Raw genomic sequence first — 57,671 nt, forward strand, 5'->3', positions numbered from 1 at the left:
ATATCTTTGAGTATCAAGTATTTGAACAGGCGAATAGGGTCTTTGGCACCACGACCATGAGTTAGATTATAATTCTTTTCTACTTCCTCTATGACAAATGAAAAGTCTACTAGTTCTTTGATTTTGCGAAGTATGTGATCTTTTTGAATAAGTATATCATATAAGTCAGCATATTTGCTAATCATCATTTCTTGTTGCCTTTTTAGCATAATAAGTCTCTCCTTTATTTTTTCTATACTTATTATATTCGACATCTACTCCCTAATCTCCTTTTTGCCACTTAAAAAACCTTATCATAATTTCTTATGATAAGGTTTGACTTTTTCAGTGACCTCCTATAAAGTAGGCTTTTTTTTATTGTCTACTCTATAGGATACATTTTATAAAATAGTTTTTTTAAATTGTCCTTGACAAAGGGTACATTTTACTCTTTGCAGGGCTTACTGTTTTCTATCCTCGTTCAAGGGAATATATACATTTTTTGTAAAACTTTTGTTCTTATTGAAATTTCAACATCTCCTAGCTGTGTTTTCTTTTAATCAATACTACCGACTCCACATGCATAGTTATTGGGTTTTGAATTAAAAGAAAACACTTGATATGTTCTAAACTATTATTTGGTAATTTAACAATATTATTACTTCTTTATTAAATAATACTACACTATATGCAAAAAACGTGTCACTAATACATAATGAAAATAGAGTTTAGTCAACTTACAACTTACTCAAATTTAGTGGCTATAAAATCTTAGAGAATTATAAATTAATTTTTATATAATTCCGCAAAAGTTATATTCTTAATGTTACACAGCAAATTATAAATAAACTTATCACAATTACTACTTGAATTAATAGCACTTATATCAACATTCATGAACATACTACCTATTTTGCTGGATTTTTTATCTTTCATTAAATGGTGGTCACATATTCCATGCCAAAGCATTCTAAATAAATAATTATAATTTCCTTTTCCATTAATACCTATATCTTCTAAAATATCAAAAACTGATGTGCTTTTCACTCTAAGGTTTTCATTATCATATAAATCAATAAAAGAATCAATTAAAATTTCTCTAAAATGATTAGTAATATTTTTTTCATTTTTGTTAATTTCTTTTAAAAAATTAATGATTTTTTCCTCATAAGTTAGAATTAAATTTTCTTTTATATTAAATAAAGCTCTAAATACAATCACTAATGAGAACAGTACTTCTTTATCGTTAGGTTTTTCAATTTTATCATGAGAACTCCAATTTCTTAATAATTTTATTATTTGAAAATATGTAAGCTTTGTTTTCACAGTTAGATTATCATCAAATTTTTCTTTAATATTTCCGTAAAATTTAGGGTGTTTTACGTTTATTACATCAAAATATAATGATGCTATTCTTACAATTTGAGAATAAATTAGCATTTTATTCTTTTGCTCTGGTTCACTTATTGGCAAATTAATTTTAATTTGATGTAACATTGCTTCTAAATCTGTTTTAGTAATTCTATTGTCTGGTTTGCATACTTTGTTAAATAGTAAAATACTCTCAAAATCATCATTAATTCTTTTTAACCAATAATTACACATTTGAATTATTATACCTCTTGTCTGATAATACGAAGTAGACTTTTCTTTAATCCATTTTCTAAACCTATTATTTTCACTACTACCTATAGATTCTTTCCTAAATGATTCAGGAGGAACTATTTTTGCAGCTTTGAATGCATTACTCCAGTCATTAGCTGTATTAGAATTCTTTTCAAAATTAATATCATTATTGTTAGACAATTTAATGATCCTATTCAGTTCATTTATTGCTTTAGCTCTATCTCCACTTTCAATAATATTAATTATATTATTAATTCCATCACCTAATAATTCAAAAGCTTCATCATCCTTTTCTAATTGTTCAATAATATAATCTACTTCTACTTCCTTGTCACTAATAATTCTCTTTAACTTTTCAACAATTTTTTTTCCTTCGCTATATCCTGTTTCATTGCCAGTTAACATAGCAATCCTTTCCTTAGGAAAACATTTATTCATAAGGTATATAAATATGTAATATCCTCCATTTTCTCTCATCTTATCATAATTTTCTGAATCAATATCACAAATTATATCTTTTAGTTTATCAACACATTCATCCTTATCTCCTAATTCTCTAAAATCAATATCAAGCACAACTAAGTCGAAATCTCCAAAATATTCGTCTATATATTTAAGTCCATCTAGAAAGTTTGTTATTACTGTTGTTTCAGCTAATTCCATTCCATAATTTTCTAGTTTTTGATTTATATCATTCTGATCGAAAATTTTTCCACCATCAAAATCTTCGATCCAAAGTACCCTCTTAACATCGGTATAATTATTTAGTAAGTTTTGCATATCCTTTCCCCCTTATAAATAAGTCTCTTCTGAATAAAATTGACATACTATATGTATTTTCGATTTTATTTACTTCAATATACTGTTTCAACTCATTTTCTCCTCTAAAATTTGAATTAATCATTTTCAAAACTTCCTCTAAGGATTTTATTCCTTCCTCTGTACCACCTCTATAAGTTCCAAAACCCTCATCTATTCTATTTGAAGTAACCAATCTTAAATAGTCTGTATTAAATACCCTAACCTCATCAAACTCTAATGTGCTTTTAAAATTGCTTTTTTTACTTCCATACGTCAATAAATTTATAAAAATCTCAATAAATACTTCTATAAGAAAATCACTTGCATAAGAATTTTTCTTAATTCTCAACATTTCCCACGATTCATTTTGCAATTTACAAATTTCCATCATATTTTTATTTATCCACTCAAAACATGATGCCTCATTTACTATTATACTTTTTTCAAAATCTACTCTTAATTTTTCCATATCCAAACCCACTAATTTGAATTCGTTTCTTATCCTCATTGCTCTTTCTGATGATTCCATAAATATTCTAAATAAAACCCTTTCTAATGCATAGTTAATTAAATGATCTAAACATACAATCTCATTGCTTAAATCATTTTGCTTAGCAATAGATTTTCTGAATCGAGTTTTTAATTCTACTGAATCATTAGAATGTCTTAACTCAAGCATTTTTATTTGCTGCTTCATCATATTTTCGTTATTATATGCAAATAATAATTTTTTTGCATCTTCTTTATATTCACTTGAATTTAATAGTTTCTTAGCAACATTCAAAACTACATCTGGATATAATATATTTGTCCATACGTGTGAATATCTTCTGACCATTGCAGTGTTTTTTTTGTTAAGAGCTTCAAGATTAAGATAGGCTTTTTTCAAGTCTCCTTTTGCCTGTTTAAGCTTTTCATTAGTTTCTAAAAGTAAATTTCTTTCTTTAACTAAATCCAAAAATATTTTTATCTCTTCAGCAGTACCTTCTGTTACTTCAATTGGAATCATAGGAATTCTTAATAAAACTTCTTTAGATATAATTTTATCTTTGAAAGATTTATACTCTTTTGTCCTATTTTCAACATTTTTAATGTATGGAAGTAACCCATCAAACTTAACCTCTATTCTTTCATCCAAATATTCCTTACCTTCTATTTTAGGTATATATATATTTCCATCGCATACAGATTCACCTAATAAAATTTGTATCATTACATTGCCTAATCTTCTTAAGCAATAACTAACATTTTCTTTATCATATTTAAGACCATCATGTCCTTTTCTTCTACTAAAAAGGCTTATAGCAGACCACATTAAAATATATAAATATGGTATCTCTAGATTGTATTTTTTTGTAAATTCATCTTTAGCTAATAAATGCATACAATCATAAATATATTCTTCTCTTTCCCAATAACCATCGTTATAACTAAATGATTTAATAATATACTTAATTAGTTTTCTTAAATATTTAATGACTTGATCTCCATCCTCTTTTAGTATAAATATTTCTTTAACTTTTTCTATAGTTTTATTACAAAGTGAATAAACATCTTCTCCTATTTTTTCTATTATACTCGGTACTACTTCATCTTTTATATCTTTTTCTAAATTTTCCAAAAAAATACCTATACATTTATTACAATACATAGCAAACAGCGTAGTTATTTTATTGTAATCTAACTCTGAACTCTTAATAGTTGAAACTATAATATTACTACAATCTTCTATATCTTTAGCATTCTTAATCTGATTTGCTATTATTAAAAATTCTCTTTTATTTGTATCAATACTGCTTCTTTTTACACATTTTAAATTTTTATTCATTCAATCATCCTCCTATTATAGGTAATAAGATTTAACACCTACACAAGACTATTTTAAACTTTATTTATAAAATTTAATAGTCAAAAACTATGCGAGAAGTTTTATCCATCACAGAAATGTTTACGTATTCTCTCAATAACTTTATTTCTAATACTTGTTGGTTCAACTACTATTACAGAACTACCAAGAGATAAAATATCTCTAACAATTTCTGACTCTTCAAAACTGTAATAGTACACTTTTAATATGTGCTTATTCTTTTCTTTATCAATATAAGCTTCTTTATCATAATGAGAAAACAAAGAAAAACAACGTTCTACAGTATTAAACCTATTCTCGACTTCCAGTACTAATGGATTTTTCAAGTTCTTTTTGCTATTAATAAAATTTAATATTTTGTCTTTAGTCTTAGTATCGATTTTATTCATAATCTCAATACTTTTAAAGCTTGATACATTAATTTTTATTACTCTATCGCAATCTATTGGTAATACTGCTACTCTATATTTATTGTTTCTTATTGAATATTCAATTCTATAGGGAAAACCGATTTTATCCTTGTATAATTTTCCTTTCTTGTTTATACTTGTATACTTAATTGACTTATCTTCTTGAATGGCAGTTGATAAAATTTTTAAAAAACTTTTAAATTTTTCATCTTCTAACTTGTCTCCATTTTTATCTATATTTTTTTGTATCCAATAATCTAAGTAATTCCATGTTTCTATAGTCTTTAATTTTTCTGTAAGTTTTTTAACAATAGTATCATCTATAATAGCTTTACTTTTAGGGTCTTCAATCAACATTTTTAACCACCGAAGTTCAATCTTTGTAGGTCTTATTGGGATATTGGAGTCAATAGATAGTGTATAATTGTTATTGTTTTCTTTTAATAATTTAATTCTCCTGCACTCATCAACATTTTTATGGCTATTTCTCGATTCTTTATTTAAAATTTGCCACACAAGTGAAGGCTCTATTTCATTGAAAGTATTATTCTTAAAGAAATTTATTATATCTTTTTCTTCATACTTTACTCCATTATATATGTCATTAATAATATTTTGAATACATTGAAAATATCTATTTTTATATTCATTAAATAGCTCCATAATTTTTAAGAGCCTCCTTCCAATCATTTTCTATTTTTTCATATAGATTATGATTGTCACTCTTCCTTACTTTTGCAAAACCTGCAAATGACCTAATCCAGGGTATTAATTCATTAGGATCTGTTACTTTTATCTTATATAAATATTTTCCTTTTTCAATTTTGTCGAGAGTTCCCCATTTTCCTTCCTTTAAAATTCTTTGAAGAATATATCCTTCTTCACTCTCATCAATAAAAAAATCAATTTCTACTTCTATTAACCCTTGATTTTCATTGAGTAAAACAGCACACCAACTATTTTCAATAAATTTATTATATTTTTCAAAATTTACTTTAGTACCAATATCTCCAGCTTCTGAAAACTTATTGATTTTATCTAATCTGTAAAGACTACATTTATTTGACATTTCATCTAAGCTAAATAAATATTGTCTTCCATAGCAATATTCAGTGATAATTTTTAAAGGTATTACTACTCTTGGATTCTTTTCATTGCGATAATAAAACTTCATCTTTCTACCATTTTTTATGCAATTTAAAATGCACGTAACAACCTCATCATCAATTATTCTGTTTAATAAATGATGTTTAAATATATAAATTTCTTTTTCGTTAAAATCATAGTTTCTTTCATGCTTTAAATAGTTTTTAATGGTATCCATTAAATAGTATCCAGGAACACTTATTAATGCCAAATTACTATAAAATTGAACTGCATAAAATATTTTAACTATTTCATCATTTGTAAAGTCTTTAAAAAAATCTTCCACCAAATTAAAAACTTTTCTGTTTTTTACATTCCTAGTTACTATGATTCCTTGTTCAATCATTTTATTGATTTTTCTTCTTATAGTACTCATATCAATATCTACTGACAATATCTCAGAAAGATTATCCATTATTTCCTTCATACTTAACTCTCGATTTTCTACATTTAAAATCTGTTGTATTAGAAAAAAATAATTTATATCATTTACAGTAAATGTTTTTATTAGATATGAATTAACTAAAAAATTTTCAGCGGTCTTAAACATATCATATTTAAATCCAATATACTTCTTATTACTTATGAAATTTTCATTCACCAATTCTTGATCAATAAAATATAAAATTCTTCTACGTTCATTATCATATTTTCTACCACTAATCCCTATACTTTCAAAATCTTCTCTGCCGTAGCACCCATAAATATATAAATGTCTTAGAACATTTCTTATAGTATCGTATGACTTGATAAAATTTTTATATGCCCCTTTTGCCATACTTATCACCTTCGCATAGTTTTTGAATAGTAATATATTTCTCACAATTATATAATACATATTGTCCCAGTATTTAACAAGTAATAAAGCCCATTAACAAAAAATTTTGTTAAACATTAAGTTCGCATAATTTTTGAAATGTAATGTTTAGAATTTGTATATATAATAATCAAGGGAGGTGAAACTACATGTCTTACATATGTTTTAAATGTCCATTTAAAGTTTTATGCTTGATTCTGAAACCATCTAAGTGCAGTAAGTAATTAAAAGTCTTAAACTATTATTAAAAATATTTTTTGGGAGGTCTTTCTATGGAAAATAAAAAGAAAACTGGAACAATATCTGCTGGTATTAAGGAAGTTTATGAATGTAAAGTTGGACTTGAAGCACTTTCAAGGGCTGGCCGAAACAAAAACCTACATGGTATTGTACACGAAGTTCTATATAAAGACGCTCAAAACTTAAATCCATCTAATATTATAAAAGGAGTCAAAGCTTCATTGTCTAAATCTTCAACTGCTATTAGAGATGATGTGGTTCTTATGCAAGCTGGTAAAGTTATCGGAAGATCGCAATTAAAGGATACTGCTAAATCAATAAGTCATACAGTTAAACAGGTTTCTTCAGGAAAATACCAAGGAACTGTTTTAATGGGAACTAAGGAAACAGTAAAGGCTTACAACAATGAAATAGCAAAACTAGCTTCAAAAGGTGTTAAAGTTACTCAAAAAATGAAATCTACAGGTATTTCTTCAGCAGATACCGCTCGTATAGCCTCAAAAACAATAGGTGGCAACTTAACTAGCAAAGTATTAACTAGTGCTGCTAAAGGGTCTGGTGCTATAGGTGCTGCTGTTTCAGGCGGTATAGAAGTCATATGTGCTGGCAAAGACCTTTTAGATGGTAGAATTGACGGAGAAGAATTTGCATCAAGGGTTATCAAAGAAACTGCTGGCGGGGGATTATCTGCAGCTGCTGGTGGTGTTGCAGCAACAGCAGCTGCAACTACCGCAGCGAGTATTTTAGCAACCACAACCGCTCCTGTTTGGGCCCCTGCTGCAATAGGGGTAGGTGCTGCAGTAGCAGTAGGTTCAGCTGTAAAAGGAATTTGGGATGCTATTTGGGGCTAAACTTTTTTAACTGTAAATTTTTCTATGCTTCAACAAAAGTAAACTTCTAGATTTTATACAATCATAAACATTCATCTTTCATGTTTCTACCAATGATGTTTACTTAGTATAATAAAGGATAGTATCATTTCTTTCAATGAAGTGGCTACCATAAAATATCTCATGAAATATGGTACTATCCTTCAAAAAATTAAAATAAAACTTCAACAGACTACTTTTACTTTAAATTTAAAAAAACAACTTCGCCTCTTAAAACTACAATGCACCTTAACTCAAAACATCCCTAACCACAACCCCTGTCTTCAAAACAAACTCTACTTCAACCAAAGATACAACTCTTATCTTTTCTACTAACACCCTAAATAATTCTTCATCAAATCTATTTATAGGTTCATGCTCCTTAAGTATTCTCTCTATCTCTCTAACTCTAGAGTAATTATTCTTACACTCCATTTCAGTTTTTGTATATGCTAGTCGCTTACTTCTTAAGTTTTCCATCTCCAAAACCAGTCTGTTGTATTCTTCATCATAAATATCACTGTCAATACTGCTTCTAGAATTTAGCCTTATTAGATTCGTTATCTGCTCCCTAAGTTCTTCAAGTCTTGAATCAATAGCTTTTATTTTTTCATCATCTTTATTTTCACTTAGAACTTTTTCTATATTGTCCATCATTTTCTTTATAAATCCATCACTATCCTTTATTACCTTATTAGTCACCCTAACAAATGCTGCCTTTAGCTTTTCTTCATCTACTGCTTTCATATTACAGCTTTTGGGACCGTTTTCATCTCTTGTTCTGCAGTTCCAAACATACTTCTTATATTTATCAGTAGGTCCCCACCTTTTTCTTCTGTATACTGCCCCACAATTCCCACAAATTATCTTCCCTGAGAATGGATACTTACTGCTGTGTTTTGACCTTCTTTCTTTATCACCAAAACCTCTAAGGTCTGAACGCCTTTTCATTTCTTTTTGAACAGCTTCAAACATCTCTTTACTTATTATAGCTGGATGGCTGTTTTCAACATAATATTGAGGTGCTTGTCCCTTATTCTTCACTCTCTTATGTGTTAAAAAATCTACCGTTATTGTCTTTTGAAGCAGAGCATCACCTTTGTATTTTTCATTCTTAAGCATTTTGGTTATAACCGTTGGGTGCCACTTCTTTTTTCCTGTAACAGTTGGTATGCCATCTTTTGTAAGACCTGCTGCAATTTTATCTGCACTTTTACCTTCAAGATATTCTTTAAAAATTCTTCTTACTATTTCAGCCTGCTCTTCATTGATGATAAGATCTCCATTTTCATCCTTATCATATCCCATAAACTTTTTGTGGTTTACCCTGACTTTACCTTGCTGAAAACGTCTTACAATTCCCCACCTACTGTTTTCACTGATTGACCGACTTTCATCTTGAGCCAAAGAACTTAAAATAGTAAGCAGTACTTCTCCCTTTGAATCCATAGTATCTATATTTTCTTTTTCAAAATAAACTCCTATACCTTTTTCTTTTAAAATCCTTACATATTTAAGGCAGTCAAGTGTATTTCTTGCAAATCGACTGATGGATTTGGTGATAATCATATCAAACTGCCCTGCCATTGCATCTTCAATCATTCTATTAAACTGGGCCCTATATTTTGTGTTGGTTCCAGTTATCCCTTCATCTGCATATATCCCTGCATACTCCCAATCCGGTCTTTTTCTAATATAGTCCTCATAATAAGTAACCTGAGCCTCATAACTTAAAAGCTGTTCATCAGTATCTGTACTAACCCTACAGTAAGCACATACTCTCTTCTTTGTTTCTTTTGGTAATCCTTTAATCACTGCTATAGGTTTGGCAGGAATTATCGATACTTTTTTAGCCATTCTTAAACCTCCTTACGCTAAGCCATTTTTACCTTTTTTCTTTATAAATTTTTCTTCTAGAATTATTCCATTTTTAAGTTCAAAACAGACATGATTTGGCGCTTTAACTAAAACCCTTTCTACTAGAGATTTAAAAACATCATCATCAAAGTCTGTAAGTAAACCATCATAGTTATTAAAGAAATTTTGTATTTTATCCATTCTAAGCTGTAGCTCTTCGTTGTTTTGTTTATAACCTGAATTATCTGATTGTATTTTCTTTAATTTATCCAGCTGCTTTTTAAGCTCCATATAATCTTTCTCATAATCTTCTGTAAAAATCTTTCCCTCTATTTGAAGTCGAATAAGCCTCTTAATTTCTTCAGTAATATTTTTAATTTCTTTTTCTACTTTAAACTTTTCAGCATTTTTATCTTCTAATCCCTTTTCTACATTTTTCATAAAGCTAGATAAAAACTTCTCTTTATCTTTATAAAATCTATTAAAAGCTCTAATAAAAACTGCCTTTAAAGTCATGTCATCAACAGCCTTCATGCTACAAGCATTTTTTCCTTCCTTTATATAAGTACTGCACTGCCAGACAATTTGTCTGCTTGGTGATTTACTGTTCCAAGTTCTTCTTTTAAATACTCCTGTGCAGTTGCCACATATAATCTTTCCACTAAAAGCATATCTATTTTGGTATTTATCTCTTTTCTCTGGTACATTTCCATACTTTGCAGCCCTATCAGCCATTATTTCCTGTACTCTATCAAACTCTTCCTTTGATATGATAGGCTCATGATGGTTTTTAACTAAATATTTAGGGCTTTCACCATCATTTCGTTTTCTTTTGTGAGTAAGGTAATCAAGGGTTACTGTCTTTTGCAGTAAAGCATCACCATAATATTTTTCATTACTGAGAATTCCTTTAATAGTACTTTCCTGCCACTTCTCTTTTCCCGTTATTGTTTTTATTCCATCCCTCTCAAGACCCTTTTTAATTTCATTCATACTTTTTCCCTCAAGATACTCTCTATAAATTCTCTTTACTATTTCAGCTTCTTTTGGATTTATTACAAGTTCACCTTTATCATTCATGTCATAACCTAAAAATCTTTTAGTAGCAACATTAATCTTACCTTCTTTAAATCTTTTTCCAATAGCCCATTTAATATTTTCCGACATATTCCTTGATTCATCCTGGGCAATTGAACTAAGTACTGAAAGGATTAATTCACTTTCAGCTCCTAAAGTGCTTATGTTTTCCCTTTCAAAATAAACACCTACATCAAGACTTCTTAGGAATCTTACTACTTCTAAACAATCTGCTGTGTTTCTTGCAAACCTTGAAATAGATTTAGTAATAATTAAATCTATTTTTCCTCTCTCACAATCTTTAATCATCCTATTAAACTCTACTCTTTTGGCTACTGTGGTACCTGATATTCCTTTATCTGCATATATCCCTACAAACTCCCATTTTGGATTGTCTTTAATATATCTTTCATAGTATGTAGTTTGTATTTCAAAAGACTCAGATTGTTTGCTGCTTCCTGTACTGACTCTGCAGTAGGCGCATACTTTTAGCTTTGTTTCCTTATTTGAAATGTCATCTAATTTATTGATTTTTACTGGTATGGTCCTTATCTTTTTCAAAATTCTACCTCCCTTCTTTAAGGTAGTAGTATGTTACCTCTATAACCCGCTCAAAGCAAGTAATTTACTCTGTGGGAACACATAGAAAACGATAAAAAAATATGGACCTGAAACTCGTAAGTTCAGGCCCAGTCTTCCTATTTTTTATGGCTATCATATTCTTCTTCAGCTTCATGTATAAGCTCAATTAATATCCTGCCTTTATTCATCTTTACATTCATTTCTTTCCCCGGCAGAAACCCGAGTTCTTTCAGCCACTTACCTTGAAGTCTTATACACGGTATGTTTCTTGATGAATTTATAGGTGCTTCGTAGACCTTTAATTTTCTTACTTTCAATTCAAAGCCCTCCTTCTAGTTTATGAATGTTAACTCTAAAGGCTCTGATTATCAAGTATTTTTACTATTTATTAAAGGTCTTTTTATTTTCTGCATCGATCCTGTGAAATTCTTCTTCATTAATAAGTTTCTTTTTTAAAAGCTCTTTTAATAAAGCTCTACTCATTACATACAGAGGTGTTTCTTTATTCATCATATTTACCTTCTTTCTTATTTATAACTTCTGCTATTCTTTCAATTAATACAGCAGCATATTCTCCCTTTACCGTTTTCCCTTTAACTGCATTTTGCAGCCAATAATCTGGTGAATTAATAATTCCTATTTCCGTTAGATTCTTCAAATCCCTCTCTAATTCATTCACAGCTTTTTCTCTTAATTTCCTTTTAAACTCCAACCACTTTCCCCAGTTATTTTCACTCATACTCCTAGGACATATCTTTCTGCTGACATCATAATGTCTTACAACTCTATCTAAAGGAACATCATGCTTTTCCATAAGATACTTAACTAAATCTACTGTATTTTCTACTGCCTTATCATAGTCTCCATCTTCATTAACACAAACTTCAATACCTATAGAGTTGTGATTTGTTATGCTGTACTTTCCTTCTCCATCACCACAGCGTAGTGTCAAAAGTTTTTGCTTGAAATGCCTGTGAAATTAGTATTTTCAAGGGCAAAGATGCTTTTATTTTGTAAACATTTTTTATAAAATTTCCAGTAAAAATCGAAATTTAGGTATTAAAACAATTTAATTTATTTAGTTATGACATCCTTTATACTTTTCATTTTTTTAAATTACTAGAATGGTGGTGTCATGCCACTTTGCTCCAGTAGTGGTAGGAATATCTTCTACATTAAATTCCTTTGCAATAGTAAAACTTCCTTTCCCACTTAGGTACTCTTTAAAAATTCTTCTTACAATTTTTGCTTCATCTTCATTAATGATAAGTTTTCCATATTCATCTTTATCGTAGCCTAGAAATCTTGTGGTTTTTATCATGAATTCTCCTTTTTCAAATCTCTTTCTACTCTCCACTTTAGATTCTCGCTTACGTTTTTACTTTCTTCCTGTGCAAATGAAAAGAAGACGGTAAGCATTAACTCACCGTCTGCCGTCCCTTTATCATAAAAATCTCGTAATAATATCTAATACTTCATTTAAAATTTCATTATAAAGACCATAGCATTTAGATTTTGATAATTCCACACCTTTATTTTTATATTTGTAAAATATATTTTCTTTAAAATCTCTATACAATGTTGAACAAACTGTCTCCTTTACTTTTTTTCCATGAATATCATAATCTGTATTCCAATATATATAAGGAGTTTTTTTCTCATCTAATAATTTTGTTGTAATAATCTTTAAATTTTTATCATAATAAAATCTTATATAATATTTTTTATATTCTTTTATATAATCAATTTCTAATACCCGATCTTTTAATACGTTTATTTCAGAGTATAAAATATACAAAGTTAAATACTCTATTCCTATTCCATTGAAATTTTCTAGATAATTACATAGTTTACCTTTTTTCTTTTTGAATACAAGATCAATAAATATTTGCATTTTCCCTATTTCAGAAACTGATATATTCATTAAAGAAGATATTTTTTTTAATAAAATGTTATCTATTTCTAAATTATAATTTTTGCTCAACAAGAAAACATCCATTATCATGCAATATCTAATTTTTTCTAATCTTAATTCTTTAACTAAAATATCTTCAATATTCCTTTCAGACAACATAAAAAGATTTTCTAATTTACTTTTTAACAAGTCGCTAATCTCATAAAAATTGTCTAATTTATCTAAAATAAATTTCTTATCATATTTTTTAAAAATTAAAACTATACTCATAAAATAAGTACATTTTATATTCATATTTTCTTGATTAATCGGATGTTCAATTTTCTCTTTCTCATCAAATTGATTTTCTAAGTCTTTTTTTTTATTATTTTCAATATTTATTTCTTTTAAAATTGACAATAAAGACATTATATCAATCCTCGTCTTTCAAATTCTGGAATAAATTCATCTAAAAACTCTGACATTTCTTCATGTGGATCTATTACAGTAATCTTTTTCTCATCTATTCTGCAATCAACAATATTATCTTCTGATTTATCAATATATAAGTAAATATTATTCTTTGAAGTAAGATAAACATTTCTAAAATTAATAGAACACGTACAATCAAATACTAATCCTTCTTCCTCATATACATTTCTAGACATAATTTGCTCTTTTTCTCCAACTAAATATACCTTTGGTTCATTTATTCCTATATACGTAATCCAATTTTTGTTTGGCTCATTTTTTCTTATTTCAAATTCATCTCCACAAAGATAGACAGTTTTATTAAAAAAACCGCCATTTTCTTTAATTTCTCTTTCCTCTAGATCGTTTAGTTCTTTATTTGAAAAAACAACATATTTATAATTTTCTATAACTTCTGAATTATTCGTTACTTTTTTTATTCTATTAATCTTTATCCATTTTTCTTTTTGTTCCTTTATCAAATTCTTCAATCTCTTGTCAGCTTTATCTAAATCTATAAGATTATAAATATAATTAAAAGTTTCTTCATTAATCCACTCACAATATTCAAATATCCAATACATTAACGAATAATTATCTTCATAAAGTATTTCACTTATCTTATTTATATCTTTAAGTTCTTCTTCTGATAGTTCAAATATCCTTGCAAATTCTTTTAAAACTTCTTTACCATCCCCATCAAAATTTTTAGAATCAAAATAAATCATATGCATGTCAATTAAAAGTATATGCTTATATTTGTCAATCTCTTCCTTTGCAGAAAAAATTAATTCTCTATTCATATTTAAAATTATATTATCTAACTTTTTTATTATATTTTTCGGAAGTAAAAAATGTTTTAAATAATCAGAGAATTTATTGTAATTAATTTCTTTTGCAAAAGCAGCAATCAAAGTTAAATAAGGAATCTTTACGGATAATTCTTTACTTTCCATTATATGAACCTTCTCTTTGTTATACATCATTTCCATTTACCCCCATAAGTTTTAAATCTTCTTCTATTTTAGAAATTAATTCTTTGTGACTTTTTATAGAGTTTTCCTTGTTTTTGATATATTCCCTTAAATTATTAATTTCTTTTCTAATATCATTTAGTACATTATCAATATATTCTTTTTGCGTATTTTCTAAAGATGCAACTATTTCTTTTGTTTTTTTATCTACTGCTATTTTAATATCTTCTACTACTTTTCTTATTACTTCTCTTTGTACTTCCCTTAATCTTTCTATATCTGATTCTTTTACTCTATCACTGCTAAATTGATTTGCAATTATATCACTATAATTTTGTTCTTCAAATTCTATTTCAGGTATAGTAATTTTATTTATGACACGCTTCACAGGTATAATTACATCTTGTACATCAAAGTTTTCATCGCCTAAATTGAAGACACTTAAAGTAGCTTTTTTTATTTCAGCTTTAAATTTAGGCATATCAACAATATCTATGATAACTTCTTTTAACCTCTTTTCAGATTCATATACAAATTCTTCAATTTGCTCAATAGATTCATATATATTTGCATATCGATATGTTATAGTTCTACTACGTGTTTCTTTCTTTCCCCAAGTCCATGGCTTATACCATTTAGATACACTTACTGTGTAAGTTTCTGTATAACTCTCGCTTTTTACATTAACATTTGAAAAATGTCTAGATACCTGCTTTATATCAGTAAGCAGCAGAGAAAATTCCTGTTTAATTTTTAATATTAAATTTTCAAAACATATTTCTATTTCATTCTTCCCTTTATTCAAACGTTTAGTAATTTCTTTTTCTTTTTTATACAAGCTTTCTAAATCTTCTTTTTCAATTCTATTAAGTTTATTCTGTAATTCTTTTTTTATAGCCTGTAATTTTGTATGAAATCTATCTTCAATTCCATCTACGAGATTTTCTAATCTAGAATTTAAAATTTCTTCTTTTTTCAATTTTTGTTCTTGAAGTTTCTCAAATACTAATTCCATATTTGAAAGTTCAATCAACAAATCCTCATCAAATACTAAACCTTGATACATATTATTGTATAAATTAAGAAAATGTTTTTCTTCATTATCTAAATCATCATAGTGCTTTGAAATATTGTATGCCATAGCAGATATAAAAATCGGTGGAAGAGATTTATTTAATTCTTTTATTATTTCCTTTTCTCTATCTCCTTCGCATCTCTCTTGTAAATTTCTAAATGTATCTTCTACATACTTTTCTAATCGAATCTCCAAATTGTCTAATAATTGGGTAATATTTTTATATTTTTTATATTCTTGTAGCATAGCTGAATCCAATTGACTTCCTATTAAAACTATATTTTTAATACCCTTAGCAGGTAAATTTTGTGCCAAAAGTTCTATGTCCGCTGTATCAATGAATTGCCCACAATAACTCAATACAAAAACAACATCACATTGACCAAGATACTTCTTTGTTCTTCTTCCCCTTGATATAACTGGGTCATTTATCCCCGGTGTATCTACAATCTCAATATCCTTCAATATTGGGTCATCATAATAAACACAACTATTTCGAACTATAGGAGTAAATTTCCCATCTGTTCCCACATAATCTTTCAATAATTCCATTAAATCTTCAACATTTGAAACATTTTCTATAGTTTCTTTTTTTCCAAGATATTTTTCAACTAATAATCCACTTTTTCTTACCATACTGACCAATTCATAGGATGCCTTATATTCTTCTGGAATTCCTGCAGTAGCTAATATATCTGCTGTCTGAACTTTCCTTTTATAATTATTAGACCTTCCGAATAATCCTCCACTTTCTACTTCCTTTTGCATCTTCTCCTCTAAATCTTTTTTTGTTTCATTATATATTCTTTCAAACTCTTTAGCCATATTTAAAATAGTATTCCATTCTTCAGCATCATAAAATTCAATTTCAGCCTTTACCTTTGGTGCATATTTTATAACAGTAAGTGACGCTGTCATTGGAGTTGCTGCCTTTGGTAAAACTCCATTTCCTTCAAATATTAATGCATTCAAAAAAGAAGATTTTCCTACTTTAACTTGTCCTACTATTCCTATTCTAAGTAATCTTCCTGTATTTCTTGCATTTTCTACATCCTTTAAAAAATCCTGTATGTCTCTTTGCAGCTCTCTATAATGCTCCCTCATTAATTCTTCATAATTTTTATATTTATTTAATATATTTGAAAGTTGATTTACCTTTTTCTCAATATCTACTTTTATCTCTACCATTTATAACACCTCCTTATAGATTCACTACAACCTTTATAGCTTTTTTAACCCTATCTATTTCAACAATTTGAACATCAACCTCTTTTCCTACATAAAATAATTCTTCAACATTATTAGAATATTTTTCTTTAATATCATCAATAAAAATCATAACCTGCTCTCCAAAACCACATTCTATATATAATCCAAAAGCATTCATCTTTGAAATTTTTCCACTTATTTTCATGTCTTCCTTTAAATCGGATAATACTTTTTCATCTCGCAAGCCTGCAACTCCAAATATTCCTCTATCTTCCTTGTTCTCTTCAACTACGTTTAGGTTGCTTATTATTTTACCTATTATTTCATTTACTCTATCGGATAAACTTTGGAACTCCGCTAAAATTCTCTTCTGTTTTTTGATTTTTTTCTGACACTCTTCAATTAATTTTCTAAATTCCACATGTTTATCTTGTTCTAACAAATCTATATTCACGGCAATTTCATTTAACAGCTTCAATTTTTCCTTAGCCTTTATCATTTCATTATGATTGTAGATTTCAAAAACTTCAAATATCTTATCAAACTCTTGCTTTACAGTAGTACATTTTATTCTGCTATTGATCTTTTCTAAAAAATTCTGAAGCTTATTGCCACCTATTTCATTATCCTTAGATGCAAGGGAATTGTATGCAATTACTTCCTCTGCCATTATTCCTTCTTCTTCGAATCTTCTTTTAGCATCTTCCAGTACGTTTTTTATTTGTTCTGAAGTCTTTAAATCTGCTTTATTAAATACTACAAATATTGGTCTTTGAAATTTCAAATCCTTTATAAATTTAATATCGCTATCGGGTATAGTTCCCTTTGATACATCTACAAGCCATATAATATAATCTGCACTGCTTAAATATTCCTTTGCTATCTTTTCATCTGTATTATCTGCCCTATTTAACGCATCTGCTTTACTATATCCCGGTGTATCTAAAAAAGAAATATTTTTATATGGAAATCTTGAAGTCTCTATGACCAATTTTTTTATTATATGGCTAAAGCTAACATTATATTTTTTGTTAAAATCGTGGCTTATAGCCTTTACAGCCTCTCTATTTATAGGTACTTTAAGATTGAAACTATTTAATGCATATATTATTTCTTCCTGTCCATATGTTATATATGAAGGAATTGAAGTAGTCGGAGTTGTATCTGTAGGTAATATATTATCTTTTAATATAGAGTTTAAAAATTGGGATTTACCTGCACTAAATCCTCCACCAATAGCTATTATATTTTTATTGGCAAGGGCATTAAACTCTGTCAAATCTTCTACATTATCGAATGCTTTTTTAAGTTTTTCATACATTTCTGCTTCATTTGGAAGATTTTCCATAGAGCATATGTTTATAAAGTCATATCTGATAATTTTATCTAATTTGCTCAACAGCTGTACCATAGTTTCTTTTGTTTTAGACATGGAAATAAGACTTGAAATTAGCTCCATACCCTTTTCAGGATTATCTAAATATTCGTTTTTTATTAAATTTTGTTTTCTCTCTTCTCTACTACTTCTAAGAGCCATATATATATCTGTCCTTTCTCTATAAAATATCTTATAGATAACTACAATTTTTTATTATCAGCAGGACCTGTATATATAAATTTGTAATTTTCGACTCTTAAATTACCACTAATCTTTGGTTCAAAAACTATAACTGCAAGTCTATTACCTTCTGATTTTTCAAAAACATATTCTCTTATTAATATTCTGCTATTACCTTTATCGTTTTGAACAATATCATTTAATCCGTTATTTTTAAAAAATAAAATTGCTTATTTCTAAATTATAGAAATTTTTGTCCAATTACTGAATCACAAAAATCACAATTAATAAATATATCTCGTAGTTTTCCAGAAATAAGTATTGCCTTATAATAATGCTTTAGACTTATTTTCATTGCGTCTGACAGATACAGGAAATTGTCGAACGGATCCCGTAAATCCAAACCATTTATTTCAGAACAATATATACCACCTCTAATAAATTTGCAATTTTTCACAGTATTGATTCCTCTCTTAATATATGAGAAGTATATTGTCAAATAATTACTTTCTTGTGATTTCTCAAAATTGCAATTATCGATTATAGTTTCAACTTTATGACTGTTATAAATAATATCATTCAAACTATTATTCTTGAATATAGAATCCTTTATTTTTATACCTGAATTATTTGATAAATATATGCAATTTTTATTGTTAACAAAAGTACACATTTCTATATTTAGTTGCGGTGTCCTTTCAACATATAATACATTGAAAAACTTAATATCCTTAAACTTTGTATCTACAATATTTACATTTTCCCCATCTGTAATGGATACCAAAATAGTTTTATCTATTTTTTCTATATTAGAATAATATTCTTTATTGTTATATTTGCTCTTTTTAGATTTAATTTCAACATCTTCAAAGTCCCCTATAGTACTGAAGGTACATCCATAACAATCAAAGTTGCTTACAGATATAATGGACTCTTGGTCTAATTTTACATTACAATTTTTCATGATTACATTTCCAGTACTTAATATTCTGCCTCCTGTAAATGTCAAATTACAATTTTCAAATTCTATTTCAGCATCCTTTCCAATAATTATATTCCCTATTATCCTTAAGGTTTTTCCTTTTATTTCTCTTTTCCCTTCTGTTATATTTTCATCTCCTAAAACTAAAACGCCAAGCTGCTTTACATAGTATGGAAATACCGATTTATCAATACCTTTTATATCGGACAGTACCTCAAGTACTTTTTTTTCATTTTTTTCCATATATACTTCTGCAAAATCTAAAAATTGTTGACTTAAATGTTTTGATATATTTATCATCTCTGAAAATAGAAAAAATCCTTCCTTTTCCGATTCTTCAAGTACTTTATCTGCCCATAAAGCTACAGCTGTATCTAGTAAAAATCTATATTCTAATTCATTTTCTTTAATAGTTTCTATAATTTGTTTTATTTGCTCTTGAGATGGATTTTTAGATATATTTATAATCTTTTCTTTAGTGCTTTCCGGCAGTCTCATCCCTTTTATCAAAAATTCTATATGCTTCATCTCATCTTTATCTATCTTCTCATCTGTATTACTCATCAATGCTATTCCCGATAAATACGTAATCTTCAAATCTACATCCTCATCTGCAAGAGGATGCTCTGGAACTTCTACTATATCTTCTTTTACTTCTTTAAGCATATCTAATATTGACATTTCTATCTTCTCCTTACTTTTTTTCTATAGCTTCCAATTCTTTTATATCTTTTTCTATCTCTGCTTTTTCTTTCTCTATTTCTCCTTTCCCTTTTTTTATTTGATTTTCTAATCTTTCAATATTCCTATTAGTTTCGATTTTTATGTCATTGACCTTTCGCTCTAGGACTTCAAAAAATTTCTCAGCACTTTTATACAAAGTTTCTTTAGCTTTTTCTCTAATATTTTCAGCTACTTGTAAAATTAAATCATCTAATTGATTTTTCATTTCTTGTTCCTTCTTCTTTTTCATGAATAATCCAATTCCTGCTGCTATCACTCCCCCGATAGGACCAAGTAAAATCCATCCAGCAGCTCCTATAGCTATAATTGAAGTCGTATCAAGTTTATTTATATTAGTAACTGTATCATCGATTGATACAGAAACCTTTTCATCATAATCTAATATAGAATATATATTTTTAGATATATATTGGGATAATTTTTCAGCTGACTCTTCAAATACTTTTCTAGCCCGCTCATTTAATGAAACCCTCATAGTATTTTGCACAAATCCCTCTATCTTTCCTTGTATAGGTAAATTCTTTCTCAATCTTTCAAATAAACTTGACTTGTTCTGTTCTAAAACTGTACGGACATCATTAACTACATATTGGGGAATTTCATTTTGGCATTTATTCATTACTATTCTTTTTTCTTTTTCTAAGATTCTTTCTAATTCTTCTATATTTCTTTTTAGCTCCTTTTTCTTCCTTTCTAAATCATATATTGAGATATTTTCTACATTCATTAGCAACTTAAGTTTTCTTTTTGTTTTTTCAGCTATTTCTAAAATTAATGGATAAAATTTATCCTTCATAAGTTTATCTTTTTTTATCTCTATCATTTGAATAGCTTTTTCGAAATCTTTTACATCATTTTGAAATGAAGATACCTTTCCTGCAAAAACTTCACAGCCTGTTAATCTTTCTATATTCCTTTTATTATTCAAGAGTATATTATCTATTGAATCAGGCGATCGCAATTCTTTTTTGGTCATGATAACACTGATGTCACTACCGTAAAGAGAAAATTCACATATGAATTCCTGAACGCTATCTTTTAAGCCTTGTGATGTTTCGATACATAGAATAAAGGAAACCCCTTCCTTGACATAATTAAAAATTGCTTTATTATGGTTATCTATATTAGAATCCAGTCCCGGCATATCAACTAATACTATATCCCTATGTTTTTCTAAGGCTTCATTATCCAAATGGACCTCTATATATTTAAGATGATCAGTATTTTTTAAAACACTGTTCAATTTTGAAATAGGTATTTCAAGCTCTCTGTTATCTAAATAATGAAGTATTGCTTTTTCTTCTCTCCTCAATGAAGGATGTAATTCTGTAGCAATACAAGTTTCTGGCAATAAATCATCATCTAAAATTTTTCTTTTCATATAAGTATTAAGTAATGTAGATTTCCCTGAACTAAAGGCTCCAATAACAGGCACTATTATCTTAAACTTTTCAATTTTATCCTTTAATTCATCCATCTCCTTTAGCTCAACTTCACTAAATTTATTTTTTTTGGCTATCTCTTTTATTTTATTTATCTTATCTATATAATTTTTTTTAATTCCATCTAAAGATTTATTTGACAATACTTTATAGCCTGATTTCTTTAGATTAAAAAGTAATTCTAAAACCAAATCAAATACCGGTATATCTAAATCCTTTGAATTCTTATAATATATAATATCTAAACTTTGTTCCATGTTTTCATTTGCAACATCAGTTTCAATTACCTCTATAGAACTTAATAATGTCTTTGTATCTTGAACATTCTTTTCTTTGTATAAGCCTTTAAAAATTCGCCCTATAATAGATTTATCTTTTGATATTGCATCAAAAAATTCTCCATATGTAATTAAGTCCTTTTCAATATTTAAATCTATTAAAGCACTTTGTAATGCTTTCATATCCCTATTATTCCAATTACTCTTTGTAAGGTGATAAAAATCATTAACTATACATACAATTTTTTTTATAGTAGATAAATTTCTGTATTCTACACCATTGAATGTATGTACTTTAATATTACTTAGCCATTCTTGTATTTCCATTCTATTTTCTAACTCAACAATTCTATCTCGATTTTCTAAAATCTTTCTTCTAAATTTTAAAAACATCAAACTCATACTTCTGTATACATCTATATACTGTTTATTGATGTCTTCAGCCATTGTAGAAATTTCATTGAATATTAAATTCATTTTGTTATTTAGTGCAGCAGAAAGTTCTAAAGTCATAAGATTCTTTTTATGCATGTTTAAAAGTAATGCATATGATGCGTATTGAGCAATTGCAAGATTTTTTTGTCCTGATGATACAATTTCTTGATTTTTACCTGTTATGTTTCCTAAAATTCTTTTAAAAAGACTTTGCTCTTTCAATTCATTAGTTTGTCCATCAATACAAGAAAGATATCCAATGGCTTCTAACGCTGCATTTTGAATATCAGAACTGTTGTCTATGTTTTTTTCTAAATACTTTTCTATTTCTAACCTAATATTTTTTCTCTCTATTTCATTTAATAAATTATAGTTTTCTTCCGTAAGCAAATTTCTCTCTGGTATAGGTATAAAGCTGCTACTTTCATCATCTAGTTTATCATTTACTATCATATGATTAAATTTTTTTATTGCTTGTTGAATTTGAATACGTTCATTATATGTTTGGGTTATTTTATTCTTAATTTCCTCATTTCCTTTTTCTCTCTCCTTTATTTTCTTTAATATCCTTTCATATTTTTCTTCTATCTCTAATAATTCTCTAAACTTTGATAAAATTAAACACGCATCTTCATATCCTTGTTTCATTCTTATTTTACAACCTTCATTTGAAAAATCTAATGTTCCTTTAATGAATCCTCCTAAATCTCTTCTAGGTACTATGGAAATTATATTTGTATTTGGAAATCTCCCTTTATCAATGACAGTCTTTCTATTTAGATGTACAACGATAATTGTATCGCAGTTCATTTCATATACCGGTTGAATAGGTGTATTATCAACTAATCCTCCATCAAAATAAATTTCTCCATCTATATTAATCTCATCAAATACTCCCGGAATGGCACTAGAAGCAAGTAAAATTTTTTTTATTCTTTCATCATCGTATTTATTTACTTCAAAGTACTTCTCTGTCCTATTTTTTACATTGCAGGTGCAGGCAAAAAATGTAATATCCGAATTTTGTATTTTACTACATTCTAAGACTTCATCTAAAACCTTTTTTAAGCCTTCTTGGCTAAATAATCCTCTTGTCCTTATAAAAGTAGGAATCATACTTAAATCTACATATTTGGCTAACTTATTTCGAGAAAATTTTTTAATAATATCTTCAATGTTTATTGTTAAGATTCCCTTTGTTTCTATATCATTCCAAACATCTATAGCCTTTTTTAAATCGCCTTGTACATATAAAGAAGCATTTAAAGCTCCTACAGAAGTACCTGAGATTGCTATTGGCTTTATATTAAATTCATTTAAAGCCTTCCATACGCCTATTTCATAGGCACCCTTTCCTCCTCCACCGGAAAAGACTAAGCCAATTTTTTTCATGCTTTAAACCTCACTTCTGTATAAGTTTTTTAAATTTATAATCTATTATTAGAAAAATCTATAATTTTATAAGTTTCTCTATTTTGGGATAAATTCCTTCGTCTATTTTTATCGAAAAATGTTTAAATATCGTTGTTTATCATATTACCTCTTTAATTTTTTTATCAAATCTTTACAAAAAAGAACCCACATTAATGCAGGGATAAAGTTTGATTTGCCTACATCCTATCGAATACTTAAAAATATTACTTTTAACTGCATTTTATTTGGAGAAATCAATTGTAAAAATGAATCAACATCTTCATTTTTATTGTCAATTAAAATATTAGCTTTAAAATTTTGATTTGTTATTATTTCAATTTTTTTACCGTAGGCACTTAAAAAACATACTAATGATGCAATCAAGAAAATAAAACTTCCTACAAAAGACAAAGCTAAGAATATAATCCCATAAAATGAATCCCAAAAATCCCATGTGCTTTTTATATTGACACTAATAATATCATTTATATCTAAATTACATTTTCTATTTTTCCCTTTAAAAATTCCAAACCATTTTGTTTTTTCATCAATATATAATATATTTTCTTTGATAACTATTTCAGTTAATATAGATTTATAGGTTATATAACCAATTTGTTTTATTTTTTTAATATAAATTTTTTATTTCCTTGAATTTTATTATCGAGCATCTCCATAGAATTTGCCTCCTATAGTTAAGAATTTTAATTATATCATTTTAATTATCTTTAAAATTTCTTTATAAAATTCTTTAGTGTAATTAAAATCATAACCATCATCCCAATAATTTTCATCAATCTTAAATTCAACTAACAAATTATCGTATAAAACATAAAATCTTGTTAAAAAACTACCATCGCTACCTACTGACATATATAATGCCTCCTTGGTGCCATCAATATTTAGATTTGAATATGAATATGGCCATGGACCAGGATCTTTAAATAATTCATCTTGACTAATTTCTTGAAAATCCCTTAAATCCATATTTTCTTCATCTAAAATATCAGCAATTTTAGAATACCCTCTTTTTATAGTTGTAGATAATTTTAAACCATTTTTTGAATGCAGCACTAAATAATTTTCATTATCATAATTGCTATTCCAATTATCTGGAACTAACTCTTTAATTCTTTCTTTAACATATGCTTCTGTTTTTTTATTTTCTGCTTCTTTTGGTTTTTCCATCTCTGCTTTTTCTTCTGCAGTCTCACTTTTTGATGTCTTTAAACAATTTTCAATTTTTTTACGTGCTAACTCGATTTCATTTATCATTCTATCTTTAGATGATCTCAATGTTTGTATACTTTCTTCATAATAAGCGTAATTCCCAAAGGCATTTATTTCTTCGTCTGTTGCAGGTCTGTACTCATCTATAGTGACTTCAAATCCATCTCCTGAAATATAATTACCTTCACCGATATGAACTAAGTACATATCAAAGGGACCTTTGCCGTCAAATAATGGAGTTTCAGACTTTACTACTGCTCGAGATTCACCTGGAAGATAGCCCCAAAAAAGATTATAATCTCTATCTAATGTGATACCATATATGTATTCATCTTCTAATTCATTTGCTATCTGTCCTAAGAAAGTGTCATCATATCTTACTTGATTAACTACATAGCCTTCTACATATATTACATCTTTTGAAAACGTCAATTTTTCAGCAATAGATTTTATTTCTTGCTCAATTTTTTCAATCTCTTTAATATTAGCATTAATTTGATTAATTGCATTTTTCATCTCTGATAAATTAAAATCTGCCTTTTCTATTTTTTCTAATTTACTAATATATTCATTGACTTTCTTATAATCTCCTTTATTTAAACTATCCCTTAAAATATTAGCGATTGTATCTTTAATTAATTTATCATCAGATTCATTAAGAAATTCTAAATATTTATTCTCCAATTTTTCTTCAAGATTTGAATTCAAATAATTTAGCATATATTGGTTAAATTTCTCTGAAAACTTAGTATATTCTTTTTTCCCATTGACTTCTTCATTATCAATATTGGAAATAGTAGTGATAATTATTATAAATATAAACAACAAAGAAATTATCCCTATAGCTATCTTTAGTTTTATCTTTTTTCTTTTAGTTTTTTTATTAATTTTAATAGATTCACTTAAAATGTTTTCATCTTTTGATACATCTTCATCTTCTAGCCCGTCCACTTTTTTAGTCTTATCCACTAACTCAATACCACATTTTGAACAAAATTTAGCATCATCAGCTATTTCTTTTCCACAATTTTTACAAAACATTTAAATCACCCCTTTCAAAAGTTATTATTTTAGCATTTAGCATAATTCTAAACACTTGAAATTACTATGTTTTACAAAGCAACTTTTTTTAATCACTCTGTAAAATCTTTCTATTTCAAAAAGGATTTCGCCTCACTGATATAGAATTAATATTTATACCACCAAATATTAAATTTTTAAGGATGCGAAACCTTTATGAGTAGGCAGCTTGTTTTTGAATACATCGAATTTTTTACTTCAACACATAAATCAAACTTCTTTTCTAAATTATTTGATGCTATTGATTTATCAGATTTCCCTGAATATTTACCTTCAAAGTACGGTCCTAAAGGCTTTTCAAGGCATGCTCTTTTTAGAGCTTTTATTGTCATGAAATGTGAAAAGTTTTCATATTTATTTTTATACTACCCGTATGTTTTTTTATTTTTCGATGTAATATTTTGATTCATATTGATTTTTCTGTATTTCATAATATGTTTATTTTTTATATATTTTTATTTTGTTTTTTTGCCTCCAGTAAATTTATTAATTATCCATCATGTCTATATCATAAATAAAAAGTATGCGATTAACTTTCGAATTTTTTACATTTTTCACCACATATTTCTAATACTATCATACAGTGAATACATAGACATATATTGTCCATCATTAAAAAAATTTTTCTTTAATTACTTTTTTTGTGAATTTTTATATAATAGAGTTTATAGTCATACAAAGAAAAATGGGTGTAAATACAAAATTACATCTACATCCAAATTGTACCAAATTACTCTAATATACGTCAATATATTACAATCATAATATCTCCCTAACCACAACCCCTGTCTTCAAAACAAACTCCACTTCAGCCAAAGATACAACTCTTATCTTTTCTACTAATACCCTAAATAATTCTTCATTAAATTTCTCTATTATTTCATGCTCATTCAGTATTCTTTCAATCTCCCTAATCCTAGAATAATTATCCTTACACTCCATTTCAATTTTTGTATATGCTAGTCGCTTACTTCTTAAACTTTCCATTTCTAAAGCCAATCTATTGTATTCTTCATCATAAATATCACTATCTATGCTACTTCTAGAATTTAGTCTTATTAAATTTGTTATTTACTCTCTAAGCTCTGCTAGTTTTGAGTCTATAGTTTCTAATTTTACTTCATTTCTATTTTCATTTAGCACTTTTTGTATATTGTCTATCATTTTCTTTATAAATCCATCACTATCCTTTATTACCTTGTTAGCCACTCTAACAAACGCTTCTTTCAGTTTTTCTTCATCTACTGCTTTCATACTACAAACTTTAGAACCTTCTTCATCTCTTGTTCTGCAGTTCCAAACATACTTCTTATATTTATTAGTTGGTCCCCAACGCTTCCTTCTATAAACTGCACCGCAGCTACTACTAAATATTTTCCCTGAAAATGGATACTTGCTGCTGTGTTTTGTTCTTCTTTCTTTGTCACCAAAACCTCTAAGTTCTGATCGTCTTTTAATCTCTTTTTGAACAGCTTCAAATATTTCTTTGCTTATTATTGCTGGATGGCTGTTTTCTACATAATATTGAGGGGCTTGTCCCTCATTCTTCACTCTCTTATGTGTTAAAAAATCTACTGTTATTGTCTTTTGAAGTAGTGCATCACCGCAGTACTTTTCATTCTTAAGCATTTTGGTTATAACCGTTGGATGCCACTTCTTTTTTCCTGTAGCAGTCAGTATGCCATCTTTTGTAAGACCTGCTGCAATTTTATCTGCACTTTTACCTTCAAGATATTCTTTAAAAATTCTTCTTACTATTTTAGTCTGCTGCTCATTTATTATAAGCTCTCCATTTTCATCCTTATCATACCCCATAAACTTTTTATGGTTTACTCTGACTTTACCCTGCTGAAAGCGTCTTACAATCCCCCACCTGCTGTTTTCACTGATTGAGCGACTTTCATCTTGGGCCAAGGAGCTTAAAATGGTAAGTAGCACTTCTCCCTTTGAATCCATGGTATCTATATTTTCTTTTTCAAAATAAACTCCTATACCTTCTTCTTTTAAAATCCTTACATATTTAAGGCAGTCAAGTGTATTTCTTGCAAATCGACTGATAGATTTGGTAATAATCATATTAAACTGACCTGCCATTGCATCTTCAATCATTCTGTTAAACTGAGCTCTATATTTTGTGTTGGTTCCAGTTATACCTTCGTCTGCATATATTCCTGCATACTCCCAATCTGGTCTTTTTCTAATATAGTCTTCATAATAAGTAACCTGAGCCTCATAACTAGATAACTGCTCATCAGTATCTGTACTAATCCTGCAGTAAGCACATACTCTCTTCTTTGTTTCTTTAGCTAAACCTTTAATGACTGCTATAGGTTTGGCAGGAATTATGGATACTTTTTTAACCATTTTAAAATCTTCCTTTCCAAAATATTTCTATATTAAACCATTTTTACCTTTTTTCTTTATAAATTTTTCTTCTAGAACTATTCCATTTTTAAGTTCAAAACAGACATGATTTGGCGCTTTAACTAATACTCTTCCAACTAAAGCTTTAAAAACATCATCATCAAAGTCTGTAAGTAAGCCATCATAGTTATTAAAGAAATTTTGTATTTTATTCATTTAAAGCTGTAACTCTTGGTTGTTTTTTTTTATAAGCTGAATTATCTGATTGTGTTTTCTTTAATTTATCCAGCTGCTTTTTAAGCTCCATATAATTTTTCTCATAATCTTCTGTAGAAATCTTTCCCTCTATTTGAAGGCGTATAAGCTTTTTAATATCCTCGGCAATGTTTTGTATCTGTCTTTGCACCTCTGAGTTTTCAGTATTTTTATTTTCAAAACCCTTCTCCACATTTTTCATAAAGATTGATAAAAACTGTTCTCTATTTGCATAAAATCTATTAAAAGCCCTAACAAAAACTGCCTTTAAAGTCATATCATCAACAGCCTTCATGCTACAGGCATCTTTCCCTTCCTTTATATAAGTACTGCACTGCCAGACAATTTGTCTGCTTGGTGATTTACTGTTCCAAGTTCTTCTTTTAAATACTCCTGTGCAGTTACCACATATAATCTTTCCACTAAAAGCGTATCTTTTATTGTATTTATGTCTAACTTCAGGAATATTTCCATACTTTGCAGCCCTATCAGCCATTATTTCCTGTACTCTGTCAAACTCTTCTTTTGATATGATAGGCTCATGATGATTTTTAACTAAATATTTCGGACTTTCACCATCATTTCGTTTTCTTTTGTGAGTAAGGTAATCAAGGGTTACTGTCTTTTGCAGTAAAGCATCACCATAGTATTTTTCATTACTAAGAATTACTTTAATAGTGTTTTCTTGCCACTTTTCTTTTCCTGTTATTGTTTTTATTCCATCCCTATCAAGACCATTTTTAATTTCATTCATACTTTTTCCATCAAGATACTCCCTATAAATCCTTCTTACAATCTCAGCTTCCTGTGGATTTATTACAAGTTCACCCTCATCATTTAAGTCATAGCCTAAGAACCTTTTAGTAGCAACATTAACCTTACCTTCTTTAAATCTTTTTTGAATAGCCCATTTAATGTTTTCCGACATATTCCTCGACTCATCCTGGGCAATTGAATTTAATACACTGAGTATTAATTCACTTTCAGCCCCTAAGGTATTAATATTTTCTCTTTCAAAATAAACGCCTACATTAAGACTTCTTAGGAATCTTACTACTTCTAGACAATCAGCTGTGTTTTTAGCAAATCTTGAGATTGATTTAGTAATAATTAAATCTATATTTCCTTTCTCACAATCTTTAATCATCCTATTAAATTCTGTTCTTCTAGCCGCTGTGGTACCTGATATTCCTTTATCTGCATATATCCCTACAAACTCCCATTTGGGGTTATTTTTAATATATCTTTCATAGTATGAAATCTGAGTTTCAAAGGATTCAGCCTGTTTACTGCTTCCTGTACTGACTCTGCAGTAGGCGCATACCTTTAGCTTTGTTTCCTTATTTAAAGTATCATTTCCTTTATGACTTTTTGCTGGAATGGTCCTTATCTTTTTCAAAATTCTACCTCCCTTCTTTAAGGTAGTAGTATGTTACCTCTAAAACCTACTCAAAGCAAGTAATTTGCTCTGTGGGAACATGTAAAAAAGGTAAAAAAATATAGGACCTATGTAAAAGCCCTATTTGTTAAAGGTATTTCTATTTAATATATCAATCTTACGAAATTCTTCTTCATTAATAAGTTTCTTTTTTAAAAGTTCTTTTAATATAGCTATACTCATTACATACTCGAGTGTTTCTGTAGTCATTCTATCTACCTTCTTTCTCATTAATAAAATTAGCTATCCTTTTTTCCCAGTTGTTTTTACTCATACTCCTTGGACATATCTTCCTACTGGCATCATAATGTCTTACTACCCTATCTAAAAATCCTTCATTATTTTAAGGTATGTTTGGGCAATAGATACCTGTGGTACCTGCTGAATATATCCGGATGGAGTTTTAAATATAGTTCCATGTTTTGATAAAAACTCCTCGGCTTCCTTCCACATGGCATAAGCTTGACAATACCCTGCAAATGCAGCTGCGTCTACCTTAGTTAGTATTCCTATGGCTTCTAAAGTCTTAGCCATTCGTTTCCATTCTTTTTTAGCTTCAGGTTCAAGCCATGACGGACACCTTGGTGCCTTCTTCTCTGGCTTGGGTTCATTTTTGTTAAGAGGTCTTTTTCCCGGATTGCCTTCTAGAACCTTTAAAGCAGTTGGTTTTGGTTTTCTTCCTCGTGTCGCCATGGTATCACCTCCATTTTCCCTACATTTGCCCTGTAAAGGGTTTTTTTTCTTTAATCCAAGGGATTATGCCTATAACGAAAAAAAGAGCCTTTGTGGCCCTTTCTCCCAATACTTTTTTAGTTTTCTACTTCCTTTTCAAATTCATCTATTAGGCTTTCATCTAAATCCCAAAACATTACTAGTTCTTCATAAATTTCTTTAATCTTATTTATATCTTCTTTTGCATCATCACCAAGTACACACTTCTTTTCCTTTGCTGTAAAAATCAGCCCCTCAAGAGTTGTTCTTAATAGCCATTTATTCATCCTTTACACCTTCCTATGTTTTTGTTATTACATTAATCACTCTATACATAGGAAATTGCAAGACTTTTATCAATCCTTTCTAGTTATTTTTTTCTACTTCATTTTTAACTTTAGGTTTTACTTTTCTAAAAGCTCCATTACCTGATAGATTTTTAAGTAGTTCTTTTCTTGCAAACTTATATTCATCCCCAATCATCCCTAGTCTTAAAAGCCATGTTCTAAAAGTGTATTTTTCATTATCTGTAAGTTTAACTTTTACTGAAGCATATTTTAATTTTTTAGCGTTTTCATTTAAAATGGATACAAACTGCTTATAAACTTTAACCTTTTCAGTATTTTCTTCTCCTTGTAAAAATTTGAAAGTTATTGTCTTCTCACAAAAATCAAATTCTACTCCCGGGCAGCTTCTTTCACCTATATCTTCAAGGGCAGTTTTAAAATCTTCTAAGGTTTCAATTTTGACTTCATTAATACCGATGGAAAAATCCTCTTTTACTAAATCTTCTTCAATCTCAAAGGCTTTTTTAATAAGAGCTTGTTTGCTGTAAATCATGTTGACTAGATTCCTTAAGGTTCTGCCGCTGTGATCTTCCATTGGAAGATTTACTTCAAAGTATGTCTTTGCATCAAATTCTTCACTGTCATTTGCTTCAGTGTTCTTTGTTAAATTAAAAATTTCAATAAGTTTTACTTCTTCTCCTGATGCTTTTATAATTTTCCCTTCTCTATCAATAGTGTAGATTTCATCTTCTGTTTTCAGTTGGTATGCAAAGGTTGGTGCTCCTAAGTAATTTGCTTTAACTCCAAAGTATGTTTCTAATGCCTTTACAATTTCCTTTCTACTCATTATCAATCCCTCCTGTGTTTTTAGTTATAACATATATCACTCTAAACACAGGAAATTGCAAGTTATTAATGATATCTTTAACATAAAAAAGCAGGCTACCAACGGCCCGCTTTTTGCTAAACATATTTTCTATCTTTACATCTCCAATTCTTAAAAAATTCGTCCTCATAAATCATTGATTGGTATGGTGGTAATACGAAATCAATAATCACCTTAACTACGTCACTAAGGTTTAGTTCATATTTCAATACTTTTTTACAAAAATTATTCCACCTTTTCTGGATTTCAGCATCCTTTGATAGTCTAAAAATAGCTGTAACAGAGTCCTTTTCATATGGTGTCCCTCGATTAGACAGCGTTTCATAAATAGCTTCTTGAAGTTTTCTACCATCAAAATCAAATGTTATGGCTAAATAATATATGTCATAAAAATCTTTCATACGTCCTGTAGCTTCCATTAACGATATGATAGCATCTAATTTCTCTGCTACAGTAGATTCTAAAGAATAAGTCAAGACTTTAGGTTTCTCAAACTCTGGTAAAATGACAGGCAGAGTCCTTTCAACTGCTGATGGTATAATAACATCTCCAACCCCAAAATCAATACTAAAAGGTGTCTTTGTCTTTCCAATGATACCTGTAAGATTAACTCTTATCCCATGATATTCTTTAGTTTCACCGATTATTTTTAACCCTCTGATTTCAAACTTAATATAGTCATTTTCACTAGGTGAAGAGATAACTTCTCTAACAAGCACTTCTATAGAATCCAAGTTATTCGAATAATTTTTCAAAAGATAATCTGCATCAACTGTCGGTCTCGCAGTGAATTCACTAATTGAATATAACAAAAATCCTCCTTTAAGGATGAGGTTATCTCTATATCTGGATTGTGACAATCTTCGAATAAATTCCCCTTGACAAAATAGATTTAATAATTGTTGAAGCTGAATGCCATCTTTTCTTGACTTATTTTTCAACTTAGCTAAAACTGATGCTGCAATATCAGCCATTACAACCACACTCCAATATAGGTTTGTACCTTTTTCTTGATATTAAATATTTCAGCGTATTCAAATAGCTTTCTCACATTTTTATTGTGATCATTCACATAACGTTTAATTGCATTGCTAAATACTTCTCTCTCCAGCTTATTCTCATACCTCAGAACATCACATATGGTCCGATCACGATCAAATATCTTGATCGCGACACCTTCTACTTGAATTGTATTTAGGCCAATCTTTAAAAACTTTGGTTCTAGATAAAAAGGCTCTATTAGTGGATAATCGATTTTATACTGACTTTTTTCACTATCCCTATCAACTGCTATTTGCCATGCTGACGGTATTCTGTCTGTATATCCATAGTACATAAGTGCACTTTCAAGAAAAATTACTGCTTGAGGGAATAGTCTTGCTATAATTATTTCTTCTGGATAAATATTATCTGATAGTTCATAATAGCCGCGCTTAATCTTTGTAATAACATTATCATCTAGAAGCTTTTTTATTTGTCGGCTTGAAAGCCCAATAGCATTAAGCTCTGATGTTTTTAGAACTCCTCCATGTTTTTTAAATTCATTATAAAGAATATCTTTTTTAATCATGATTGCACCTCAACATCCGCACTCTGATTTGAATTGCGGGTAGTTTAGTGCAATTATATCATTTAATCATCTAAATTTCAAGATTTTTTGGCTTAAAAAAGTAGGCTTCGAAACCACAGGTAATATCAAGTCTTTATTTTGTTATATTGATATCTCTATAAGCTATTTTCTCTCCATCTCTAATCAAAAATACATCATCATCTTTTCCAACATACTCTACATATCTTTTAACAATAACATCCACATACTTTTCATCCAGCTCCACAGTATAGCAAATTCTATTAGTTTGCTCGCAAGCAATCAAAGTACTCCCCGAACCGCCAAAAGGGTCTAATACGATACAATTAGCAAGACTGGAATTTTTAATTGGATATGCTAGTAAAGGTATTGGCTTCATTGTTGGATGGAGTTCTGATTTAGTAGGCCTATCGAAGCTCCATACTGTTCTTTGCTTGCGATCTGCATAAAATTTGTGTCCTGTAGTCGGTTTCCATCCATACAAAATAGGCTCATGGGTATATAGATAATCGCATCGACTAAGCACTGGAGTATTTTTTACCCATATACAAGTTTGATGGCAAAAGAAACCAGCGTCTTTGAAAGCAGTTCTAAAATTAACAGTTTCTCTATCTGCATGGAAAACATAAATAGGAGCTCCATCAATCATATTTTCAAACATATTTTTAAAAGCTTTTAATAAAAATTCATAGAATTCTTTATCAGACATGTTATCATTTTTGATTTTACCAGCTGTTCCTTCATAATCCACATTATATGGTAGGTCCGTCACAACCAGATTCGCCTTCTTTCCTTCCATAAGCTTCTCATAGATTTCTGCTTTAGTACTGTCCCCACAGATAAGTCTATGTTTTCCAAGTATCCATATATCACCATGCTTTGATATTGGTTCTTTCTCTAATGCTGCATCTACATCAAAATCATCACCAGACACTTCTTTATCGTGAATATTCGAGAATAATTCATCTATCTCTGCAGCATTAAATCCAGTAAGGTCTATATCAAAATCAAGTTCTTTTAAATTTTCAAGTTCCAAAGCTAACAGCTCATTATCCCAGCCAGCATCTAGAGCTAACCTGTTATCAGCCAGGATATATGCTTTCTTCTGAGCCTCGGTTAAATGCTCCACTAATACGCAGGGTACTTCTTTTATTCCTTCTTCTTTTGCTGCTATTATTCTGCCGTGGCCGGCAATTATATTTTTATCCTTATCAATAAGTACTGGATTGATAAAACCGAATTCACGTAGACTGCTTCTAAGCTTTTTTATCTGCTCTTTGCTATGGGTTCTAACATTATTAGCATATGGGATGAGTTCATCTATGGGTAATATTTTTAATTCTTCTGTTCTTTTCACTTTTACCACCACCAACTTCTCATAAATTTAAAAAAGCACCTATTCATCTGAATGGGTACCATAATTGCTTTTGCTATCTTTTTCTAATCTAGTTTCATATCCAGTTTTCTCTTTATAAAAGCCATACCTATAATCCATTGCGCACTTTCTAGAGCAGAATTTTCTATTTTTATTTCCATATGCTTTAAAATCTTTACCGCAGTATTTACAGATAAATGAATACCAAGCAGTATCCCTGCGGTCTTTCTTATCTTGATTTTCTTTCCACCAAGTTCTTCTGCAATGTTCTGAGCAGAACTTTGATTTTTTTCCTCTGCGCGTTTTTGTATTTATTTCTTTCCCACAATACAAACATTTGTCTTGTATCTCTTTCTTTTTAGGTGTCTCATTCTTTATTAGCTGCCCATATCCTAAATACCCGGTAAGTCCATATCTTCTGCATAAATCTCTAACATCATCCCTTTTAACTTTTAAAATACTTGCAATACTTTTATATCCATGCCCCTTTTTACGAAGTCTTAAAATCTCTTCTTTTTGCTCTTTTGTAAGCATATTTAACACCTCTTTTTTCTATTTCCAACAAGGCTCAAACCCAGTGCTTATCTTACTTTGCGTCTTTTCGCTAATTTTCCACCCCGGTCCTATGAAAACTGCGAATTCTAGTGTGAAGGGGCCGCCCCGTTCCCGTGTTTTCAATGTGTTGAGATGGTATACCCCCTCCCCCTATGCATGTTATCCACATGTGTATCCACAGATTACCCACAGGGTTATCCACATAAAATTAATAAGTATAAACTTTATTTTTTCTCCCCCACCGACCATCTTCTTTTGCTGTTTTCCTATCGTGACATGATTTACAAAGTGACTGAAGGTTATCTTCATCCCAAAACAAAGCTTCATTACCATGATGAGGTACAATGTGGTCCACTACAGTTGCTGGAGTAAGTCTTCCTTTCTCTTCACACTCTACACAGAGAGGATGCTTTGTTAATACCTTTTTTCTTAACCTTTGCCAGCTACTGCTGTTATAGAGTTTTTTATATTTTCTTTTTCTGTTATATTTCTTTGTCTCTTCCTTCTGATGTTTCTCACAATACCTTCCTTCCGTCAGTTCTGGGCAGCCTGGGAAGCTGCACATGCGCTTTGGTTTTCTTGGCATAACTTTTCTCCTTTTTAATTTTTTCTTTAAAACAAACATGGAACATGCTATGCACTTTATTTCGTGTAAGCCATGTTCCCCAAGAGCATTTTTTACATTTTTGTCAACTCCAAAATTTAGGCATATAAAAAAGACCAACTTATGGTTAGCTGGTCCTTTCTTAAAAATAATACCAGGGAGCCCACTCGTGACTCCCCATCTTTGACTTTAATACCACTTTGAGCATTCATCTCAAAGTATCTTTGTCTATTATATTTATATCCATCTGTTAATATTATATTCATAAAAAATAATTGTGTTATATAAATTTCAAAAAAGGTACGTGGGGACTCGCTCGTAGTCCCCATTTTGAATTAATATTACCACTATCCCACTCGTGAATAGCATCTTTGTATAATTATAATAACATTTTTATTCCTTTTTGTCTAGTGATTGTTTTAAAAAGGCATCTCTTATTTGTTTTTCAAATTCCTGCATATCCTCAATCCCAAACTCTTGTTTAATTAAAATAAAGCGATTTAATTCCTCTTCTTTCTTAGATAACTCATTTTCTAAATTGCTAATTTTGTCTTTAAGTTTCCCTATATACACTAATTTATCATCTAGAATATTTTTCAGTTTATCATAATGACGCTTTATATCTACAGAAATTGCTATAGCTTCATCTACAGCATCCATCTCAGATGAATCTAGTTTTGTTACAAAGTCTCCTAATCGTGCCTTACTTACACATACTATATTACCTAATAGCACATTACCATCTAAAATAATTTCTCCAGATTCGTTATATTTATTAGCAATTGGTACCACTACAGGTAATGTAGACTTCGTATGGGTTATTGGTGCAACTATTGTATTAGGTGATGTAACATTACCAGCATCGCTTTGAAGAATTACGCACGGTCTCTCCTTACACTCTTCACTACCAATTCCTAGACCTAGATTACATCTATAAACCTCACCTCTTTTAACAACTCTTTTACTTGCCCTACTGGCATTTGAATCAAGGTATAATTTTGTCTTTAACCACTCTAGGTATTGTTGTGTCTTTGATAAATCAATACTTCTTGCCATATCTTCTCCCCTTTATCTAAAAAATATTTACATAAATAGTAGGATTTCCACCAACTCAATTACATTTCTGCAAATTCAGTATAACATATTTTGCTAAATCTTTTATATTGTTTTATTTTACATAAAAACCTATGATTTGTACTTTGATTTAACTTTCTAATTTTCCTGGCATAGAAAAGACCCTCTTATTTTTTTATTGAGGGTCATTATATCAAAAATGCTGCGTTTCCTTGGAATCGAATCGATATAACCTCGGCCTATTCAAACAGCATATGGTGCTCTTGATTTTTCTATACCTTTACACTTTATATAATATCACATGTGATAGGTGTCTTTCTATGTCTTTTACTGCACACTTTTAAAGTTTTATCAATTTCTTTAATCTTGCTAATCATTCTTCTATACTTCCTCACTTTATATAATACCACATATGCCAACTGCACTTCACTGCACTTTACTGCACACTTTTAATATTTTATCAATTTCTTTTAGAGCTTTACTGTGAATTTTAAATACTCCTCTTATACTGTAATTCAATTCCTTTGAAATTTCATCCCATGACTTTCCGTTAATATACCTTTTTTCCAGTAACAACTGGCAATTTACATCTTCTACTTTATGAATAGTTTCCATAATCTCTGCTTTAAGATCTATAAACCTATCTACCTCATCATTTATCTCATGGCTTAAATCAATAATTTTTACAATGGTATTTTCCATGCGACTCTTTTCATTATTTTCACCGGAAACTTTCGTATGAGTAAAACAAGTATTCACCTTCATGGCTAAACTCTTTAGTACTTCTAACTGTTCAAGCTTGCTGTCTATTCTTTGATTAATTTTATAAACCTGCGACAAATATTCTTTAGCTTTCATCGCTACATCACCTCTATTTTTCCACCATAGTAGGTTTCAATTATATAATCTCTTTTATCTTTATCCAAAGAAAGTATTCTCTCAAGTGCCTTCTTTTGCCCTAGCTTAAATTCCTCATGAGTTTTATAAAAAACACATCCATCACATTTTTTCTCAGTAAGTATTTTGCAGCTTCTTTGATTATACGCAAAACAATCTGTTTTATCCATCACTTCACCTCTTTTATTAGTCTGCAGTCTGCAGTAAAATATTTTATATGAAGGGAACTGCATTTTTAACTGCAGCAAATCTTCCACAGCTTCTGGCTCTTTCAGTATTCCCTTCAATATTCCCGGCAAAGGGACTGCAGATAAATACTAGTTTTTTTCTCTTTGTCTGTATTTTTTATGTTTATTCATCCGGTACTTTTCCTTGTATGCTTTAAAGTTTTAATTTTCAATAAATTTATTTTATTGTTTTATGTGGGAACATGTTCAATATATATTTATTTATTTTTTTTGTATTGTATATAATATCTTTTTACTATAAAGTCCTTATAATAAGATAGAACATGTTGGACATCTTTCACCCTTTTGATATTACTGGCTTAAAAAAGTTGAACCGATATTGAACTACCTTGAACCTATGTTGGACTAGTTAATTTTCACAAAAATTCGATATTTTTTACCATTTATTTTTTTATCAGTGGTTTTAAATTCAAATCTTTTATTAATCTGCCTTGAAAATTCAATATGACTAAACGGCTGTAAGTTATTATTTAAACAGTATTCTAAATATTTTTTATACACCTCACCAGTTATCTCATTTTCAATTTCTTTTTCATATTCTTCATAAAACCCAATGATAGGGTTATTTGTTTTTTCATACTCTTTTAGTTCCTTTTCTACTTTGGATGACTTGGTAAAACAGCGGTTTTTCAGCACTCGTTTCAGTCCTTTAATTCCTAGCAGTATCAAATATTCCATAGATTCTCTCGACCTTAATTCATATTTTATATGTGGCTTAAAATCCGGATCATCAGGAGAAAACCTTGCATTAAAGGGAATAATGAGAAGTCTTCTCTGCACAGCTCCTGTTTTATCCTTCACCCTTGGGATATTGTTGGCTGAAAATAAAAGCTTAGAATAGTTATTAAAATCAAAAGGGTCTTGCCCTTTCTTTTCAGCATTAATCCTTTCTCCTGTTACCAGTTTCTTAAAAATAGATGGATTAGCAATAAATTCATCTCCTATATCGTCTCCAATGTTGGCCAGTTTTCCAAATAATTCTGCAGTTTTAAATCTTTTCCCCAGTTCTTTTAAATCAAGTGCAGCTATGTTTTTTATGCCGATTAAATTAGTAACCATATCAAGAAATGTAGATTTTCCGTTTAGTTTGTCACCTGTAAGAATAAAGGCCTTTCCTATCTCATTTCTCCTGTAAAACGTGTATCCAATAAGTTCTTCTAACACTGCCCTGATTTCACTATCATTACAGCTAATTTTATCTAAGGTTTTATCCGTTAATTTCCAGTAAGCATTAGGGTTATAATCCCAGGGAATTTTATTGGTTATAATATATTCAGGAGAATGATCTACAAAGGTATCATTTTTTATGTTATATATACCATTATTAAATGCAATCAAGTTATAATCTTCACAGCTTGGCTCTACATCTTCTGCTATAAGCTGTAAATAGCTATATATCTCATTTCGTTTGGTTTTTGTAAGCTCCGGAAGATGTTTAATCATAGCTGACTCAATTTCTATGGGTTCACTTTTATAAATTCTATCTTTATATATGTGGAGCTGACTGTTTATTTTTTTAATGTGTTCTTCACTAATTAGAAATTTTGCAAATTTATCGTGTAAAAACTTGGATTTTATATAAAAGGTCTGCTTTAAAAATGCTTCATCCCTAAGGATAGTGTCTACTTCTTTATCTGATAGTGGTGTCTTTAATACATATTGATTTATAATTTTTATGATATTCTTTATAGTATCTTTACTAAAACCCTCTGATTGAAGAGTGAGAATATAGTTAAAGAGAGCCTGGTTTCTTCCATCTCCTTCTTCTAGAGATTTAAAATCCGGAATACTCTTTTTCTTAAGGGGCTTTAACCACTCTGGTAGAAAATCAATTTCTTCCACAGTATCAATTTTGTTAAGCCACCTTCTGGTTTTTCCAAAAACTTTAATAGGTACTAGTGCATTTTGTTCTCCTACTGCAACATCTACCTTAACTCCTATTGGAGTCATAAGTTTAGTTTGTTTTTTCTTAACTTCTGTATTTCTAAAATAGAAGTGAATACCTCTATCTGTTTTTAAGATGGCGCTTTTGATGTTTAATTCTGTTATTATGTTTTTTACAAGCTTTGCTTCATCTTCATCGTCTATGTCAATTTGCACCATACCGTCTTGTAGGATTCCTGCAAAATCACTATTCATTTTTCTAATATGGTCATAGCTATAAAATGATGTTTTATTTCGATAAGACTCTATAGGTTTCTTGCCTTTTGTCTTAATATATCCTTTTAAAATTTCCAAATTATGCACCGCCTTTTTCGATTTTTAAGCTCTAATTTGGGTGATTTTCCCCCCAAAACAAGGGGGATTTTATAGGGATTTTAGTGATAAAATCTGATGATTTTAATTGAAAACCCCCTAAAATCACCAAATCAGCATTAATTTTTAATTGTTTTCTATTAAAATTTTTCTATTTTAGGGCTGTTTTGGTGATAATCTCCAAATCAGCCCTAATTTTTTATGAAATTTCCTCAAAATCACCCAAATTCTTATTCACTCCATCCTTCCTTTAGAGCCGTTTCATAGTAGATATTTTTAAGCCTTTGATAGGTTTCTTCACTGGTTTCACGAAGTTTTCTTCCTAAAAACACCTGCACTGCATCGCCACTTGACATCTGATAAGCATACTCATCAGTATACAGAAATTGCAAAAATCGTTCTTCAAGGTCTGTAAGTTTTATAAACTCCTCTGGAAGGTCTATCTCAAATTGCTTACATAAATGCCTTAATGTTACAGCAATGCTTCTATCAGAGCAATTTTGAGCTACCATAACTTCTTTAATAAGGCGTAGAAAGCGGGTTAATTCGCTTAAACTCGGTTGCTTTTCATTCATAGAATAACTTCCGGTTTTTCGTAATGTTGGCAGTACCTCTTTAGTAATCCATCTTTTAAATTGCTTTGCCTTTGGTAGTTTTGAAGATAATATTAAAGCATAAAGACCGCTTTCGTTAATCACTATCACTTCTTGTACTCTTCCTAAATTATCGATGATGGGATGTTTCATCCCGTCATCTTCATCAACGTGCCTTGCGATAGCTTTATGTGGTTCCTTGTAAACTAAAACTTCAGCTACATCTTTTCCAACAAACCATGGTTCATTGTTAATGATCATACTTCTCACTTCTCCAAAATCTCTATTTTTAAATACTTTCATCACTTCATTCATTGTTTTCCACCTTTCCTATAAAATCAAATAATCGCTTTCTTGCTACCTGAATATACCAATCTTTATCTAATCTTTTAGGAATTCTTTTGCCTATAACATTTTCATTTTTAATAAAACACTTCTCTGGCGTACCAGCTATTTTTTCTACTCTACCACTATCTTTTACCTTAAATACTCCTTTATCGTCTTCTTTCTTTGAAGCAAATACCCTAAGGCATTTTTCTGGTAACTTTTTATTGCCGTAAAGGGTGTGGGAATATTTATAGCTTATCTTTACTACCTTTTGAAACATCATAAGGTCTTTACAATTGTTTATTGTTTCTTCTACTGGTACTCCTTTAATGAAATATTCTTTTAATGCCAGATTCACAATAGGCAAATCATTATCAATACTACTTAATTTTTTAACATAGGCTCCTTTAGATTTATAGCTGCCATCGTCTTTGATGATGATATAGTTATTGACATCTTTTTGATAGATTTTTTTATAAAGTTCAAATTCCAATTTCATACGGGTTCTTTCTTCCCACTCTGTGCAGATGAATTTTATTTTATTAAGGTCTCTTTTCCCTTTGATTTTCCTATTAATCCATCAGTATTGGATTGAATTAAAGTCCAGTAGGGTTCTAGCTTTTCTATTAAATCTAAAAGCAGTAGCTGTCCACCTACGCAGACATTGTTGGCCTGTCTTGGGTCATAGAGGTTATTGTATTTATATTTCATAGCCCCGTAGGTACTGTTAAGAACGATTTTAAAGGGAAGCTGCATGGGATTCTTTTCAGCTTTGAGTCTAAGCCGCTGTTCATAAATTTTCTTGTATAAACTTATGTCTTCTACGTTTCTAGATAAAAAATCATACTCAAGCATTAGGGATGGATAAAAGGAAGCTACATCAACATTTACAAGAATACCTTCATCCTGATACTTGTCCCTTGCTCCGTGGAGTCCTCCCCATGCAAATACATGGGGCACTCCACTTATAGCTATTTCTAGGGATTTTTCATAACTATGATTATTTGGATCCTTGTACCACTCTACTACATGTTTATATTTTTCTATTTTTAAAGTATTTGGCAGAATTAAATCAAATTCGTCATTACGAGTTAATTTTCTTGCCTTTAAGATAACTGCTGCAAGTTGTGCTTTCGTTTTACTTATATATTTTAGTGGTAGATTAAAGGCTTTCAGTAGGGCTACATGGGAGTCAAATTCTTCTTTTCTATGAAGAAAAATCTCCATAGTCTGCTCTACGTCATATGTGCAGTAGCTAACTACTTCTTGTATTTCTTCTTTTGTTAATTTTCTATCTATATCAAAACTTACTGTGGTTTCTCTGATATCATTTCCCATAAATCCTTCAAGCTCTTTTAAGCTGTTATGAGTTGTCATTACATCATATTGATAGAGTTTTATCTTTTGAAATAAAGAGCTGTACTGCCATCCTGGTTTCTTTTCTGATATAATAAATTTGGAGATTTTATGGGGATTAAAACCTAAAAGGATGCCTTTAAGAATATACTGGTCATAATGACGGCTGTTGTAGCCTATCCAGATATGTTCTTTATGTTTTTCATAAAACGATGCTAATTTGTTAGCATCATTTATAACCACATGTTTTTGATGATTTGTAGGGTCTATTATGACGAGAAGCCAATCGTGGGGAAAGACTTCTGCGTCATAAAATAAAATCATCTCTACTCAACCTCGAATACTTCAACTATTTTAAAGGTCTTAAATCCTTTTTTGGTTTCCCCATACTCCACTGCATACTCATAGGTTTCATCGATAGCTTCATGGATATTAAGGAGCATATTATGGTACTGGGTGAAACTTTCAAATTCTACTTCAATACAAGACTCTAAAGACCTTAAAAATTCATTTGCCATATGAAGTCCATAGGGCGTATGGATAACTTGATTCATAAACAGCATAGAGTTTTTATATTCTCCTTCTAAAATCCTCATCCAGCAACTAACCATAGGTTTACCTGTTTTTGATTCTACAAGCTCTAACTTTTCAATTTTTACTTCATAAGTACCAAAGGGTACTTCTTTGTACTCAGCACTGTTACTACTGATATTTTTAAGGTCCTCTTTTAGTCCTTTCACATCAAACTCTTTGTCGAATTTTGCAAATACATTATTACTCATGACAATTTCCTCCTTTTAATTTAAAATTTTTATTTTCTAGAGCGTCTGCTCTTTTTTGCTGGTTTTTCAGGTTTTACTTCAGGTGTTTCAGTAGCTGTTTCTTCTGTTTCTGTTTTATCTGGTGTTTCTACTTTTGAATAGGTTTTTATTCCTTCCTGGGCTGCTTTTAAAGCTTTAATAAACTCTTCTTTATCTAACCTTACTCTAGATTCTTTAAACTCAAATCTGCCGCCACCGAATATATTTTCTTTCTTTTCAAGCTGAAGATATCTGTCCTTACCATCTATATAAGCTCTTACAGTTAAATCTACTGTTCCTGCCAGTACATTTGCTACTTTGTCATTAATGTTAGGTTTTATTGTGGTAATTTTATTACCGTTTTTAAGAGTTATCTCAGAGTTTAGTTCTTTTGAAATATAGATAATTTGATATCCTAAGCTTTTAAGTCTTTTCATGGCTGATAAAAATTCGGTTCTTACCATATCCCAGCCTTTACCAAAGCCTGCATCCTGTTCGTGGTCTATTCCTAATTTTTTATAAATATACAACCTACAGTGTTCATATAAATCCTCAACTAAATCAATACATACTCTTTTGAATGTATTATCTTTCTTTTCAAGCTCTGCCACAGCATCTAGAAACACTTCCCAAGCCATCTTTACTTTTTTAAGTCTTCCTTCATAGGTCACTTCATCCGCAATTTTCACAACTGGAGATGTTGTATTATCTGTGTTTCCATCGGTATTTAGAAACAGTAGGTCATCAAACTTATCAACAAAGGTTGATTTTCCAACATAACTGTCGGCATATAGCCACATATCAGGGTTTACATCAATTTTCTTTTCTCGCCTTTCATTTTTAGGTAGTAGCATGTAATCAATCTCCTCCTCACAGTATTTTTGAAATTCACACCATGAGCATAATCTACTCGGCGCTTTTTCATAGTTTTTTTCACTTTCAATATCAGAACAGCTATTAAAGAACTCCTCAACCTTCTGGTGGTCATAGTCTACTTCTATAACCTTTACTTCCATACCAGATAGAGTTTCTTTAAGTCTCTTTCTAAACTGATACAAATCTTCTGTTTTCTTCTGCCTGATATAGGTTTTAGGGATAAAAATATAACCTAGCCTTTTTACTTTAAATCCTAATTTTTCTAAAAAGTATTTATATAGATGTAATTGCTTTGACTGAAGGTAGTGGTCGATGTTGTTACTGTATTTAAAATCATAGATGTCTACTGTGCTGTTCTTATTATAGATAGTTAAATCCACAAATCCTTTAAATTCAGGAAAATCTATCTCGTATTCAAAGATGACTGGTTTATCTCGAGTTAAATCATTAATTACCTCTAACGCTTTTTCTACAAGGATTGTTAGTTTAATCATTTCATTAATGTGTTTATCGTTTATAACTGGATATTGGTCATAATAATATTTCTCCATGTCATTAATGCCCTTTTCCAGTCCCAGATGCATAGCACTTCCAACAATCAGTGGAGTATCTGCACTAGGAGGAATAATAGTGGTTAATCCTTTGATGTATCTAAGATAGAACTGAAACTTGCATTTTTCAAAGCACTCCATCCGGCTGAAGCTAAACTGCATGAATTCACCTCCTTTATGAGTTTTTTAAATTTCTTAAATCCTTCTGGATATAAAATCACTCCTATACCACCAGCAGCATTAATATTTCTAATATTCATCTTCTGTATCTCTGTAGGTTTTCCATTATCTCCTTTAAGTTCAATAGCAATAAATACTCCATTAATGCAGCAGATTAAATCGGGTATACCTGCTCTTTGATATCCTCCTCCAAATACTTTGAAAAACCAGGTGTTGGGTTGGGATTTTAAGAACTTTATTACTTTTCCTTGAAACTGTTTCTCTGTCATATGTCCACCTTCTCGAATAAATCTAGTGTGAAGTCCCTTCTTTCCTTAAGTACCTTTAGGATTTTCTCTTCCACACTTTTTTCTGTTATAAGGTAGTAGTAAAAACATGTCCTGCTTTGGCCTATGCGGTGTATCCTTTTCTTTGACTGCATCCATAATTCACTGGATAAAGGTAAGCTGTAGTAAATAGTTTTATTAGCTCTTTGAAGGTTCACACCTGAAGCTCCTGCTTGGTATTGAACTAGTGTTACTGTATTGAATTTAGTTTTATAATTTTCTAAATTGCTGCCTTCTCCATTGATATGGGATACAGGCTTTTCTAATTTTTCACAGATGCCTTTAATAATTTCAAATTCTTTTTTAAAGTTGTAGAATACTACCACTCTATCTTCTGTAGATATAAGTAAATCCTTAAGTGCCTGTTGTTTGTGTGGATTATATATGGATGATAGTTGTCTTAGATATAATAATTTCGTTAAAGAGGTATCCCCTACTAAAGTTTCATCATTTATGGTAATAACTCTATCTTTTTTAAACTTCCTGTACTCCTTGGTGTTTTTCACTGTTACCATATTTTCAATCTGTTCTGGCAGGTCAAAGACTTCTTCACTTTTCATAAATACTGCTCCGTGTTTTTTCAATTTCTCTTTTAACCTATCTACATTTTTATATCCCTTCACAACTGTAATCTGAAATCCACCCATATCAAGTTTTTCTGTAATAGTATAGTGTTTATAAAATAGCTTTTTGCTTATATTCCAACCTAAGAGTTTTAACTGGGACCATAATTCCTCATACTTTCCACCAGTAGGTGTTCCAGATAGTAAAATTACATTAGTTGGATTTAAACCTAAAATAAATTTAGCCCTATTTGATGTCTCATTTTTTATATATTGGGACTCATCCAGCAGTAATGTAAAATCTTTTAATTTCTGTAATTGTTCCCTTCGCCATACTGGGTCGTAGTTGATTATAATAACGCTGTGCTTCGGAATGCTTTCTATGGATTGATTCTTGAAAATTATTACTTCATAGTCATAGTAAGTTCTAAAATGCTCAGCCCAGTCTTTGATTTTGGACTTTTGGCAAACTACTAAATTGTATGGAGCATTTAACTGTTTCATTTTCTCTGAGCCTACAAAAGTCTTCCCAAGCCCAAGGTCTAGATAATATGCTACTCTGTTTATTTTTTCAGTTTCTTTTAGGACTTGTCTTTGATGTGGGTATAGAATTATTTTTATCACCTGCTTTCTTTTGTTTTTATATTTTCATTTAGAATAAGATTCTCTAGCCTTTCTTCTGGAAATACTCTAAGTAGACCAGAAATTACTTTTCTGCCTGCACCACGTCTACCGGATAAAACATTACTAAGAGTTCCCTTAGAAATATTCATCCTTCTTGCAAGTTCATTTTGGGTCCAGCCATTTGCCTGTAACTTTTTTTGAATTATTTCTTGATTAATTTGCATTACCTTCCCACCATCCAATACCTAGTCATCAAATAAATTGCTTCACCCCCTAAATTCTTTTATTTATTTCTTCACTTATTGCTTATATATCAACCTTATATCCATATTCCTGCATTATGGAATCAATAAATTCAAGGGATTCAGGTAGCCATACATTGGTTTTAATCTTCATTCCGTTTTTCAAAGTATCTGTAATAACTTGACAGTATCTTGTATGGCTATACTTAGCTGTCATAACGTAATATGAATTGCGACCATAGAAATTGTTGTCAACCTTTTTAATAACTCCTGCATCTTGCATTATTCTGTTAAACTCCTTTGCAGTTATTCCATAATACATTCCAATATCAGATGCTCTAAGCATTTCATTTAAACGCTGAAGATTTCTAAATAGTTGTAGTTTCTTATCCTGTTCTTCTACTTTTTCTGTAAGCTCTTGTATCTTTTTTCTTTCTTCTTTTAGTGCCTGAAGTGTTTTTATCATAGTATCAGGATTATTTAGCATTTCTTCTATTACCTTATCTGCTGCATAAATTCCGTGTTTTCTTATTGAAGGCAATACTTCATCAAATATCCACTTTTCAAAGCGTTCAGCTTTTTCTTTCACTTCTTTATTTTTGCTTTGAGATGAAGCTCCAACAATTAAGCGATATAGATCTCCTTCTGGAATAAAATTCATTTCTATTTTTTTATTTATATTTTGTGGATGTGGTACCTCCCTTTTTGTTAGGTACCTACAGTGATTTATAACAGCTTTATGTGGATTACTATATCCAAGCATTCTAGCACACTCAGTTGCTGGAAAATACTCTTTATCTTCAATAACTAAAATATTCAATTCGCCAAACTCAGTATTTTTAAATATTTTTAATTGGTTCATAAATTTTTCCTCCTTCTATAATCTTTTTACTTCATTATAAATAGCTTCATAATCTTCTGGTTTAACTTCTATAAGCTTATCTGCACCATATTTCTTTAATAGTGCTTTAATTGCTGTTATCTTGCCTTTTTTCATTTTTTCAGACAGTATAAAACTTATATCTTGGATACTTATCTTATCTGTTTTAATTTGACTCTTGGCACGATATACAGCTGCTAGCTTTTCTAGTTCTTCTGCTAATGCAAGATGTATGTCATTCATAATCTGCACCTCCTCTCCTATTAGTAATTCAGAGCAAAGTCCTTGAGGATGCTGTTCATCACATTAAGGTCATTACCAGACAGGTTCGTCCTAAGTCTTTCCAGTAATTCTTGTTGTTCAGGCTTTAGGTACTTCCTGTTAAGATAATAATCATCTGCTACTTTCACTCCACCGCCATAACGACCTCGAATTGTTTCTATGGGGTAAGAAAGCGATAGGATATCAATATCATTTTTAATAGTTCTGATACTAACACCAAACTCAAAGGCTAAGTTAGACATAGTATCTTGTCGCCTTCTGCATAAAACTTCTATAATTTCCATTCGCCTTTCATTTGGCCCCATCGCTTTCTCACCCCCTTTCCTTTGCTCTGTGATTTAAGAATAAAAGTTAAATAGGAAGGTTTATTTCTTATTTAGAAAATTTTTTAATAAATTTTTGAAAAAATATTTCATCTGTTGAATTAATGAAGTACCACTACCTTTGCTTCTACTAATAGCTTATAAGATTAAATAGGTGCTGTGGCGGACACCTCATGTCCGGTTTTACAGCATAAAAACAATGGTTTCTTAAAATTACAAATAAAAAAGAGCCAAATATAAACCCCGCAGTTTGGATTAATATTTAGCTCTTTAAGATATTTAAAAAACGGACATCTCGTGTCCGCTTTTTGAAAAAAATTTTTTATTTTTTATAATGGTGCAGCACCATATTGATGTAAAAATGTTCTGATTTCATCCATCGTATGTCCATAAAGATGTGTTAAAGCAAAATTATACCATTGGTGATTTTGGTTGGCTAAATTTAGTGAAAACGGTGATTTGTCAATAATATGTCTGCTGATTTCAGGCGGCAGATGCAGTCCTAAGCAAATTAAAATTATGGAATTTAGTGACCCTGTTTCTTCTCCATTAACGATTCGTCTTATAGTACGTTCACTAAGCATTGTCCTCTCTGCCAATTCTTTGAATGTTACGTTTTTCCATTTACGTACTATTTTTAGAGAATCGGTATAGCTGTTTGGCAGTTTATTATATATACGAGCATTTTCTGCCAATACATCAGCAAGCAGTTTTGCTTTCTTTTCCTGAGTGGAATACTCATAACCTCCGCTATATTTTATATCAAAACTAATTATTGAGCTTTTATCCCTGTTTAAGAAACATTCACTATAGTATTTTTCTCTACATCCAGACCTAACCGACAATTCGAAAATCAGACAACACTCTTCCATATGAGTTCGTGCATAATCTGTAAGTATAGTATTTCCAAATATATCCTGTGTTAAATATTTGGGATGGTTTAAAACAAAGTGTGAATCAACATATAAATAACTGCCGTCTCTTACTAGAGAACTCATTTCCGGATTGGCTAAACTTTGGATTGCAGCATCTGTTGCACTAATAGAAAAAGTTTGATTTCTTTGTAGAATTCCCTTTTTAAATCTATGTGGTTTTACATATCGACCATCAATGTATGTGAAAGTTCCAATAGCTTCCTCATATCCCACATCAATCATACGAATTTTAGCTGCAGTGCGGGATACACCAAAAAATGTCGCTAATGAATCAATTACCGGCTCCATTACATCTATAAGTTCATCGGTACCTATCTCTTTTTTATATTGCTTAATAAATTCAAAAGCTTTTTTCTTAAATGTTGAAATTGGCATTTGAATCCTTGGAGCAAGTGCATTTGCCTGCCATTCCATCCAGTCAGTCGCATCTTTATTATTATCTTTTATGCCACCTATTACCTGGCACTTAATTCGTGTGGCACTGCTGTTATATAATCTTTCCAATTCAAATGCTTTTCTATGTAAATCCCAATGAACACACTCATGCACAATGGTGTTATTAACTGATCCTAGATTATAAAGAAAATATGCTTTTGGATCCACGAATATAGTTTTGGCATCTACATGGGTTTGTACCATTTTATCACTGACTTTATCGTAAAATTCTGCTTCGCAATCGTGAAAGAATATCTGCCCAAACACACATAAATCCTTTGTAATCTCTCTCATTTCAACTCTAAGACCCATTTTTTCTGCCAATACTTGTGGTTCAACTGCCATAGGGGTTTTTAATGCTTCTGGGTAATATCTGCGCAGAAAATCTGTAGCGACAGATTCTAATTGTTCCTTACTAATAATAGGAACAAGAGAATCCGACATAGGTTTTGGCTGCTTATTTTTACCGATATACTCAGTTACACTGGAGATTATAAAATCATCCAAATTGCTGTCCAAATCTCCTAAGCATTTCAGCATAAACCACTGACTACAATATTCAGTTTCATCATAGTGATAATCTGACTCACGAACTCCTAAATCAGCTTCTACAACGACATCAAATTCTATTTTCATACCCAGCAAGTCATTTACAGATACAAACTTTACTTCTATATCTGACAATTCTATGCCACCAATGTTTCGAACTTTATATAACCTCAAATTCAAATTATCATAGTTTTCTTCTATGTAATTTTTCACTGCATTAAATAATTCATTTTCAAATCTGTCTGCCACATAATCTTTAAATGAACGATTACCTGCCAATATAGTATCCCCCTTCTCAATAGGCAGTGGTACAATATTTCATTTTAGTTTGCCTCTTTTAAATAAAACTCTGAACAAAGTAATTATTCCTGTCAAAAAAATAAATATTTAATAATTTTTAAATATTCTTTATTTGCTTTTAGGTAAATTATACCATTCTTTGTCGATTTGTTAAATCAAAAACTGTAGATTAATTTCGTAGATTAGTCCACCACTGGAAAAATTTGTAACCTAATTTATTCTTTTGAATTTAAATATATTATAAATATAGCTTATAATAATTTAGATGGAATTTTAAAAGTTAGTTATCCTAAAGTTATTAAGCTTTATAGATATAAAAGGATTTTAGAATGTCCCTTTTGTCACAGCACTGGGAATAAATTTAATTCTGATAAGTACAGCATTTGCGATACATATATTTTTAATTACTACAGCAGTTTAGAAAACTGTACTATGCAAACCCAGGAAATGCAAGGTTCTGTGAAATCTGCGGCAAACCTACATATTTTGGTATGGAAAAGCTTCTTTTAGATTGGAAAGAGGCAAAAGCAAAATCCGAAGAGAATACTTTTCCTGATTTTAATGAATTTGATGGAGATATCTTTGATGAAACAGCATCTGATGATGAAGATGAAGAAATTCCATTTTAATTAGAAAACCGTTATGGTTTAATAATTGGCCATAACGGTTTAATTTATACAAACATAGAATCTTCTTTGACTTTTTTATTATAATAACATTTTAAAGATAGAATTTAAAAATATCTCTTATGGCATAATTCTCAAGATAACTTTAGTTCAGATAAGTACGGTGAAAGTTACGAAAGATATAAATGAATTTAGTTTTGTTGCTGAAAGTGTTACGGTCATAGCCAACTTAACTGCTGGATATGACCTTTTTATTTTGCTTTATTAGTAAGTCAGGTCTCCCAATTCAAATTCTTCCTTATATTTTATTTCTCAATGGATGGAGTATAAACTTTTTGCACAAGGTCATCTGGACTTCCAATGGTTGCATAACTAGCTGCATATATGTATTTTATGTGCATTCTACTATTCAACTATATCTATAACACAAAAACCCTATATATTAATTTCACCAGTATATACTTCACCTTTTGTATTATAAGTTAAATTAAACACCATATCCGATAACCATTTTTTAAAAGATGGATTATCATTAAACTGCTTAAACAATTCCATATTATCAGCCATCATATTTATCATAGCTCGGTTTAATGCTCTTTCACTTTCTATTCTTGCGTTTTGCTTATCTGAATTCTTCATAGCATTTTGATAAGCTACATCTTTAGAAACTACAGCTGGAATACTAGCAATATGCCTTTTGACTTGATCTTCATCTTTCCAATCAATATTCCCCCACATATCATGGAATGATTCTAAAATATTACTAAGCAAATCCATTTCAGGTTCATTTATGCCGCCACCGCTTTTTGTTGGAACTGGACCAACAGAATACTCAGTTTGATCTTCCAAAATGATTGACATAGTTTGCTTAATTTCTGCTCTATAACTATCTAGATCTATTGCATCCAAAATTCCTTTTGACAAATCTTCTTCCACTGGTGAAGGCAATTTTGGTATCAATAGATTTAAAAACAATGCCAGTTTTTCCCATTCTGCATTGCCATAGGGTAAAATTGCGCCTAAAAAGCTATAAGTTCTTACAAATGCCTTTGCACTACTCTTAAAACTTACTTGTTCATCTTCTTCTAAATTTTCATAGATACCAACACAAGCATCAAGAATAGGATCTAGTCTATCTCGATCTGCACCACTTAGATATAGTTCCACCAATGTATTTACATGATAGTCTGTATATACCTGATGCTGTTCCATTTCTGTAACAAGGTCATATAATTTGTTAGGATCTGTTTCTTCTGAAAGAATAGTTGTTGTATAATAGGTTTCAAAAGCTTTTTTTATAGTATCCGTATCATTTGCAAAATCTAAAACAAAAGTATCTGTTTTCCCCGGATATGCTCTATTAAGCCTTGATAGGGTCTGCACTGCTTTAATACCTGATAGTACTTTATCTACATACATAGTATGTAATAATGGTTCATCATATCCTGTTTGGAATTTATTAGCTACAATCAAGAATCTATAAGGATCTTTCTTAAATTCAGTTTCAATTTGACTGCTTGGAAATCCATTAATACTTGCTTCAGTTAATACTTTGCCTTTATATTCCTTTTCACCAGAAAAAGCAACTATGGCTTTATATGGACTTTTTCTTTTTTCAAGGCACTTTGTTATTGCATAATAATAATCAATAGCTCTCTCAATACTACTAGTGACAACCATAGCACGAGCCTTCCCACCAATTTTGCCTTTTGCTATAACTTGTTCATGAAAATGGGTTACCATGATATCTGCCTTTTGTTCTATAGCATAAGAATTAGATTCCACATATTTTTTTAGCTTTTTTTGAGCTTTTTTCTTATCAAACATAGGGTCGTCTTCCACTATTTTAGCTATCTTATAATAGCTGCTAATAGGAGTATAGTATTTTAATACATCTAAAATAAAACCTTCTTCTATAGCTTGTTTCATAGTATAAATATGGAAAGGTTTGTACTGTACTTTATCCCCATTAGGTACTGGTATACCAAACATTTCAAGAGTCTTATTTTTAGGAGTGGCTGTAAATGCAAAATAGCTTGCATTTTTCAGCATCTTCCTACCTTCCATCATTTTGATAATTTTATCCTCTACTGTTTCCTCTTCATCATTGGTATACTCTCCAGATAAAGCCATGTTCATTTTTGCTGACATTCTACCACTTTGACTAGAATGAGCTTCATCTATGATAATTGCAAAATTTCTACCTTTATGTTCTGTACCAATTTCATCTAAAATATATGGAAACTTTTGAACAGTAGTTATAATTATTTTTTTACCTTCTTTAATAAGCTTTTTTAAATCCCCCGAGTTTTCTGCATGACCTACCGTACTTGATACCTGCATAAATTGCTTTATAGTATTTTTTATTTGTTTATCGAGATTAACCCTATCTGTTACTACAATAACAGAATCAAAAATATTTTTACCATCTTTTTCAAATCCCACCAGTTGATGAGCAGTCCAGGCAATAGAATTAGACTTGCCGCTTCCTGCACTGTGTTGTATAAGATACTTTTGTCCCACACCTTTTTCCTTTACATCAGCTAATAATGCTTTTACCACTGAAAGCTGGTGATAACGAGGGAAGATTTGTTTATATTTCTTTTTCTTTGTATACTCATCTTCTTCTGCCACTACTTGAGCATAATTTTCTATAATATTAGCAAGTTCATTTTTTGTTAAAATTTCTTTCCATAAATAGTCTGTCTTAATGCCATTTGGGTTAGGTGGGTTACCTGCTCCACCATTATATCCTTTGTTAAAAGGCAGAAACCAGGACTTCTTACCTTCTAATCTTGTACAAAATTTTACCTCATTATCATCTACTGCAAAATGAACCATACAACGTTTAAATTGAAATAACAGCTCCCTTGGATCTCTATCCAATTTATATTGTTGGACTGCATCCTCCACATTTTGTTTAGTAAGTCTATTTTTAAGCTCACAAGTAATTATAGGTAAACCATTGATAAAAATAGCAAGGTCGATAGCTAATTGAGTATTATTTTTTGAATACATAAGCTGTCTTGTAACACTAAAAATGTTCTTTTCAAACATTTCCTTTGCTTTTATATTTTTTTCACTTGGAGTCATGTAAAACATAATAAGATTAACAGGATAAAAACTTATACCCTTTCTTAATACATCTATAATCCCACGCTTTGCTATTTCCCCTTGAAGTCTGTTTAAAAATTGCTCTTTTTTATGCTGACTATTTAATATACCTATTTTTTCTACTTCATCTGGCTGGGTTTCCTGCAAAAATCTAAAAAGACGGGTTTCATCCACTGCATAATCTCTATTGTAATCTTCATTTGTCCCCTGCTCAAAACCATTTTTATTAACCAAATAATTTACTATTAAAGCTTCCAAACCTGATTCTTTAGTATTAGTTGGCATAGCCTATTCCTCCTCCCCCATTTCAATATTTTCTTCTAATAGTTCTGGTTCCTCTAAGTCTTCAAAATCTTCCTCTGATTCCTCAATAAAATCTTCAACTTCAATACCTCGCACATCTACTTTACCTGTCACTACATTGGAAATTAAGCTAGTTCGGTATTCGGTGATAATGTCTATTTGTTTTTTTATTGATTCTATGGCTTTGTCAATGGTTCGTGTTTTTGCTTCTATATAAGTTACTATTTCTTGTTGTTCATTTAATGATGGCAATCCAATCTTTATATTACCAATAAAATCCCACTCTGCTCGTGGCATTTTTGCACCATAAGTCGACATTGAAATTAATTCAATAATACTATTTGAACGTAAAAGATATTCAACAAACTTATTATATAAATCACCTGATAATGTTTCCAAAACCAAAAATTCTCCTGAACAAACTCCTTTTTTAGATGGTATGGTAACTTTAGCCAAGTATGGTCTAAGCTTTCCAAATAAAATATTACCATCATTGTATTTTTTAGCCGTACTATCAAAAACAGTTTCAGTGGAAGCATTTATTATTCTACCACTCCAGCTCTCCACATTTTCAAGACCAATATAAATATCATCTTCATCTTTTTGAGTTGTTGTAATAGCTGTATTTTTAACAATTGTTTTTATTCTTCTAACTTCCCACCCCTCAGGAATATCCCCAAGCCATTCAATACCGGATGGTTTTATTTTCACATTAGGGTCTAATCCCTTTGTAACTGCTTGATTAATAATTGCTTGTTTTAGCTCTTTTAGGAGTTTAACTTGCTTTTTCTTTGCCCTGAAGAACTTATTTATTTTTGAGAGCTTGCTGTCAAGGTAACGGACAATTTGGTCCTGTTCTTCTTTGGGTGGTACCACTATACGTAAATTTAACAAATCTTTCCCGCTTAAAGTAGACCTCACACCTTCACCCAATTTATTGTATACACCCCTAAGATACAAATCGTAATATTGATAATAAAAATATTTATTATTACATCCTACATAACTTTGTAATCTAATATAGGCAGGACTCATAATACCCCTTTGATTTACAAACCCTACACGACTTGTTTTATAATTTTCTAAATCAATCAATTTAAATACTAAATCGCCTTTTTCAAAAATTTGATAAGTTGCATAGTCTTTCGGTACAAGACCTATAGGGTTATTTTCACTGTTTTTAACTACACCCTTTAAAGTTAAAGATAATATATTACTACATTGATATTTTGAGTTTATTTCTTTCTTGTACTTAAATATCTCCTTCCCTCTTTTCACTTCCCAATGTAAGGGTGTTTTTTCATTCCACACAATATTTGTCTGTTTATATTCCTCATAAGGTTTTAAGCCGTTCTCCATTCACCCTAACCCCCTATGATTTCTTGTAGTAAGCCTTCAGTTTCAGCTTCTAGTGCTTTTAAATCTGCTACGATCTCATCTATACTTCGAAGTTGTACTGGTTTATAGAAGTATTTTGTAAAGCTGATTTCATAACCAATTTGTGTTTTACTATTATCTATCCATGCATCAGGGGCATAGGGTAATACCTCATTTTCAAAGAATTTCTTAATACCACCATCATAAGTAAGTGGAACTTGTTCTGTATCTGTTAACTCTTTATCTACTTCAAACTCTACAATATCATTTCCTAATTTAAACTTACCATTTAATGCATCTTCTTTCTCTTTTTTTAAGACCTTATTTACTACCCTTTCAGCCTTTTCATCTCTAGTTGTAAAGAATTTTCTTATAAGTTTTATTCTTTTAACTGGTAGTTTCTCGCCTTTTCTCTTTGCTATGTCTTTCAAAAGCTCTTCAAACTCATTATAGTTATAGTAAACCTCTTTCTTTGTTTCGATGTATAAGTCCTTTACTAAGCTGTAAGCTGTTATGTCTTTTGCCTCTTCTGCAGCTTGTTTAAATGATTCTAGCTTCTCGTTGTTAATTTCTACTTTTAGTCTTAATGGCCTTTCAACAGTGATTTTCCAATATCCAAATTCTTCATTATTAAATATTTTACTGTACTCATTTTCCTCGAACCTTAGATAAATATCCATAATCTGCTGCCTAATTTCCTTTGTTAGTTCACAGTTTTTATTGCCTAAATTTTTCCTTAAAGGTGATTTTAGGTTTGTGGCATCTATAAGCTGAACTTTACCTTTTCTTCTTTCTTCTTTACGATTGGTTACTACCCATATATAAGTTGCAATGCCTGTGTTATAAAACATATTATCTGGTAATGCTATGATAGCTTCAAGATAGTCATTCTCAATTATGTATCTTCTTAAATTGCTTTCCCCTTGTCCTGCATCTCCAGTAAACAAAGATGACCCATTATGTACCTCTGCTATTCTACTGCCCAATTCTGTGCCATGTTTCATTTTAGCCACATTATTGGCTAAAAATAACATTTGACCATCACTTACCCTTGGAATCATTTTAAACTCAGGATCACCTTTAAAATTCACAACAAATCTAGGATCTGTAATGTTATTCTTACCTCCTAATCTTTCTGCGTCTGTTTTCCATGACTTACCGTAAGGTGGATTTGATAGCATAAAGTCAAATTCCATAGCGGCATTAGCATCATTGGATAGTGTTGAACCATAATAAATATTGTCCGCTTCTTTGCCATCACCTTTTAATAACATGTCTGCTTTTGCAATAGCATAGGTTTCTGGGTTTATTTCCTGTCCATAAAGATGTATTGATATTTGTTTGTTGTGTTCCTTTGCAAGCTCGGAAAGTCTTTCTTCTGCAATGGTAAGCATTCCACCTGTACCGCAGGCACCATCATAACAAAGATAAGTTCCATCCTTTATCTTGTCTTTTATAGGCATGAAGATAACATCTGCCATAAGCTCCACAACATCCCTTGGTGTAAAGTGTTCT

General features: G+C 30.1%; 53 protein-coding genes (1 of these 53 running past the window's edge). 2 read left to right on the forward strand and 51 right to left on the reverse strand.

Annotated features, from left to right (window positions below; translation table 11 throughout):
- From BUA90_RS08575 to BUA90_RS08595, 5 genes are all read right to left on the reverse strand, one after another.
- On the reverse strand, positions 1-209 hold a 209-nt coding region (locus tag BUA90_RS08575; protein ID WP_465220310.1), incomplete at its 3' end, for a transposase.
- 556 nt (positions 210-765) lie between these two features.
- Entirely contained in the window at positions 766-2,385 is a 1,620-nt protein-coding gene (locus BUA90_RS08580; protein ID WP_072967664.1) for a hypothetical protein, read from the reverse strand.
- Positions 2,366-4,234 (reverse strand): hypothetical protein, encoded by a 1,869-nt coding sequence (locus tag BUA90_RS08585; protein ID WP_072967666.1) that lies wholly within the window; start codon positions 4,232-4,234, stop codon positions 2,366-2,368. The genes BUA90_RS08580 and BUA90_RS08585 overlap by 20 nt, the downstream gene beginning before the upstream one ends.
- Before the next feature lie 101 nt (positions 4,235-4,335).
- Positions 4,336-5,346, reverse strand: coding sequence for a WYL domain-containing protein (locus tag BUA90_RS08590; protein ID WP_072967668.1), 1,011 nt, complete (start codon positions 5,344-5,346; stop codon positions 4,336-4,338).
- On the reverse strand, positions 5,333-6,607 hold the full coding sequence (locus tag BUA90_RS08595) for a helix-turn-helix transcriptional regulator (RefSeq protein WP_072967670.1): 1,275 nt from the start codon (positions 6,605-6,607) through the stop codon (positions 5,333-5,335). The genes BUA90_RS08590 and BUA90_RS08595 overlap by 14 nt, the downstream gene beginning before the upstream one ends.
- Before the next feature lie 311 nt (positions 6,608-6,918).
- On the opposite strand from BUA90_RS08595, the gene BUA90_RS08600 reads away from it, so the two are divergent.
- Positions 6,919-7,737: a hypothetical protein gene (locus tag BUA90_RS08600; RefSeq protein WP_072967672.1), complete on the forward strand. Its 819-nt coding sequence runs from the start codon at positions 6,919-6,921 to the stop codon at positions 7,735-7,737.
- A 267-nt stretch (positions 7,738-8,004) separates the two neighbouring features.
- Here BUA90_RS08600 and BUA90_RS08605 read toward each other — a convergent pair whose 3' ends face one another.
- The 43 genes from BUA90_RS08605 to BUA90_RS08795 form a co-directional block, all read right to left on the reverse strand.
- Complete coding sequence (locus tag BUA90_RS08605; protein ID WP_072967674.1) at positions 8,005-9,612, reverse strand: recombinase family protein; 1,608 nt, start codon at positions 9,610-9,612, stop codon at positions 8,005-8,007.
- A gap of 12 nt (positions 9,613-9,624) precedes the next feature.
- Positions 9,625-11,250 (reverse strand): recombinase family protein, encoded by a 1,626-nt coding sequence (locus tag BUA90_RS08610; RefSeq protein WP_072967677.1) that lies wholly within the window; start codon positions 11,248-11,250, stop codon positions 9,625-9,627.
- Between the two features lie 137 nt (positions 11,251-11,387).
- Entirely contained in the window at positions 11,388-11,588 is a 201-nt protein-coding gene (locus BUA90_RS08615) for a SymE family type I addiction module toxin (RefSeq protein ID WP_072967679.1), read from the reverse strand.
- Positions 11,589-11,652: 64 nt separating this feature from the next.
- Positions 11,653-11,781, reverse strand: coding sequence for an SHOCT domain-containing protein (locus tag BUA90_RS12705; RefSeq protein ID WP_278302461.1), 129 nt, complete (start codon positions 11,779-11,781; stop codon positions 11,653-11,655).
- The gene (locus BUA90_RS08620; RefSeq protein WP_072967681.1) at positions 11,774-12,223 is read right to left on the reverse strand and encodes a peptidoglycan recognition protein family protein; all 450 of its coding nucleotides are present in this window, start codon (positions 12,221-12,223) and stop codon (positions 11,774-11,776) included. The genes BUA90_RS12705 and BUA90_RS08620 overlap by 8 nt, the downstream gene beginning before the upstream one ends.
- 159 nt (positions 12,224-12,382) lie before the next feature.
- Complete coding sequence (locus BUA90_RS08625) at positions 12,383-12,628, reverse strand: recombinase family protein (RefSeq protein WP_242945068.1); 246 nt, start codon at positions 12,626-12,628, stop codon at positions 12,383-12,385.
- 87 nt (positions 12,629-12,715) lie between these two features.
- Entirely contained in the window at positions 12,716-13,594 is an 879-nt protein-coding gene (locus BUA90_RS08630; protein WP_072967685.1) for a hypothetical protein, read from the reverse strand.
- On the reverse strand, positions 13,594-14,622 hold the full coding sequence (locus BUA90_RS08635) for a hypothetical protein (RefSeq protein WP_072967687.1): 1,029 nt from the start codon (positions 14,620-14,622) through the stop codon (positions 13,594-13,596). The genes BUA90_RS08630 and BUA90_RS08635 overlap by 1 nt, the downstream gene beginning before the upstream one ends.
- On the reverse strand, positions 14,612-16,873 hold the full coding sequence (locus tag BUA90_RS08640) for a dynamin family protein (RefSeq protein ID WP_072967689.1): 2,262 nt from the start codon (positions 16,871-16,873) through the stop codon (positions 14,612-14,614). Before BUA90_RS08640 ends, BUA90_RS08635 begins: the two co-directional genes overlap by 11 nt.
- Before the next feature lie 13 nt (positions 16,874-16,886).
- Positions 16,887-18,431: a dynamin family protein gene (locus BUA90_RS08645; protein WP_072967691.1), complete on the reverse strand. Its 1,545-nt coding sequence runs from the start codon at positions 18,429-18,431 to the stop codon at positions 16,887-16,889.
- 262 nt (positions 18,432-18,693) lie between these two features.
- A complete protein-coding gene (locus tag BUA90_RS08650; RefSeq protein WP_072967693.1) occupies positions 18,694-20,115 on the reverse strand; it encodes a right-handed parallel beta-helix repeat-containing protein in 1,422 nt (473 codons plus the stop codon).
- A gap of 13 nt (positions 20,116-20,128) precedes the next feature.
- A complete protein-coding gene (locus BUA90_RS08655) occupies positions 20,129-23,725 on the reverse strand; it encodes a patatin-like phospholipase family protein (protein ID WP_072967696.1) in 3,597 nt (1,198 codons plus the stop codon).
- Between the two features lie 225 nt (positions 23,726-23,950).
- Complete coding sequence (locus tag BUA90_RS08660; protein ID WP_072967698.1) at positions 23,951-24,130, reverse strand: hypothetical protein; 180 nt, start codon at positions 24,128-24,130, stop codon at positions 23,951-23,953.
- Positions 24,131-24,454: 324 nt separating this feature from the next.
- Positions 24,455-26,017 (reverse strand): zinc-ribbon domain-containing protein, encoded by a 1,563-nt coding sequence (locus BUA90_RS08665; RefSeq protein WP_072967700.1) that lies wholly within the window; start codon positions 26,015-26,017, stop codon positions 24,455-24,457.
- A gap of 798 nt (positions 26,018-26,815) precedes the next feature.
- On the reverse strand, positions 26,816-27,055 hold the full coding sequence (locus BUA90_RS12615) for a hypothetical protein (protein WP_242945069.1): 240 nt from the start codon (positions 27,053-27,055) through the stop codon (positions 26,816-26,818).
- A 72-nt stretch (positions 27,056-27,127) separates the two neighbouring features.
- Complete coding sequence (locus tag BUA90_RS08675) at positions 27,128-28,420, reverse strand: recombinase family protein (RefSeq protein WP_242945070.1); 1,293 nt, start codon at positions 28,418-28,420, stop codon at positions 27,128-27,130.
- Positions 28,421-28,447: 27 nt separating this feature from the next.
- Complete coding sequence (locus BUA90_RS12170; RefSeq protein WP_094756825.1) at positions 28,448-28,636, reverse strand: hypothetical protein; 189 nt, start codon at positions 28,634-28,636, stop codon at positions 28,448-28,450.
- Positions 28,629-30,074 (reverse strand): recombinase family protein, encoded by a 1,446-nt coding sequence (locus BUA90_RS08680; protein ID WP_094756826.1) that lies wholly within the window; start codon positions 30,072-30,074, stop codon positions 28,629-28,631. The genes BUA90_RS12170 and BUA90_RS08680 overlap by 8 nt, the downstream gene beginning before the upstream one ends.
- Positions 30,075-30,194: 120 nt before the next feature.
- A complete protein-coding gene (locus BUA90_RS12400) occupies positions 30,195-30,344 on the reverse strand; it encodes an SHOCT domain-containing protein (protein WP_159430014.1) in 150 nt (49 codons plus the stop codon).
- 93 nt (positions 30,345-30,437) lie between these two features.
- Positions 30,438-30,806, reverse strand: a complete 369-nt coding sequence (locus BUA90_RS08685) for a phage terminase small subunit P27 family (protein WP_330390712.1) — start codon at positions 30,804-30,806, stop codon at positions 30,438-30,440.
- Between the two features lie 116 nt (positions 30,807-30,922).
- A complete protein-coding gene (locus tag BUA90_RS08690) occupies positions 30,923-31,111 on the reverse strand; it encodes a hypothetical protein (RefSeq protein WP_072967704.1) in 189 nt (62 codons plus the stop codon).
- A 79-nt stretch (positions 31,112-31,190) separates the two neighbouring features.
- Positions 31,191-31,958: a virulence-related protein gene (locus tag BUA90_RS08695; RefSeq protein WP_072967707.1), complete on the reverse strand. Its 768-nt coding sequence runs from the start codon at positions 31,956-31,958 to the stop codon at positions 31,191-31,193.
- 116 nt (positions 31,959-32,074) lie between these two features.
- Positions 32,075-32,971, reverse strand: a complete 897-nt coding sequence (locus tag BUA90_RS08700) for a nucleotidyl transferase AbiEii/AbiGii toxin family protein (protein WP_072967709.1) — start codon at positions 32,969-32,971, stop codon at positions 32,075-32,077.
- On the reverse strand, positions 32,971-33,567 hold the full coding sequence (locus BUA90_RS08705) for a type IV toxin-antitoxin system AbiEi family antitoxin domain-containing protein (RefSeq protein ID WP_072967711.1): 597 nt from the start codon (positions 33,565-33,567) through the stop codon (positions 32,971-32,973). The genes BUA90_RS08700 and BUA90_RS08705 overlap by 1 nt, the downstream gene beginning before the upstream one ends.
- 133 nt (positions 33,568-33,700) lie before the next feature.
- Entirely contained in the window at positions 33,701-34,942 is a 1,242-nt protein-coding gene (locus BUA90_RS08710) for a site-specific DNA-methyltransferase (protein WP_072967714.1), read from the reverse strand.
- 39 nt (positions 34,943-34,981) lie between these two features.
- A complete protein-coding gene (locus BUA90_RS08715; protein ID WP_072967716.1) occupies positions 34,982-35,494 on the reverse strand; it encodes a hypothetical protein in 513 nt (170 codons plus the stop codon).
- Between the two features lie 229 nt (positions 35,495-35,723).
- On the reverse strand, positions 35,724-36,101 hold the full coding sequence (locus tag BUA90_RS08720) for an HNH endonuclease (RefSeq protein WP_072967718.1): 378 nt from the start codon (positions 36,099-36,101) through the stop codon (positions 35,724-35,726).
- A 411-nt stretch (positions 36,102-36,512) separates the two neighbouring features.
- Positions 36,513-37,175 carry a type II toxin-antitoxin system PemK/MazF family toxin gene (locus tag BUA90_RS08725; protein ID WP_072967720.1) on the reverse strand — a complete coding sequence of 221 codons (663 nt, stop codon included), beginning with the start codon at positions 37,173-37,175 and terminating at the stop codon, positions 36,513-36,515.
- 444 nt (positions 37,176-37,619) lie between these two features.
- The gene (locus tag BUA90_RS08730) at positions 37,620-38,051 is read right to left on the reverse strand and encodes a DUF1492 domain-containing protein (RefSeq protein WP_072967722.1); all 432 of its coding nucleotides are present in this window, start codon (positions 38,049-38,051) and stop codon (positions 37,620-37,622) included.
- A 252-nt stretch (positions 38,052-38,303) separates the two neighbouring features.
- The gene (locus tag BUA90_RS12850; RefSeq protein WP_456297941.1) at positions 38,304-38,432 is read right to left on the reverse strand and encodes a DUF7768 domain-containing protein; all 129 of its coding nucleotides are present in this window, start codon (positions 38,430-38,432) and stop codon (positions 38,304-38,306) included.
- Positions 38,433-38,683: 251 nt separating this feature from the next.
- On the reverse strand, positions 38,684-40,576 hold the full coding sequence (locus BUA90_RS08740) for a phage/plasmid primase, P4 family (RefSeq protein ID WP_072967725.1): 1,893 nt from the start codon (positions 40,574-40,576) through the stop codon (positions 38,684-38,686).
- Positions 40,577-40,824: 248 nt separating this feature from the next.
- Entirely contained in the window at positions 40,825-41,502 is a 678-nt protein-coding gene (locus BUA90_RS08745) for a BRO-N domain-containing protein (protein WP_072967727.1), read from the reverse strand.
- Positions 41,495-42,013: a hypothetical protein gene (locus BUA90_RS12625; RefSeq protein ID WP_242945073.1), complete on the reverse strand. Its 519-nt coding sequence runs from the start codon at positions 42,011-42,013 to the stop codon at positions 41,495-41,497. The genes BUA90_RS08745 and BUA90_RS12625 overlap by 8 nt, the downstream gene beginning before the upstream one ends.
- Positions 42,014-42,048: 35 nt before the next feature.
- The gene (locus BUA90_RS08750; protein WP_242945074.1) at positions 42,049-43,194 is read right to left on the reverse strand and encodes a hypothetical protein; all 1,146 of its coding nucleotides are present in this window, start codon (positions 43,192-43,194) and stop codon (positions 42,049-42,051) included.
- A gap of 2 nt (positions 43,195-43,196) precedes the next feature.
- Positions 43,197-43,652: a DUF669 domain-containing protein gene (locus BUA90_RS08755; protein ID WP_072967729.1), complete on the reverse strand. Its 456-nt coding sequence runs from the start codon at positions 43,650-43,652 to the stop codon at positions 43,197-43,199.
- 29 nt (positions 43,653-43,681) lie between these two features.
- Positions 43,682-45,259, reverse strand: coding sequence for an AAA family ATPase (locus tag BUA90_RS08760; protein WP_072967731.1), 1,578 nt, complete (start codon positions 45,257-45,259; stop codon positions 43,682-43,684).
- Complete coding sequence (locus BUA90_RS08765) at positions 45,181-45,546, reverse strand: VRR-NUC domain-containing protein (RefSeq protein WP_072967733.1); 366 nt, start codon at positions 45,544-45,546, stop codon at positions 45,181-45,183. Before BUA90_RS08765 ends, BUA90_RS08760 begins: the two co-directional genes overlap by 79 nt.
- Complete coding sequence (locus tag BUA90_RS08770) at positions 45,543-46,790, reverse strand: DEAD/DEAH box helicase (protein WP_330390714.1); 1,248 nt, start codon at positions 46,788-46,790, stop codon at positions 45,543-45,545. Before BUA90_RS08770 ends, BUA90_RS08765 begins: the two co-directional genes overlap by 4 nt.
- A complete protein-coding gene (locus BUA90_RS08775) occupies positions 46,787-47,014 on the reverse strand; it encodes a helix-turn-helix domain-containing protein (protein WP_072967735.1) in 228 nt (75 codons plus the stop codon). Before BUA90_RS08775 ends, BUA90_RS08770 begins: the two co-directional genes overlap by 4 nt.
- Positions 47,015-47,096: 82 nt before the next feature.
- Positions 47,097-47,894, reverse strand: a complete 798-nt coding sequence (locus BUA90_RS08780; protein ID WP_072967737.1) for a BRO-N domain-containing protein — start codon at positions 47,892-47,894, stop codon at positions 47,097-47,099.
- A 15-nt stretch (positions 47,895-47,909) separates the two neighbouring features.
- Positions 47,910-48,155, reverse strand: coding sequence for a hypothetical protein (locus BUA90_RS08785; protein WP_072967739.1), 246 nt, complete (start codon positions 48,153-48,155; stop codon positions 47,910-47,912).
- A gap of 20 nt (positions 48,156-48,175) precedes the next feature.
- Positions 48,176-48,499 (reverse strand): HTH domain-containing protein, encoded by a 324-nt coding sequence (locus BUA90_RS08790; RefSeq protein ID WP_072967741.1) that lies wholly within the window; start codon positions 48,497-48,499, stop codon positions 48,176-48,178.
- Between the two features lie 347 nt (positions 48,500-48,846).
- The gene (locus tag BUA90_RS08795) at positions 48,847-50,715 is read right to left on the reverse strand and encodes a helix-turn-helix domain-containing protein (RefSeq protein ID WP_072967742.1); all 1,869 of its coding nucleotides are present in this window, start codon (positions 50,713-50,715) and stop codon (positions 48,847-48,849) included.
- A 512-nt stretch (positions 50,716-51,227) separates the two neighbouring features.
- Here BUA90_RS08795 and BUA90_RS12405 point away from each other — a divergent pair.
- On the forward strand, positions 51,228-51,365 hold the full coding sequence (locus BUA90_RS12405; protein ID WP_159430016.1) for a hypothetical protein: 138 nt from the start codon (positions 51,228-51,230) through the stop codon (positions 51,363-51,365).
- A gap of 432 nt (positions 51,366-51,797) precedes the next feature.
- Here the strand turns inward: BUA90_RS12405 and BUA90_RS08800 are convergent, their stop codons facing one another.
- The 3 genes in view from BUA90_RS08800 to BUA90_RS08810 are tightly spaced (at most 5 nt apart) and all read right to left on the reverse strand, a layout consistent with a single transcriptional unit that may run on beyond the window.
- Entirely contained in the window at positions 51,798-54,761 is a 2,964-nt protein-coding gene (locus BUA90_RS08800; RefSeq protein ID WP_072967744.1) for a type I restriction endonuclease subunit R, read from the reverse strand.
- Positions 54,762-54,764: 3 nt separating this feature from the next.
- Positions 54,765-56,138, reverse strand: a complete 1,374-nt coding sequence (locus tag BUA90_RS08805) for a restriction endonuclease subunit S (RefSeq protein WP_072967746.1) — start codon at positions 56,136-56,138, stop codon at positions 54,765-54,767.
- A gap of 5 nt (positions 56,139-56,143) precedes the next feature.
- On the reverse strand, positions 56,144-57,671 hold the 3' portion of the coding sequence (locus tag BUA90_RS08810) for a type I restriction-modification system subunit M (protein ID WP_072967748.1). 581 nt of this gene lie beyond the right edge of the window; the window shows 1,528 of its 2,109 coding nt (coding positions 582-2,109); its start codon lies beyond the right edge, outside the window; its stop codon occupies positions 56,144-56,146.

The organism is Caminicella sporogenes DSM 14501 (assembly GCF_900142285.1).
Classification (GTDB): Bacteria; Bacillota; Clostridia; order Peptostreptococcales; family Caminicellaceae; genus Caminicella; species Caminicella sporogenes.

Excerpts from the sequence above, each read along its gene's own strand:
- BUA90_RS08725 (WP_072967720.1), bottom strand. The coding sequence starts at position 37,175 with ATGGCAAGAAGTATTGATTTATCAAAGACACAACAATACCTAGAGTGG.
- BUA90_RS08760 (WP_072967731.1), bottom strand. The coding sequence starts at position 45,259 with ATGCAGTTTAGCTTCAGCCGGATGGAGTGCTTTGAAAAATGCAAGTTT.
- BUA90_RS08745 (WP_072967727.1), bottom strand. The coding sequence starts at position 41,502 with ATGAATGAAGTGATGAAAGTATTTAAAAATAGAGATTTTGGAGAAGTG.
- BUA90_RS08630 (WP_072967685.1), bottom strand. The coding sequence starts at position 13,594 with ATGTCTTTATTGTCAATTTTAAAAGAAATAAATATTGAAAATAATAAA.
- BUA90_RS08755 (WP_072967729.1), bottom strand. The coding sequence starts at position 43,652 with ATGAGTAATAATGTATTTGCAAAATTCGACAAAGAGTTTGATGTGAAA.
- BUA90_RS08700 (WP_072967709.1), bottom strand. The coding sequence starts at position 32,971 with ATGGCTGATATTGCAGCATCAGTTTTAGCTAAGTTGAAAAATAAGTCA.
- BUA90_RS12400 (WP_159430014.1), bottom strand. The coding sequence starts at position 30,344 with ATGAGAAAGAAGGTAGATAGAATGACTACAGAAACACTCGAGTATGTA.
- BUA90_RS12705 (WP_278302461.1), bottom strand. The coding sequence starts at position 11,781 with ATGAATAAAGAAACACCTCTGTATGTAATGAGTAGAGCTTTATTAAAA.
- BUA90_RS08695 (WP_072967707.1), bottom strand. The coding sequence starts at position 31,958 with ATGAGTAGAAAGGAAATTGTAAAGGCATTAGAAACATACTTTGGAGTT.
- BUA90_RS12625 (WP_242945073.1), bottom strand. The coding sequence starts at position 42,013 with ATGAAATTGGAATTTGAACTTTATAAAAAAATCTATCAAAAAGATGTC.
- BUA90_RS08580 (WP_072967664.1), bottom strand. The coding sequence starts at position 2,385 with ATGCAAAACTTACTAAATAATTATACCGATGTTAAGAGGGTACTTTGG.
- BUA90_RS08595 (WP_072967670.1), bottom strand. The coding sequence starts at position 6,607 with ATGGCAAAAGGGGCATATAAAAATTTTATCAAGTCATACGATACTATA.
- BUA90_RS08635 (WP_072967687.1), bottom strand. The coding sequence starts at position 14,622 with ATGATGTATAACAAAGAGAAGGTTCATATAATGGAAAGTAAAGAATTA.
- BUA90_RS08765 (WP_072967733.1), bottom strand. The coding sequence starts at position 45,546 with ATGACAGAGAAACAGTTTCAAGGAAAAGTAATAAAGTTCTTAAAATCC.
- BUA90_RS08800 (WP_072967744.1), bottom strand. The coding sequence starts at position 54,761 with ATGCCAACTAATACTAAAGAATCAGGTTTGGAAGCTTTAATAGTAAAT.
- BUA90_RS08655 (WP_072967696.1), bottom strand. The coding sequence starts at position 23,725 with ATGAAAAAAATTGGCTTAGTCTTTTCCGGTGGAGGAGGAAAGGGTGCC.
- BUA90_RS08690 (WP_072967704.1), bottom strand. The coding sequence starts at position 31,111 with ATGAATAAATGGCTATTAAGAACAACTCTTGAGGGGCTGATTTTTACA.
- BUA90_RS08645 (WP_072967691.1), bottom strand. The coding sequence starts at position 18,431 with ATGGCTCTTAGAAGTAGTAGAGAAGAGAGAAAACAAAATTTAATAAAA.
- BUA90_RS08715 (WP_072967716.1), bottom strand. The coding sequence starts at position 35,494 with ATGCTTACAAAAGAGCAAAAAGAAGAGATTTTAAGACTTCGTAAAAAG.
- BUA90_RS08805 (WP_072967746.1), bottom strand. The coding sequence starts at position 56,138 with ATGGAGAACGGCTTAAAACCTTATGAGGAATATAAACAGACAAATATT.
- BUA90_RS08675 (WP_242945070.1), bottom strand. The coding sequence starts at position 28,420 with ATGGTTAAAAAAGTATCCATAATTCCTGCCAAACCTATAGCAGTCATT.
- BUA90_RS08605 (WP_072967674.1), bottom strand. The coding sequence starts at position 9,612 with ATGGCTAAAAAAGTATCGATAATTCCTGCCAAACCTATAGCAGTGATT.
- BUA90_RS08600 (WP_072967672.1), top strand. The coding sequence starts at position 6,919 with ATGGAAAATAAAAAGAAAACTGGAACAATATCTGCTGGTATTAAGGAA.
- BUA90_RS12170 (WP_094756825.1), bottom strand. The coding sequence starts at position 28,636 with ATGAATAAAATACAAAATTTCTTTAATAACTATGATGGCTTACTTACA.
- BUA90_RS08665 (WP_072967700.1), bottom strand. The coding sequence starts at position 26,017 with ATGTTTTGTAAAAATTGTGGAAAAGAAATAGCTGATGATGCTAAATTT.
- BUA90_RS08730 (WP_072967722.1), bottom strand. The coding sequence starts at position 38,051 with ATGAAAGCTAAAGAATATTTGTCGCAGGTTTATAAAATTAATCAAAGA.
- BUA90_RS08775 (WP_072967735.1), bottom strand. The coding sequence starts at position 47,014 with ATGCAAATTAATCAAGAAATAATTCAAAAAAAGTTACAGGCAAATGGC.
- BUA90_RS08750 (WP_242945074.1), bottom strand. The coding sequence starts at position 43,194 with ATGATTTTATTTTATGACGCAGAAGTCTTTCCCCACGATTGGCTTCTC.
- BUA90_RS08650 (WP_072967693.1), bottom strand. The coding sequence starts at position 20,115 with ATGTCAATATTAGATATGCTTAAAGAAGTAAAAGAAGATATAGTAGAA.
- BUA90_RS08585 (WP_072967666.1), bottom strand. The coding sequence starts at position 4,234 with ATGAATAAAAATTTAAAATGTGTAAAAAGAAGCAGTATTGATACAAAT.
- BUA90_RS08705 (WP_072967711.1), bottom strand. The coding sequence starts at position 33,567 with ATGATTAAAAAAGATATTCTTTATAATGAATTTAAAAAACATGGAGGA.
- BUA90_RS08785 (WP_072967739.1), bottom strand. The coding sequence starts at position 48,155 with ATGAATGACATACATCTTGCATTAGCAGAAGAACTAGAAAAGCTAGCA.
- BUA90_RS08640 (WP_072967689.1), bottom strand. The coding sequence starts at position 16,873 with ATGGTAGAGATAAAAGTAGATATTGAGAAAAAGGTAAATCAACTTTCA.
- BUA90_RS08780 (WP_072967737.1), bottom strand. The coding sequence starts at position 47,894 with ATGAACCAATTAAAAATATTTAAAAATACTGAGTTTGGCGAATTGAAT.
- BUA90_RS08790 (WP_072967741.1), bottom strand. The coding sequence starts at position 48,499 with ATGGGGCCAAATGAAAGGCGAATGGAAATTATAGAAGTTTTATGCAGA.
- BUA90_RS08685 (WP_330390712.1), bottom strand. The coding sequence starts at position 30,806 with ATGGCGACACGAGGAAGAAAACCAAAACCAACTGCTTTAAAGGTTCTA.
- BUA90_RS08720 (WP_072967718.1), bottom strand. The coding sequence starts at position 36,101 with ATGCCAAGAAAACCAAAGCGCATGTGCAGCTTCCCAGGCTGCCCAGAA.
- BUA90_RS12405 (WP_159430016.1), top strand. The coding sequence starts at position 51,228 with ATGGAAAAGCTTCTTTTAGATTGGAAAGAGGCAAAAGCAAAATCCGAA.
- BUA90_RS08590 (WP_072967668.1), bottom strand. The coding sequence starts at position 5,346 with ATGGAGCTATTTAATGAATATAAAAATAGATATTTTCAATGTATTCAA.